General features: G+C 47.3%; 47 protein-coding genes and 1 tRNA gene (1 of these 48 running past the window's edge). 24 read left to right on the plus strand and 24 right to left on the minus strand.

What is annotated here, in order from left to right:
• From MJZ25_02770 to MJZ25_02785, 4 genes are all read left to right on the plus strand, one after another.
• Positions 1–552 (plus strand): succinylglutamate desuccinylase/aspartoacylase family protein (locus MJZ25_02770; GenBank protein MCQ2123085.1); only part of this gene is annotated, 552 nt, incomplete at its 5' end.
• Between the two features lie 83 nt (positions 553–635).
• Positions 636–1,277, plus strand: a complete 642-nt coding sequence (locus MJZ25_02775; protein MCQ2123086.1) for a hypothetical protein — start codon at positions 636–638, stop codon at positions 1,275–1,277.
• Between the two features lie 21 nt (positions 1,278–1,298).
• Entirely contained in the window at positions 1,299–2,564 is a 1,266-nt protein-coding gene (locus MJZ25_02780; GenBank protein MCQ2123087.1) for a hypothetical protein, read from the plus strand.
• A gap of 27 nt (positions 2,565–2,591) precedes the next feature.
• Positions 2,592–3,593 (plus strand): HAD family hydrolase, encoded by a 1,002-nt coding sequence (locus MJZ25_02785; GenBank protein ID MCQ2123088.1) that lies wholly within the window; start codon positions 2,592–2,594, stop codon positions 3,591–3,593.
• 62 nt (positions 3,594–3,655) lie between these two features.
• Here the strand turns inward: MJZ25_02785 and MJZ25_02790 are convergent, their stop codons facing one another.
• Together MJZ25_02790 and MJZ25_02795 are read right to left on the minus strand one after the other, a co-directional pair.
• Positions 3,656–6,241 carry a glycoside hydrolase family 9 protein gene (locus MJZ25_02790; protein MCQ2123089.1) on the minus strand — a complete coding sequence of 862 codons (2,586 nt, stop codon included), beginning with the start codon at positions 6,239–6,241 and terminating at the stop codon, positions 3,656–3,658.
• A gap of 166 nt (positions 6,242–6,407) precedes the next feature.
• Positions 6,408–6,480, minus strand: a tRNA-Gly gene (locus MJZ25_02795).
• Between the two features lie 81 nt (positions 6,481–6,561).
• On the opposite strand from MJZ25_02795, the gene MJZ25_02800 reads away from it, so the two are divergent.
• Positions 6,562–7,122, plus strand: coding sequence for a hypothetical protein (locus MJZ25_02800; GenBank protein MCQ2123090.1), 561 nt, complete (start codon positions 6,562–6,564; stop codon positions 7,120–7,122).
• A 3-nt stretch (positions 7,123–7,125) separates the two neighbouring features.
• Complete coding sequence (sfsA, locus tag MJZ25_02805) at positions 7,126–7,878, plus strand: DNA/RNA nuclease SfsA (GenBank protein MCQ2123091.1); 753 nt, start codon at positions 7,126–7,128, stop codon at positions 7,876–7,878.
• A 149-nt stretch (positions 7,879–8,027) separates the two neighbouring features.
• On the opposite strand, the gene nudC is transcribed toward sfsA, so the two are convergent.
• The 4 genes from nudC to MJZ25_02825 all read right to left on the minus strand — a co-directional run bounded on the left by nudC (position 8,028) and on the right by MJZ25_02825 (position 13,379).
• Positions 8,028–8,855 carry an NAD(+) diphosphatase gene (gene nudC, locus MJZ25_02810; protein MCQ2123092.1) on the minus strand — a complete coding sequence of 276 codons (828 nt, stop codon included), beginning with the start codon at positions 8,853–8,855 and terminating at the stop codon, positions 8,028–8,030.
• A gap of 23 nt (positions 8,856–8,878) precedes the next feature.
• Positions 8,879–9,964, minus strand: a complete 1,086-nt coding sequence (locus tag MJZ25_02815) for a GGDEF domain-containing protein (protein ID MCQ2123093.1) — start codon at positions 9,962–9,964, stop codon at positions 8,879–8,881.
• A 108-nt stretch (positions 9,965–10,072) separates the two neighbouring features.
• Positions 10,073–11,971: a biosynthetic arginine decarboxylase gene (gene speA, locus MJZ25_02820; protein ID MCQ2123094.1), complete on the minus strand. Its 1,899-nt coding sequence runs from the start codon at positions 11,969–11,971 to the stop codon at positions 10,073–10,075.
• Between the two features lie 133 nt (positions 11,972–12,104).
• Positions 12,105–13,379: a saccharopine dehydrogenase family protein gene (locus MJZ25_02825; protein ID MCQ2123095.1), complete on the minus strand. Its 1,275-nt coding sequence runs from the start codon at positions 13,377–13,379 to the stop codon at positions 12,105–12,107.
• Positions 13,380–13,651: 272 nt separating this feature from the next.
• Here MJZ25_02825 and MJZ25_02830 point away from each other — a divergent pair, with 272 nt between their 5' ends.
• Together MJZ25_02830 and MJZ25_02835 are read left to right on the plus strand one after the other, a co-directional pair.
• Positions 13,652–13,969, plus strand: coding sequence for a hypothetical protein (locus MJZ25_02830; protein MCQ2123096.1), 318 nt, complete (start codon positions 13,652–13,654; stop codon positions 13,967–13,969).
• Between the two features lie 194 nt (positions 13,970–14,163).
• Positions 14,164–14,751 (plus strand): hypothetical protein, encoded by a 588-nt coding sequence (locus MJZ25_02835; protein MCQ2123097.1) that lies wholly within the window; start codon positions 14,164–14,166, stop codon positions 14,749–14,751.
• A 208-nt stretch (positions 14,752–14,959) separates the two neighbouring features.
• Here the strand turns inward: MJZ25_02835 and MJZ25_02840 are convergent, their stop codons facing one another.
• The 6 genes from MJZ25_02840 to MJZ25_02865 all read right to left on the minus strand — a co-directional run bounded on the left by MJZ25_02840 (position 14,960) and on the right by MJZ25_02865 (position 21,443).
• A complete protein-coding gene (locus MJZ25_02840; GenBank protein MCQ2123098.1) occupies positions 14,960–17,641 on the minus strand; it encodes a DEAD/DEAH box helicase family protein in 2,682 nt (893 codons plus the stop codon).
• Positions 17,641–19,107, minus strand: a complete 1,467-nt coding sequence (locus MJZ25_02845) for a site-specific DNA-methyltransferase (GenBank protein ID MCQ2123099.1) — start codon at positions 19,105–19,107, stop codon at positions 17,641–17,643. The genes MJZ25_02840 and MJZ25_02845 overlap by 1 nt, the downstream gene beginning before the upstream one ends.
• Positions 19,108–19,667: 560 nt before the next feature.
• Positions 19,668–20,042, minus strand: coding sequence for a hypothetical protein (locus tag MJZ25_02850; protein ID MCQ2123100.1), 375 nt, complete (start codon positions 20,040–20,042; stop codon positions 19,668–19,670).
• A complete protein-coding gene (locus MJZ25_02855; protein ID MCQ2123101.1) occupies positions 20,039–20,386 on the minus strand; it encodes a hypothetical protein in 348 nt (115 codons plus the stop codon). The genes MJZ25_02850 and MJZ25_02855 overlap by 4 nt, the downstream gene beginning before the upstream one ends.
• Complete coding sequence (locus MJZ25_02860) at positions 20,386–20,757, minus strand: hypothetical protein (protein MCQ2123102.1); 372 nt, start codon at positions 20,755–20,757, stop codon at positions 20,386–20,388. The genes MJZ25_02855 and MJZ25_02860 overlap by 1 nt, the downstream gene beginning before the upstream one ends.
• Positions 20,757–21,443: a DUF4417 domain-containing protein gene (locus tag MJZ25_02865; protein ID MCQ2123103.1), complete on the minus strand. Its 687-nt coding sequence runs from the start codon at positions 21,441–21,443 to the stop codon at positions 20,757–20,759. The genes MJZ25_02860 and MJZ25_02865 overlap by 1 nt, the downstream gene beginning before the upstream one ends.
• A gap of 255 nt (positions 21,444–21,698) precedes the next feature.
• Here MJZ25_02865 and MJZ25_02870 point away from each other — a divergent pair, with 255 nt between their 5' ends.
• On the plus strand, positions 21,699–22,856 hold the full coding sequence (locus MJZ25_02870; GenBank protein MCQ2123104.1) for an XRE family transcriptional regulator: 1,158 nt from the start codon (positions 21,699–21,701) through the stop codon (positions 22,854–22,856).
• A gap of 432 nt (positions 22,857–23,288) precedes the next feature.
• Here the strand turns inward: MJZ25_02870 and MJZ25_02875 are convergent, their stop codons facing one another.
• Positions 23,289–24,722, minus strand: coding sequence for a glycogen/starch synthase (locus MJZ25_02875; protein MCQ2123105.1), 1,434 nt, complete (start codon positions 24,720–24,722; stop codon positions 23,289–23,291).
• Positions 24,723–24,888: 166 nt separating this feature from the next.
• On the opposite strand from MJZ25_02875, the gene MJZ25_02880 reads away from it, so the two are divergent.
• Positions 24,889–25,950: a hypothetical protein gene (locus tag MJZ25_02880; GenBank protein MCQ2123106.1), complete on the plus strand. Its 1,062-nt coding sequence runs from the start codon at positions 24,889–24,891 to the stop codon at positions 25,948–25,950.
• A gap of 234 nt (positions 25,951–26,184) precedes the next feature.
• Here the strand turns inward: MJZ25_02880 and MJZ25_02885 are convergent, their stop codons facing one another.
• The gene (locus MJZ25_02885; GenBank protein ID MCQ2123107.1) at positions 26,185–27,222 is read right to left on the minus strand and encodes an OpgC domain-containing protein; all 1,038 of its coding nucleotides are present in this window, start codon (positions 27,220–27,222) and stop codon (positions 26,185–26,187) included.
• Positions 27,223–27,282: 60 nt separating this feature from the next.
• Positions 27,283–28,422: a hypothetical protein gene (locus MJZ25_02890; protein MCQ2123108.1), complete on the minus strand. Its 1,140-nt coding sequence runs from the start codon at positions 28,420–28,422 to the stop codon at positions 27,283–27,285.
• A gap of 179 nt (positions 28,423–28,601) precedes the next feature.
• Here MJZ25_02890 and MJZ25_02895 point away from each other — a divergent pair, with 179 nt between their 5' ends.
• From MJZ25_02895 to recF, 4 genes are read left to right on the plus strand one after another with little or no spacing between them, the layout of a single operon-like run.
• Positions 28,602–29,195 carry an outer membrane lipoprotein carrier protein LolA gene (locus tag MJZ25_02895; protein ID MCQ2123109.1) on the plus strand — a complete coding sequence of 198 codons (594 nt, stop codon included), beginning with the start codon at positions 28,602–28,604 and terminating at the stop codon, positions 29,193–29,195.
• Entirely contained in the window at positions 29,176–30,819 is a 1,644-nt protein-coding gene (locus tag MJZ25_02900; protein ID MCQ2123110.1) for a hypothetical protein, read from the plus strand. The genes MJZ25_02895 and MJZ25_02900 overlap by 20 nt, the downstream gene beginning before the upstream one ends.
• Positions 30,820–30,821: 2 nt before the next feature.
• A complete protein-coding gene (locus MJZ25_02905; protein MCQ2123111.1) occupies positions 30,822–31,877 on the plus strand; it encodes a hypothetical protein in 1,056 nt (351 codons plus the stop codon).
• Complete coding sequence (recF, locus tag MJZ25_02910) at positions 31,874–33,115, plus strand: DNA replication and repair protein RecF (protein MCQ2123112.1); 1,242 nt, start codon at positions 31,874–31,876, stop codon at positions 33,113–33,115. The genes MJZ25_02905 and recF overlap by 4 nt, the downstream gene beginning before the upstream one ends.
• A 98-nt stretch (positions 33,116–33,213) precedes the next feature.
• Here the strand turns inward: recF and mscL are convergent, their stop codons facing one another.
• Positions 33,214–33,663, minus strand: a complete 450-nt coding sequence (gene mscL, locus MJZ25_02915; GenBank protein MCQ2123113.1) for a large conductance mechanosensitive channel protein MscL — start codon at positions 33,661–33,663, stop codon at positions 33,214–33,216.
• A gap of 82 nt (positions 33,664–33,745) precedes the next feature.
• Between mscL and MJZ25_02920 the strand changes: the two genes are divergently transcribed.
• Together MJZ25_02920 and coaE are read left to right on the plus strand one after the other, a co-directional pair.
• The gene (locus MJZ25_02920) at positions 33,746–34,618 is read left to right on the plus strand and encodes a DMT family transporter (protein ID MCQ2123114.1); all 873 of its coding nucleotides are present in this window, start codon (positions 33,746–33,748) and stop codon (positions 34,616–34,618) included.
• 26 nt (positions 34,619–34,644) lie between these two features.
• Positions 34,645–35,190 (plus strand): dephospho-CoA kinase, encoded by a 546-nt coding sequence (gene coaE, locus MJZ25_02925; protein ID MCQ2123115.1) that lies wholly within the window; start codon positions 34,645–34,647, stop codon positions 35,188–35,190.
• Positions 35,191–35,294: 104 nt separating this feature from the next.
• Here the strand turns inward: coaE and MJZ25_02930 are convergent, their stop codons facing one another.
• A complete protein-coding gene (locus tag MJZ25_02930) occupies positions 35,295–37,202 on the minus strand; it encodes a glycoside hydrolase family 9 protein (GenBank protein MCQ2123116.1) in 1,908 nt (635 codons plus the stop codon).
• A 165-nt stretch (positions 37,203–37,367) separates the two neighbouring features.
• On the opposite strand from MJZ25_02930, the gene MJZ25_02935 reads away from it, so the two are divergent.
• Positions 37,368–37,691 (plus strand): DUF3392 domain-containing protein, encoded by a 324-nt coding sequence (locus MJZ25_02935; GenBank protein ID MCQ2123117.1) that lies wholly within the window; start codon positions 37,368–37,370, stop codon positions 37,689–37,691.
• Positions 37,692–37,705: 14 nt separating this feature from the next.
• Positions 37,706–39,247: a Na+/H+ antiporter NhaC family protein gene (locus tag MJZ25_02940; GenBank protein MCQ2123118.1), complete on the plus strand. Its 1,542-nt coding sequence runs from the start codon at positions 37,706–37,708 to the stop codon at positions 39,245–39,247.
• Here MJZ25_02940 and MJZ25_02945 read toward each other — a convergent pair.
• Complete coding sequence (locus MJZ25_02945; protein MCQ2123119.1) at positions 39,222–40,142, minus strand: DMT family transporter; 921 nt, start codon at positions 40,140–40,142, stop codon at positions 39,222–39,224. The genes MJZ25_02940 and MJZ25_02945 overlap by 26 nt on opposite strands.
• 141 nt (positions 40,143–40,283) lie before the next feature.
• Here MJZ25_02945 and MJZ25_02950 point away from each other — a divergent pair, with 141 nt between their 5' ends.
• The gene (locus tag MJZ25_02950) at positions 40,284–45,206 is read left to right on the plus strand and encodes an InlB B-repeat-containing protein (GenBank protein MCQ2123120.1); all 4,923 of its coding nucleotides are present in this window, start codon (positions 40,284–40,286) and stop codon (positions 45,204–45,206) included.
• Between the two features lie 765 nt (positions 45,207–45,971).
• Here MJZ25_02950 and MJZ25_02955 read toward each other — a convergent pair.
• A complete protein-coding gene (locus MJZ25_02955) occupies positions 45,972–46,103 on the minus strand; it encodes a His/Gly/Thr/Pro-type tRNA ligase C-terminal domain-containing protein (protein MCQ2123121.1) in 132 nt (43 codons plus the stop codon).
• Between the two features lie 93 nt (positions 46,104–46,196).
• Positions 46,197–46,562, minus strand: a complete 366-nt coding sequence (locus MJZ25_02960) for a hypothetical protein (protein ID MCQ2123122.1) — start codon at positions 46,560–46,562, stop codon at positions 46,197–46,199.
• Between the two features lie 231 nt (positions 46,563–46,793).
• Between MJZ25_02960 and MJZ25_02965 the strand changes: the two genes are divergently transcribed.
• A complete protein-coding gene (locus MJZ25_02965; protein ID MCQ2123123.1) occupies positions 46,794–47,468 on the plus strand; it encodes a PorT family protein in 675 nt (224 codons plus the stop codon).
• A 230-nt stretch (positions 47,469–47,698) separates the two neighbouring features.
• Here MJZ25_02965 and MJZ25_02970 read toward each other — a convergent pair whose 3' ends face one another.
• The gene (locus MJZ25_02970; protein MCQ2123124.1) at positions 47,699–48,529 is read right to left on the minus strand and encodes a hypothetical protein; all 831 of its coding nucleotides are present in this window, start codon (positions 48,527–48,529) and stop codon (positions 47,699–47,701) included.
• A 198-nt stretch (positions 48,530–48,727) separates the two neighbouring features.
• Between MJZ25_02970 and MJZ25_02975 the strand changes: the two genes are divergently transcribed.
• From MJZ25_02975 to MJZ25_02985, 3 genes are read left to right on the plus strand one after another with little or no spacing between them, the layout of a single operon-like run.
• The gene (locus MJZ25_02975) at positions 48,728–49,570 is read left to right on the plus strand and encodes a TIGR02147 family protein (protein ID MCQ2123125.1); all 843 of its coding nucleotides are present in this window, start codon (positions 48,728–48,730) and stop codon (positions 49,568–49,570) included.
• A complete protein-coding gene (locus MJZ25_02980) occupies positions 49,567–50,691 on the plus strand; it encodes a hypothetical protein (protein MCQ2123126.1) in 1,125 nt (374 codons plus the stop codon). The genes MJZ25_02975 and MJZ25_02980 overlap by 4 nt, the downstream gene beginning before the upstream one ends.
• 42 nt (positions 50,692–50,733) lie before the next feature.
• The gene (locus MJZ25_02985; GenBank protein ID MCQ2123127.1) at positions 50,734–51,588 is read left to right on the plus strand and encodes a hypothetical protein; all 855 of its coding nucleotides are present in this window, start codon (positions 50,734–50,736) and stop codon (positions 51,586–51,588) included.
• A gap of 246 nt (positions 51,589–51,834) precedes the next feature.
• Here the strand turns inward: MJZ25_02985 and MJZ25_02990 are convergent, their stop codons facing one another.
• The 3 genes from MJZ25_02990 to thrS form a co-directional block, all read right to left on the minus strand.
• A complete protein-coding gene (locus MJZ25_02990; protein ID MCQ2123128.1) occupies positions 51,835–52,647 on the minus strand; it encodes a hypothetical protein in 813 nt (270 codons plus the stop codon).
• A gap of 237 nt (positions 52,648–52,884) precedes the next feature.
• A complete protein-coding gene (locus tag MJZ25_02995) occupies positions 52,885–53,229 on the minus strand; it encodes a type II toxin-antitoxin system VapB family antitoxin (GenBank protein ID MCQ2123129.1) in 345 nt (114 codons plus the stop codon).
• A gap of 29 nt (positions 53,230–53,258) precedes the next feature.
• Entirely contained in the window at positions 53,259–54,725 is a 1,467-nt protein-coding gene (gene thrS / locus MJZ25_03000; GenBank protein MCQ2123130.1) for a threonine--tRNA ligase, read from the minus strand.
• 187 nt (positions 54,726–54,912) lie between these two features.
• Here thrS and MJZ25_03005 point away from each other — a divergent pair, with 187 nt between their 5' ends.
• A protein-coding gene (locus tag MJZ25_03005; protein MCQ2123131.1) for a S8 family serine peptidase crosses the window boundary here: on the plus strand, positions 54,913–57,671 show its 5' portion. 514 nt of this gene lie beyond the right edge of the window; 2,759 of the gene's 3,273 nt are visible here — the first part of the coding sequence; the start codon lies at positions 54,913–54,915; the stop codon falls past the right edge of the window.

The following is a 57,671-nucleotide window of genomic DNA, read 5'->3' on the forward strand; positions in this document are numbered from 1 at the left end:
ATTCTTTCTGCCCGTGACCCGTTCTGCATGCGCGCTTCCGCTGTGCTGACACAAGAGTTCAAGAACGCCTGGATTTACTACCAGCCCGAGGAACGTTCCGCTTCTCCTTATTTTGGTACGGTGGCCAAGGCTGACATTTGCATTGAAATTGGTCCCCAGCATCACGGCACCATCAATCCGTTTATTTTTGAAGAATCCGAGCGCCTTGTAAAACGCTACCTGGAACTTGCGGAAGAATGGAATCGTGGCGAACTCCAAAAGCGCCCGCCCATTCCGGTAGAGGTGTATACCCAGCATCGCGACCTGGGTTATCCTAAACCTCAGGGCGGTGGCCCTATCCAAGCCATGATCCATCAAAATGTTTTTGGCCGAGACTATAGTGAACTGAAGGACGGAGACCCGATTTTCCGCACCTTTGACGGTAAGGACATCTTGTTCAAGCGTGAACCTGGTGACCCCGAAGTTGTTTATCCGATTTTTATTAACGAGCCCGCTTATTACGAAAAGGACATCGCAATGAGCTTGACCGTGAAGACTGTTGAGGAATGGTAGGTGTCATTGCGAGGACCGCTGGGACGAAGCAAACGAAGTGGTGTTAAATCGACGGATTGAAAAGAAGAATTTGAAGGATGAGTATGATGGATAATGAAGAATTGAAAGAAATTTCTGGCGAAGAACGTCTCTCCAACTTTTTGGAACTTGTCCAGAAGCAGAAGGGTGAACAGTGGGATTCCCGCTTGTTCGATATTCTTGATGCCTTTGAAGATTTCTTGACGGTCCGCCCGGAACCTCCCAAGGAATGGCTGGATACCTATGCCGAAAAGGGCAAGGAATTCGACTACTACCAGATTGTTCTGCCTCAGGACTTCCAGGACCCGTATGAAGACGACTTGGGCAACATCCGCCGCCTTCGCAATGAATTTGAACGCACTCCCAGCACCATGGCTTTGGAACATGAATTGGTGAGCCGTAACTACTTTGTTTTTGAAAACGGCCACGCCGATGCCATTCCCGCTCCTCGCCCCATGCTCATGCTTGAAAGCAAGGACCGTGATGACGATGAAGAGGAACAGGAAGGCGACATCACTTGGGATTGCTGCATTTCCATTTTCCCGGATGGCAGCTACATCGCCTACAACTTGAATCACGATGATGAAGAAGTTCTGGGCGAAGATTTTAAGGCTGAGTTCGACAAGCATATTGAAGTGCTTTCAAAACTGCAGTTGGTGATTCCTGTGGAAGGACGCGACTACGGGTTCTTGAATAGTAACGCTTAAAGAGCGCTGGGGAAGGTTAGGATGGTTAGAAAACTTTGGACATTGATTCTTGCAATGGGGCTGCTAGCCGGCAGTGCCTTTGCTGCATTTATTCAAAATCCGATTCCTCCCTCTACTCAAGGCAATTCCCTTTTGGATGAAGACGGTGATGGTCGCCTGGATAAGGTGTCCATTAAGTTCCTTGGCTCCATCAACCAGGATTATCTAGACCAATTTGTTGACTCGTTATCTTTTGATTGGATTGATTCCTATGGATTTTTAACTCATGTGGTGGCTCCGCATGAATTCTTTAAGCTGGATCCGAATTCTTCTCGCAGTTTGATTGTAGACCTTTCCAAACTGCAGCGTAGCTGGCTTCAGTTTACGGCTCTTTCTTCGGAATCCTATTCGAAGGAAAACCTTGGAAATTTCAAGCTTCATATGACGGACGGAACGGCCTATAATGTAGCTGTCCAGGACAAGATGCTTCCGGTTATCAAGGATGCCGTACTGCGTGGCTACCGAGGCATGCGTGCCGACACCCTGTCTTTGAGTTTCTCTGAAAAATCCTACGCAGCACCTAATTGCGAAACTTTCTTGGAGTACAAATCTGAGGATGATTTTGGCGGTCGCTTGTTGCCTTTGACTTACGCGTTGTGGTCTGACGATGGAAACAAGGTTCTTGTAATTTTTGATGAATTTGTGAATCAGGAAAAACGCCTTGGCCCTCGAGACTCCATTCGTCTGCTGAACAAATGCTTTGGTGACTACGCGAAGAATGTCGTGGACGAAGAATCAAAATATGTGGTTGTCGCGGGACATTATCCTCTGGAAGTCCAGACGTCGGCCATGGCTGTCGATAATCATAATTTTGATAAAAACACCCCCGTTTTCCAGTTGGCTTTTAGAAACAGAAATGCTAATGTCCCCTCTGAATCGGAATGGGGCTTTTCCATGGATGTGATGGACGAAGGCTTCTTGAGTGCTGTTAGAAGCGCTGCAGGTTTGTCTAGCAAGGCTGCGCTGGACTTGTCAAAAATTCAGATCCGCTATAGCCTTCGAATTTACGCAAAGACAGGAGAATTTGTTGCTGAAACTTCTGTTGACGTGAAGGGGGATGATCCCCGTTTTGACAGCAAGGGCAATAAACTGTTCTTGAAGTGGAATTTTATGGATGCTAACCATCGCCGAATTGGCACGGGTGTCTACATTTCTGATTTTGTAGTCCATGTAACTTATGGTGACATGCTTGTGTATCGCAATGACCGCGGTGAGACAACAAGTCTTTTTGGTGTAAAGCGTCGCTAGACTAACGGAATGCGACTCAAGTAAAAAATGGAATTATTTGAACGAGAAATATACAAGCGCTACATGACTCTGATCGAGGCTGCTGGTTGTGCGCAAGAACCGGGCTTCGCTAAGGTGCCGTGTTTCGCGAAGAGCCCGCGCTCTACGAAGGAACCGCGCGCAGTTCGCCTTGCGGAAATTATGGACGATTACGATGCGTTCTGCTTTGACGGCTATGGCACTTTGTATAACCGCGGGGCCTTTGTCTATCCAGGATCTCGCGAGATGTTCGATGCCCTCCGTAAGGCGGGCAAGCAGTTGCGCCTGGTGACCAACGCCGCTTCCGATGTTGTGGATGTGCTGGCAGCAGACGCTGCAAAACGGGGCTTCAATTTTTCCGCTTCTGAAACTATTTCCTCGGGAAGCCTGTTGGGCGACTTGGCGGCGAATCTGCGCGCGGGTATTTGTTTCGGTAATCCGTCTCAGAAAGTTGCTCCCCGCACTTTGAAAGAAGTTTTCTACATCGGTCGCGAAACGGGCCTGCACGTCTTGAATGCAAACGGAATCGATGCTGTGGAAAATCCGATGGAACCTATTGTGGCAATTTCTTCTGCAAAGGATACTCCGGAAACTTACGCCCATGCGGTTGAAATTCTGCGTCGCCCTGGAGCTGTTTTGCTGGTGCTGAATTCTGACGCCTGGGCTCCTAAAACGGATGGAACCCGCGAGCCTGTTTCTGGCGCGTTATGCGAACGCTTGCGTCGTGATTCTGTATGCGACGCCAACGATGGAATGGGCTGCGAAACTTATTACTTGGGAAAGCCTTTCCCAGAAATTTGGACTGCGGTCCGCAAGACATTGCCTGCTTCGCTTTTTGATGGCAAGGAACCCCGAGTGCTGATGATTGGAGACACCTTGGGCACCGATATCTACGGCGGTAAAATTGCTGGCTTTGACAGTGCGCTGTTGATTGGCCGAAATGAACCTGCAGCGGAATTGAAAGGCGACCAGGAATATTTGGGAATAGTTCCTGATTTCTACATCTTGTAAAAATGGTTTTGAAAAAATCCCGGCTCCAGCGAGTCGGGATTCTTTAATTCGTTTTGACTTTTTTATTTCGTCAGCTGGATCAGCTTGGTGGCGCTCAATGAGCCTGCCTTTGCCTTGACGATGTAGGCGCCTGCGGGAAGGCTGCTCAAGTCAAAGAGAGCGGTGTGGCTGCCTGCGCTCTGACGTTCGTTGAACTTGCGAACGGTCTTGCCTTGGACTGATACCAACTGGATTTCTGCAGTGGCGGCCTGAGACAAGCTGTAGTTCACTTCCAGTACAGAACCTTGTCTTACCACATTCAAGCTCTTGCTAAATGCGGGAGTTTGGGGGATTGCTTCTGTAGAATCTGTAATGGATGTGTCTTTTGCCGAGGTGTCAGCTGTTGCCGGAGAACGTTCCTTGGACAGAAGCATAAGAACTGCCTGGAGCTTGGCGTTGCCATGGAGGTCTACGTATGTTTTATATATGTCGGAGTATAGGGAGTCTATACTAGAAGTGAAGCCGCCCATAAGGTCTCCTACAAGGGGACGGTACTTGTAATCGGGATAGAATTCAACGGGAGGATCCATAAACTCGTATTTGTTGTAGCCTTCGGGATTTGAGGTTGGGTGTTTAACATGGGATTCGTTCTTGTCGCCAACGCCAACGACCATGGACATGTCCCAGCGATTCATTCCCAGCAGGTAGTTCATTCTGCTGATAACATTCTGCTTGGCTTCCTTGTAGTTCCAGGTTACATTGTAGTTATGGGGGAGAAGAATTTCGTTTTTGGTAAGATCCTTGGCAATATCTGCAAACATGAGTAGAGTTAATTGTGCGCCAATTTCATAATAATTGGCTACACCTTCAAAGTACTTGTCCCACAGACTAAAGGTAAGTCCGTTGGCGTTGATGGATTTTTCTACACCATTAATGGTTGCCAATGAGATTTTGTGTGTATCTGTGTTTTCGCCTAAGTTTTGAACATTGTCTTTCAGAAGAATGAATATGACTTTTTCAATGTAGTCCAAACGGGTGTATTTATCAATGCCGAAGGATTCGCTGGTCTTTTCGTCTGCGAGAATCAGCTTGTAGAATGCGTACAGCGAGAAAATATGGGTGTAAGCGTAATCGCTTACCCAGCCACCGGGCCCAAATCCAGAACTGTTTCCGAACCATCCTCCTTCGAAGTTGCTTTCGGGGTCGTATTCAGCGTACTTGGCATTGTTGTTTATCTTTGAATTGTGAACTAGATCGTCCAGGTAGTCGAAATCCTTGTCCTTTCCGTCTGTGGCGTACAGGAGGGCTACGGCGGCCATGGCTAACTTGTCGTCAACGTCTTTGCCCGACGGATAACCAAGTTCGTCTGCACTCCAGCCTCCGGCCATGGTGTTGTTAACGAAGGGCTTGCCTCCGTCGTAACTGTTTTCTTTGAGTCTTAAGGCTCGGGCGAAATCGTATAATTTTTTAGCGACCATCAAGCAGCTGTCTGCAAATGGCTTGTCGTATTTGGCGTAGTCCTTGCCAAGGAGGGCCAGGCCTGCAGCAATGTTGCTGGAAACATTGGATCCAAGATGGCCTAAATGGGCTTCGCGTTTTACTGTGCGGGTGTCCTCGCCGTCTGCTCGATTCCAGGAATTGTGATCTTCGGTGATGTTTCCCACGCTTACGGCCATGTCGTCAATAACGCCCTTGGCCTGTACGTAGGAGCGAAGGAAGAAATCTGCACCATGCTTTGCTTCGCGAAGTGCGTCGGGAATTTTATCCGTTGTTTCCGTTTCGTTATGGTTATAGGCGTAATGGTCATCGTCATGTTCGGGATTGGTGGCCGCCATGGTAGACAAGACCATAAAGGTGTAGGACATGGTAATGCCGTTTTTCACATGGTCGCCCGCATCGTACCAACCGCCCTGCAAGGCTCCATCTCCGTCATTCATGTGGCTGGGACCGTGAAACCAGGATTCGGAATCACCGCTGCGCTGGGCTCCAAAGAACTTTAGGCCTGCATCGCGGACCATAGAGTAAACTTCGTCGCTAATAATGAATGTGGAGGAGTATTCCTGGCCTACTTTAATGCGAAGCCTCTTGTTGGTGGGGAGCCCAGCCATGTCGGCAAGCTTACCAACGCAAACTGTTTTCTCTTCTCCGGAAACACTTGCGGTGTATCTGGTTTTCGAGGCTATTTCGTAGGCTTTAACGGTTCTTTTGAAACCAGCTTTATTTTCTGTTGCGGTAAAGGTTCCGCCTTCGGCAACTGTTTTTCCGTCGGTATCGACAACGGAATAGGTTTCGCTGCATTCGCCGGATTCAGACATATAATGGAACATCTGTTCCTGGTCGTCGGGCAGGTAGCCTGCCTGATTGACGTGGATGTTGCCGACGCTCAAGTTAAGCGCGTCAATGTAAGCCTGGTCGAGAGTATCGGAAATGATTCCGTTGGCCTCGAATTCCTTGGGAGAGGCGCCTACGGCAGGAAGGGGGTTCCTAATGGTTTCGTCAGTGCCTTTTTCGAACTTGCTAAAGCCTAAAACGGTGCCGCCTTCAATGGCGTCTGTGGTAGACCAGGTCATGGGGTACACGGGACGGATCAAGTCGTAGTGAGTCTGGTCTGCGGCAAGAGCGGAGGAGGCTGCTGTTGCCAAAAGGCTGGTCAGGAGAATTTTTTTCATAAAGAACCCGATTGTTTTATTGAGTGTAAAGATACTTATTTTTTGCTTACAATCAAAGGGGCGTTGTTTGTAATGAGGCCGTTGCAAACCCTCGACCAGGGTTCTCAACCCGTTCTTCAATCCATAAAGTAAAAAGACCAGGCTTAGCCTGGTCCTTTTACTTTAGAGCGGGAAAAGGGTTTCGAACCCTCGACATCGACCTTGGGAAGGTCGCGCTCTACCAACTGAGCTACTCCCGCAAGCGGTTGTTTTACCGTCTGAACGTAATTTAGAAAAAAAGCGGTCTTTGTAAAGGGAACGGCTTTTTCTATCATTGAATTATGCTTAAGATGAATCGTGTTTTGTTTGTCCTTACTGCAGTTCTCCTGCTTTCTGTTTCAGCACGCTCTGATGATCGCTCCTTTTGGCGAAAGTTCGTTGATTTCTTTAGCCCCGCTCCGGCAGTAACTTGTGAGGGCTCTGTGTGCGATGAACTTCGCAACCTAGATTCCAAAATAGGCAAGGTGGAAGGCCGTTATTCTAGGGAACGTCGCCCTGTTCACAAGGAACGCTTGAAAAAGGAATTGGATAGCTTGCAGGTTGTTCGCGATTCCTTGTGGACGATTGTCGAGGCAAAACAAGGTACCGCCAATACGACAGTTCCGGTCGATACTGCAAAAACTGGGGACAAGGCTAGTTCAAAATCCGCTGAAATTGCTTCAGTAGAAACTGCTCCTGTAAAATCTGAAGTTTGCGCACACGACACAGTCTTTGTACACGACACTGTTGTGGTTCATGATACCCTTTATGTGATGCTTGCAAATAAGCCGGAGCCTGTTGCTCCCGTAGCTCCTGAATCCTCAGCCGCGTTTTCAGCAGAGTCCGCAGCTTCTGCCAAATAGATTATGCAGTACGCAAACGTTGTTCCTGGCAAATTCATCGGCCGCCCCAACCGCTTTATCGCCCATGTGGAAATCGATGGAGTGGATACTGTTGTTCATGTGAAAAATACGGGGCGCTGCAAGGAACTGTTGGTGCCTGGTTGCAAAGTTTATTTGGAAAAGTCTTCCAATGAAGCTCGCAAGACTCCTTACGACTTAATCGCCGTGGAGAAAGTTGTGCTGGCGCAGACCATACTCATCAATATGGATAGCCAGGCTCCCAACAAGGTGGCCGGTGAATGGATCCGCGCCCACCAGGAACGCTTTCCTGAAATCACTTTTCTAAAACCTGAATATACCTTTGGAAATTCCCGCTTTGATTTCTACGTGGAGTACAAGGGCACGGGGCGTACCAAGGCGGAAAAGGCTAAACTTCACAAGATGTTCATTGAGGTGAAGGGCTGCACGCTGGAATTCGATGGCCACGCGAAGTTTCCGGATGCGCCTACGGAACGAGGCGTTAAGCATTTGACGGAACTTGCAGAAATCTTGCGGGAAGGCGTTGCTGCAGAAGATGGCACGCCCTACGAATGTGGCATCCTGTTCTTGATTCAGATGAAAGGCTGCCACAAGTTCTCTCCTAACGTGGCGACTCATCCGGAGTTCGGCGCAGCTCTCCGCACGGCCCAGGAAGCAGGCGTTGAAATCTTCGTTTACGACTGCAATGTAACTCCCGATACCCTCACCGCCGACGCTCCTGTTGCCTTAGAATTATAAAACCAGAGGAATCGAGCGATATTTCCTTATGCAGAATTCTTGCATTAGAGTCTAGGGGGATAAGTAAGGGGATGCCTCCCCTTACGACAGGATATTTGTGAAACAAATTCCTGTAGGGGAGCTCGAGGGGGACTTGGTCCTCCCTCGAATTATTTATTTCGGAAATTCTCGATTAGGCAGCAACTGATACTTACGTCAGTCTCATAAGGCGGAATATCTTTGCGTTCCACCCACAGCGCCTCGGAAAGTTCTTCTTCCTGCATGTGGATTGTATCGTCGCCGTCTAGTTCAGCGGTAAAGCCTGCGATAAGAGAATCGCTAAAGGGCCAAGGCTGGCTTCCGAAATATTTCACGTTCTTGATCTTTACGCCGGCTTCTTCGAGAACTTCGCGATGTGCAGCCTGCTCCAGAGATTCACCGATTTCCACAAAGCCGGAAATCAAAAAGCGGCGAGGATTCGGATTGTCCTTGTTGTGGGCCATCAAAAGCTTGTCGCCATTGCGTACAGCAACAATGACCACGGGAGAAATTCTCGGATACATCACGTTGTTGCACTTGGGACAAATGATGCTGCGTTCTTTATCGCCGCGAATGGTTACGTTTCCGCATCGGCCGCAGAACTTGTGCAGAGATTCCCAATGTGCCAGGTGTGCCGCTGTTGCGCCGCCCAAACGTTGGGTAATGTCTTCCATGTTGCGGAAAGTTCTGTTGCCCATGTATTCAAAGCCGGCCGCATTTCCTATGTGTTCGTCAATGCTATCGTCCAGGAAATATGCTGTGCCGTCGATATTGAAAAGATAATGGCCTTCGAATTCAGTCAGACTTTTCTTGCCGTTTTCTCCGCTGTCAGTGAAAAAATCCCGGACTCTTGGAACTTCGTAGTTGTCGCCGTTTTTTTTCAGCAGAGTCTTGCTGCCGTTATAGCGGATAAAAAAATCACCCAGCTTGGGATCTTGAATACCAAACTGGTTGTTCATTTGATGGGGTTTAATTTCGTGAATCATTCGATGCCGCTTACGATTTGGTTTTTGCCTCGGGCCTTGGCCAAATATAGTAATACGTCTACACGTTCAAGCATTTTACCGTGAGTGTCAAAGTTGGGGTCGGCGCAGTCTACAAGGCCCCCGCTAATGGTGACTCTCAAATCGGGATGCTCATCGAAAACGATTTCGGAAATGGAAGTCCTAATATAGTTAGCCATGGCGATTGCAGATTCCATGCTTTCAGCCTTGATCACCTGAATGAACTCTTCGCCACCATATCTGACGGTAAGTTCGTTGCGGTCGTGCCTGCGTAATCCTTTTGCTGTTTCAGCGACGTTCTTTAGAACGGTGTCGCCAAAGACGTGGCTCAAGTTGTCGTTGATTTTCTTGAAGTTGTCGATGTCGAACATGAGCAGATAATAACCCTTTCGGGCAGGCCAAATATCGTTGTTCAGGAAGTCGATGAAACGCCTACGATTTACCAATTTGGTCAGTGGATCGTGGCTGGACATATAGTTGAGTTCCTGGATGAGCTTGTCCTTTGCCTTATGCTCGCGGTTGTAGGCGAAAAGCAAATAGGAGATGATGGTCATGATGGTAAAGCTCATGAACAAGTAAGAAACAAGCCTGTCGTAAAAAGATGAAGTGGCTGTCATGGATGCCACAAGTTCCGGGTGGCTGTTGGCGTAGCTGAAGCAAACCGCGTACGTGACAATTCCATGGAAAAACAGGATGGCCCTAAGCTTAAATCGTTTTGTAAGAGAGACCACGAGCATGGCGGTTAGGCAGTAGAAGGGCATGCCGCTTTCAAATCCACCGCAGAGAAAGAACATGGGTGGAACCAATATGGTGTTGACGCTGATGACCATGGCGAAGTAGCATGCTTCCAGCTTGCCGGTCTTTTTTGCGATTATGCCAAGAGCTACTAAAAAGAATGTGATAAAGATGCTGGCAATCTCAACAACATTGCCAAGGTTTTCAAAAACAGTGAATATCGCCGATGCGATGGCTGCGAGAATGGTGAAGTAAAGAACTCCCCAAAAAAGTGCTGCATCGAACGTCGGTCCGTGATCCGCAATTTTTTTTAGTTTCTGAGCAATCATCGAAAAAAAGATACATCTAGTTTGACGATTATGGGGAAAAACGAGAAATAAAAAAAGAGACGCGGCCAATTGTGTTAGCCGCGTCACGTTTTGATTATCCAGAAAGGACTATTCCAGGTAAGTGTAGCCGTACAAGCCGGAACGATAGATGTTCAGGAATTCCTTGCCTTCCTTCACTGTAATCTTTCCGTCCTTCACGGAGCGGGTCACCCAGTTTTCCATGTTGCGGACAAGAGCCTTGTCGCTGAAGTTCACGTAGTCGAGAACGTCTTCCACGGATTCGCCGTCAATCACCTTGTCGATTTCGTAGCCGCCCTTGTCGTTGCAAACCACATGGACTGCGTTGGTGTCGCCGAAGAGGTTGTGAAGGTCGCCGAGGATTTCCTGGTAGGCTCCTACGAGGTAGACGGCGATGTAGTACGGTTCATCCTTCTTCAACTTATGAAGCGGAAGGGTGTGGCTTACGTCGCCACCGCGGATGAACAATGCAATCTTACCGTCGGAGTCGCAAGTGACGTCCTGGATGGTGGTTTCTACAGTGGGTTCTTCGTCCAAGCGCTGGATGGGCATCACCGGGAAAATCTGGTCGATAGCCCAGCTATCCGGCAGACTCTGGAACAAACTGAAGTTGCCGAAGTACTTCTGTGCAAGAAGACGGGGCAGTTCTTCCAGTTCATAAGGCGGATGGCGCAGCGTGCTTGCAATCTGGTTCACTTCGCGGGCGATGCTCCAGAACAGGCGTTCGCTCATAGCGCGGGTGGGCAGGTCATAGTCGCCCACCTTGAAACCGCTGAGAACGTCGTCGTTCAGCTGCATGGCGTCGTGCCAGCTTTCCAGCAAGTTTTTCGGGGAAAGTCCCTTGTAGATGCTGTAGAGATCCTTCAGTGCTGCAGGAGCGTCGTCGCCGATTTCGTGTTCTTCTTCATCGAAGAATGCCTGGCCTGCAGTTTCAAGAATGTTGAACACCAGGACGGAGTGGTGTGCAGAAAGGGCGCGGCCGGATTCTGCGATGATGTTCGGGTGCGGAACCTTGGCTTCTTCGCAAGCTTCGTAGATGCCGTATACCACGTCGTTTGCGTATTCCTGGATGGAGTAGTTCACGGAACTTGCGTTGGTGCTGCGAGTGCCGTCGTAGTCCACTCCGAGACCGCCGCCTACGTCCACGAATTCCAGGGCCATGCCCATCTTACGAATCTGGATGTAGAACTGGGAAATTTCGCGAAGGCCGTTCTTGATATTACGAATGTGGGTGATCTGGCTGCCCAGATGGAAGTGGATCAGCTTGAGGCAGTCTTCCATCTTTTCTTCCTTGATGTAGTCAAGGGCTTCCAGAAGTTCGGAGCTGTTGAGACCGAACTTGCTGTGGTAACCACCGGATTCTTCCCACTTGCCGCTACCGGAGCTTGCAAGCTTAATGCGGATACCGATGTTGGGGCGAACGCCAATGCGGTTAGCAAGTTCCACGACCAAGTGGAGCTCGTTCATCTTTTCCACGACCACGAAAATCTTCTTGCCCATCTTCTGGGAGAGAAGTGCGAGTTCGATAAAGTCTTCGTCCTTATAGCCGTTACAGATAATCAGTGCGTCCGGATTATCCATGTTGGCAAGCACTGCATGAAGTTCCGGCTTGGAACCTGCTTCCAGACCGATGTTGAATTTCTTACCGTGACCCACCACTTCTTCGAGGACGGCGCGCTGCTGGTTCACCTTGATGGGGAAGATGCTGTAGTAGCTTCCCTTGAAACCATATTCTTCGCGAGCCTTGTTGAAGCATTCGTTAATCTTTTCGATGCGGCTGTCCAGAATATCCGGAAAACGCAACAGCATCGGGGTGGAAACGTCGCGGAGGGACATTTCCTGCACCAATTCGTAAAGGTCGATTTCGCAACCGCCATCCTTCAGCGGGGAAACGGTGGCGTGGCCTTTTTCGTTGATGTCAAAATAGTTGACGCCCCAACCCTTAACGTTGTAAAGGTCGCGGGAGTCGTCGATACGCCATTTCTTCATGATCAAAATCCTTTGGATTTTGAGGCTCGAGGATCCAGGCTCCAGGTTCGAGTATATAGTTAGGCGGCGAAGCCGCGATTATCTACCTCAAAGGTCGCTTAGGCGACCGGGCCTCGTACCTCGTACCTCGTACCTAATCAACGAGAACCGGGTTGAAGTCTTCCTGCCAGGGCAGGCCGTACTTGTTCAATGCGTCCATGTACGGATCCGGATCAAATTCTTCAACGGTATGGACACCCGGGGTGGTCCACTTGCCGGTGAGCATCATCAGAGCGCCGCACATAGCGGGAACGCCGGTGGTGTAGGCGATAGCCTGGCTACCCAATTCCTTGTAGCATTCCTGGTGGTCGCAAACGTTGAACAGGTAGTAAGTCTTGGGCTTGCCGTCCTTGGTCCCCTTGAAGATACAGCCGATGTTGGTCTTGCCCACAGTGCGGGGACCGAGGCTTGCCGGATCCGGCAACAGAGCCTTCAGGAACTGGATAGGAACGATTTCCTGACCGTTGAACATGATGGGATCGGTGCGGAGCATGCCCACGTCTTCCAGGCAGCGCATGTGGTCCAGGTAGCTCTGGCCGAAGGTCATGAAGAAGCGGATGCGCTTCACGCCCGGAATGTTCTTGGCGAGGGATTCAATTTCTTCGTGGTGCAGGAGGTACATGTCCTTCTGGCCCACTTCCTTAAAGTTGTATTCGCGCTTGATGCTCATGGCCGGGATTTCTACCCAGTGGCCCTTGCCGTTAGCGTCGGTATCCCAGTAGCTGCCCGGTGCGGAAACTTCGCGGAGGTTGATTTCCGGGTTGAAGTTGGTGGCGAACTTGTAGCCATGATCGCCACCGTTGCAGTCCAGGATGTCAATTTCTTCGATGGTGTCGAACTGGTGCTTGAGAGCGTAGGCGCAGTATGCCTGGGTAACACCCGGGTCGAAGCCGGAACCCAAGAGAGCGGTGAGGCCCTTTTCTTCAAACTTCTTGGCGTATGCCCACTGCCAGCTGTAATCGAAGTATGCGCTAAAGCCTGCTTCCTTGCAACGCTTGTCGTAAACCTTGCGCCATTCCGGATCGTCGATGTTTTCCGGTTCGTAGTTGGCGGTATCCATGTAGTTCACGCCGCATTCAAGGCATGCGTCCATGATGGCAAGATCCTGGTAGGGAAGTGCGATGTTCATCACCAGATCAGGCTTGTATTCCTTGATCAGTTTCACCACGTTCTCAGCCTTGTCGGCGTCGACAGCTGCGGTGGTGATCACCGTCTTGGAGTTCGGACGAATCTGTTCGGCCAGCTTTTCGCAGTTTTCGCGATGGCGGCTTGCAATGCAGATTTCAGAGAAAACTTCGCTGACGGTGCAGCACTTCTTGATAGCGACGGTGGCAACGGCGCCACAACCGATAATCAGAGCTCTTGCCATTTTTTTGTCTTTCCTTTTTGAAAAAATGAACGTGCAGGGGCGGCGACCCCTGAAGAAAAAGTAAGTGGGGTAAAATATAGAAAGCGGGGGAGGAGTCTTTAGAAATGAGAGTAAAGATGAGGCAAAAAATGGGGTGTTTTGCAAGGTGAAAACAAATTATGTATATTTTGGATACCGCTCACCCTTGAGTGAAGTGCGTTGCCGGGTAACAGTCTGTTTAATTGTAACCCCACAGTTTATTATATGAACATCCTGAAATAAGGAAATAAACTATGGCGAATGCATTTTCCAGAGAGAATAGTGTGAGTTGTAGTAAGATGATGTACCCTTTCTTGACACTAGACGATGACTCTGAAATCGTCCATTCCGAAATGCTAAAGGATGGTCGCGTCAAAGTGTACATTGAAAAGCCTGATGAGAAGGATTGCTTCCATCATGCAACTTGTTACCTGCCCCAATACACATGGGAAGATATATCCGGTTTTTCAGATAGCGAAATAGATCGATACAAAAAAGTCATCGAATCTACAGCTCATCTGATAATGGAATTTTCTCAAAAGGGCGGGTTTGACAATGCCAAAAATATTTAGAATCGGCTCGTATTGGGTTTACTTTTGGTCTAACGAAAACTTGCCACTTGAACCAATACATGTCCATGTATCGGAAGGTGTTCCCGCTCCAAATGCGACTAAGGTTTGGATTAATATTTGAACGAAATACGGAAAGTTTGAGAATTTTCCGTATTTTGTTGAAATCGTGAACTGAAAGAAGTTATATTTAAGGCATGCCTAACAAGATGAATATATCCGATTTACAGCTAGTCTATTCAAGTGGTGAACTCCAAAAGCAAGGCCATTCATATTATCAGATAGTGAAAATGGTGGAGTGTGGGGCGCTCATGCGCCTCAGTAAATCGTATTACGAAAACGCAAACTTTTCTGGTGACATGAATGACTTTTACTATGTCCGAGCCTATGCGACTCAGGGCGTGGTTTGCCTTATGAGTGCAGCCGTTTATTACAATTTAACAACCTTCCGCCCCGATGCCATCGATGTTGCTATTCCGCCCAAGGCAAAACTTTCTACACAACCCGAAAACTTAAAGATCAACCTTCGTTACTTTTCTGGCGAACGTCATTCTCTTGGTGTCAAAACAATCCGCCAAAATAAAAACACCTTCAAAATTTACGATATCGAAAAAACTGTCGTTGACATTGTCTCGAACCGAAACAAAGTCGGAATCGAAGAAACCAAGGAAATCCTGGTCAATTACCTCGCAAGGCAAGAAAAAAATCTTAACAATCTCTATCGCTATGCCGAAAAACTTTCATGCCTGAAAATTCTGAAAACATATCTAGAGGTACTAGTGTGAATGTACAGACTCGTTTGCAACAGATGCGGAACGCGTAAAAAGATGGAATGCGTTTGTGAAAAAGAAAAACGCTTTGATGCAGGTGACTTTTGACAAGGTTGTTGCGCAAATTAAGGAGAATTTCAAACCTATTGTAGAAAGATTACGGTAATTAGAATAAAATCGCTGAAACATCCCGAAGGTTCTGCGCGAATCTTCGGGGATTTTTTTACCATTCTTTTATCGTATCCAAGAATTCATCCTTAGTGTAGGCATGTTCTACACGGCGGTCCTTATACACGAGGCAGTAGCGGAAGTTGTTACCAGCTTTGCTTGCCCACAAGTTCCCGAGTTTGATTTTCTTTTCGGCATCAAGATGGTCGCCCTTGGTTTCTAGCAAAATGACTTTGCCATTTTTTGTTTTGATGATGAAGTCTGGATAATGGTTGATGAAACCGTTGATGCAGAAATCCTTCTTTTCGCGATTGCGAGTCCAGAATTCCACGTTTTCCATATTGGCGACGGCGTTAATAACCCCTTCTTCAAAGATGTTGACTTTTTCTTCTGCTTCGTGAAGTGTTTTTGGAAGTGACTTGCCAGCAGAAGAAAGTATCAACTTTTCTGAAATTTCGTAAGTTGGCTTCAATTCGATTTTGTCTTGATCTAAAGCTTTTTCAAATTCTCGTTCTATATACTTAGCTGAAAGTTCACTAATCTTTGATTTGATTTTTTCAGCATACAAAGCTTGAGAATTCAACATGTTGTTTAAATCGGCTTCGGATAAATTTTGCAACACGCGATTGATGTATTCTATGATATCAGGGTCGGGAATGGGGTACATGTTTCCGATCCAACCGCGGAGACTTTGTGCACAAAGTTCTCGTTTCTTATCCAGATTCTTGACATTGGTTAACCACTGGATAATCTCGTTTTGTCGCTGCTTATCCACATTAAAAATGGTTGGCGTAAAATCTTTCTGGGTTTCATCCAAGTCAACGCGGCGGATATCCGATTCTACGCTTTGAAAATCTATGTTGGTGTCCTCATTTTTAAGAGGAAACTTTTTCAGAAGCATGTCTTTTTCGAAAGGCTCTGAGTTCAGATTGAACAAGTCGTTTTGCAGGGCGTGCTTGTAATAGAACTGCGGCAGTTTTAGCGAGGCCACTGTTTCCTTAAAGATTTCCTTGACATCGTATGTTTTCACTTGCTTACTGACCTCACTAGGTGCGAGTGGCGATTTGGCATTTGCCTCAACCTGTTTTTCCAATTTCTGATTTTCGGCGATAGCTTGCTTTGCAATTTCTGCGATTACAGAGTTTTCTTCTGCGGATGCTGTTGGATTTGTTGAATCGACCTTAGAAACATCTACTTCTGTAGAACCTGGATTGTATATCGCTTTCGCGGAGTCTGACAAATGATCGGGAACTGGCTTCCAGAAAATTTTTGAAACATCAAAATCGTCAGGCTTATTAACGTCGGCAAACAGCGGCGGTTCAGTCGCTCCAGTATTTTCCGCAGTAGCCTCACCTGCATTTCCAGAATTTTCCGGTTCCTCAATTTCAACTTGGCGATAATCCTTGCTGCTAAATCCTGCACGGTTCAAGCCCTTCACGATGCTATCCAGAGTTTCGCTGAATTTTGCAGAGGCGGTAAACACATAGCTCATGTTAAGCATTGCATTTTCATTTTTGCAAACATTGGGCAGTCGCAAAACCCTGCCCAAAATCTGTTCCACGTCCACGCTGGAACTGCGATCCGCAAGACTTGCAAGAATATAAGCGAATGGACAGTCCCAGCCTTCTTTCAACGCATTTACCGTAATGATATAGCGTACAGGACAATCGGCGGACATCAGGTCCACATTCAGCAATTCATTCTTGTCGGCAGTCTTTATCTTGATCTGTTCTTCTGGAATTTTCAATTCCAAAAGCATGGACTTTACTTTTTCAAAAGTGGCGTTGTCATTTTTCGTTTTAGGTTCCGCCTGAAAAAGTACGATGGGGCGGATGTAGGGCGCTCCATTTTTTCGAGCGGCTTCCGCAGACATTTCCAAGCGATAACGGAGTTCTAAAGCGGAACTTACCACATCCTCTTTTTTGCGATGATTGTAGACAATCACCGGCAACTTTACCATGTTCTCTTTCTTGAGTTCCAAAGCAGAAGTAAAACTGATGATGTTGCTGTTCTTGCGAGGTGTTGCAGTCAAATCCAGAATAAAACTGGGATTCAAATTTTTCAGCATTTCCACACTGAGTTCGCTTTCTGCATTGTGGCTTTCGTCAACAATTACAACAGGATTTAGCGAACGCAGAACGGACATTACCGAGATTTCTTCTTCATCTACGCGGTTGGCAAATGACTGTAGATTGCCATTTTCTTCGTTGACTTTTCGATCTTCTGCTTTTCTTGCGCGGAGACTATCGAAACTTAGAATGCAAAGCGAAAGATTTTCATGAACGGAGGTGCAGTTGAATCCCGCGCCCTGCAATAACATTTTCTTGTCGAAGACTTCAACCCTATTCGCAAAATCTGTGTTCAGCTGTTCTCGGTATGAGTGCTTTGGATTGCCGAAATTGCGAAGGGTTTGTTCCAGAATCGAATTGGACGGTACAAGCCATACTACTATTTTGGGACGAGTGCTGTCGAAAGCCTTGAAAATAGTGTTTAGGGCATTGGCTGCGATAAAAGTTTTTCCTCCAGCGGTAGGAACCTTTATGCAGACATGAGGTACGCCAGGAACATTGTTCTTGTATGGTTCTACAGCTTCGCCAAGCATTGGCGTAATTGCTGTGCGAGGATGCGTCTGCCAAAATTCGTTGAACGCAACAGCCGTATTCCCTTTTTCTTTTAAAATTTCGAGATAGAATGCAAGGTCATCTATGATCTGTTTTTGATAGGGCTTTAAAAGCATTAGAATCTCCTTACATCACGGGGAATCTTTTTAAATACAATGTTGTTCTTGAAAAGAAAATCTTTGGGCAATACGCAGTTGTCTGCGTAAATGACATAGCGTTCTGCCTTTTGGCTGATGGTTCCAAGGAATTCGAAATCAAGAGTTGTAATTTCTGACTTTTTGTAGAAAAGGTAGTAGGCGGCGTTGTCGTGATTGCCCAAGAAGAATTCGTTTCTGTTCTTTGAAACTTCAGAGGAATCGATGACGGAATTGGTTTCTGTATAGTAGATGTAATTGCGAATGTTTTCTAAAGGCTGTTCTTCGTTTAGTGAACCGTCCAGCAACATTTCGGGACCGAGCTCGTAATAGTTGAAATCACCTCCGGTTCCCTCCACAGCGTTCTTGCCTTCACCATAACCGTTGATGACGCGACGGACTCTTTCTGCAGTGATGTTGTTCGCATAGTCTTCCATTTCTACAAGGATGAACTTGCGGTTTCCGCCATCCTGCTTGTTGAGGTTGAGGACTGCGTGGGCAGTGGTGCCGGAACCTGCGAAAGAGTCAAGGATGATGGAGTTGGGGCCGGAAATTATTTTCAATAAATATTCAATTAAATTCAATGGTTTTGGATAATCAAATTTTTTTGCAGAAAAAACACTCATTAAATCCGCTGTTCCTCTCGCAGAACTAGCTCCGTCAATATCTAGAAGTAAATTTTGATATGGTAGTGTTCTCTGGATTGGACTATCGTTATTATCTACGCTTTGATATTGCTTGAAATAAACAGACCATTGCGAACCATTTTGCTTAAATACGATAAAATCGTTTTTTACGCCCCACTCGAATTTTGCTTTTGACCATCTCCAATTCCAATGTTCTTGTTTTTCACTTGAGTTTCCTGGATATAACGAATTTCCATCTGGAGTTCCTATAGAATAGTTTAGAGCATCAGAATAATGAGACCCCGTCATTCTTCTGTCAAGTTTATTTAATGTATAACGGCCTCGCCTTTCTACATAATTGTCTTCCAAATTGTATTTAGTGTCGTCGCATGTGTTTCTTGTGTTAGCAACAAAAAATCTACGGTCTTTGGAGTATAGAAGAATGTATTCAGAAACTGTTTTTATATCTTTTCCTGTGTTTGAACCAGGCGTAGATTGCCAAATAAAATTTGCAACAAAATTCCCTGCCCCGAAAATTTCATCGCATATTAGTTTCAAGTTCGCCTGTTCGTTATCGTCGATACTGATAAAAATTGCGCCATCTTCCCGAAGTAGTTTATGCAACAACTTTAAACGCGGGTACATCATGCAGAGCCACTTGTCGTGTCGGGTTAAATCCTCGGCCTCTTTCCCTACAACCTGACCCAGCCACTTGCGAATTTTGGGACTGTTTACATTGTCGTTATATACCCAGTTCTCGTTGCCCGTGTTGTAGGGCGGATCGATATAGATGCATTTCACCTTGCCTTCGTATTCCGGCATCAAGGCTTTGAGGGCCTCAAGGTTGTCGCCATGAATGATCTTGTTTTCAGAAGCGCCTTTTTCGCAGTTGAAGGAATCCTTCAGTTCCAGGGTCTTGTATGGAACATCCAGGTGATGATTCAGAACAGCATCTTTTCCGAGCCAGTGTAAAGAGGGCAAGGGAACCTCGGGGCAAAAGTTAAACCTGGGCTTTGCTCCGAAACCGAAAGACTTTGAAACCGTTTTTCTGTTGATACAAAAAAGGTGTGGAATCGCAAGTCTTCCGTAATCAAGGTTCTGGTAAACCCGTGCGCGAAAAGACAAAACGACCCACACCCGATTGGGTGTGAGCGTCCGTCCATAATTCCCGCGCAATAAAAATTTACCAGATTTTGATTACGAGATTAAGGACAAATACCCTAAAATCAAACGCCCGGCATTTCTGCCAAGCTATGTCAAGGAGAATATAAATAAAAACAAGAATACGCCCCAACCTTGCCGGTGGGATTGAACAGTATAATCGGGGGAATATTTCGTATTATGCCGGCAACAATTCGGTAAAAAGCGAAAGTTTCTTCGATCTAATTGGAATTAATGCAAAAAATCTCAGGTTTCTTATCCGGAAGACGGTCTTGCACAAGTTTCAAACACTGAGAAACTCTTTTGGATAAAAAACGTCTTATTACGGGATTTTCACTTTTTAAATTGCAATCCAAAATAATTACAACCTTAGAACAAAAGCGAAGTCTTTCCAAGGTTGCAAAAACTTTGTTTCCATCATCTAATCGCAATAATTCAGAAATGCTTATAGAACGAACGTATTCCTTGGTATCAAACAAGTCGTATCCTTTTTTATAATCACGAATTTGTTTTTCTCCAGAATACTCGGCAAGAGGCACTTCTAAATTTTCGCGACCGTCCCAAAATGAGCCAAGAAGTTTATAGGTTGATTTCACAGTTCGACTACAACTCCTGTGTTTAGCTCAATCGCTCTCGCTGCAAATTCCAAGAGTTTCCTGTACAAATTCACCAAGATGTCGCTTGAAATGTTCGGTAGTCGTTCTTCGAGCCAGGACTTTAATATAGTGCATTTAGCTTGATCAAAATAATCTAAATCACCATCATCGAGTAGTGTTCCGCACGCTTGGTTGATGGGGGGAACAAAGTCCTCCAGAAGAAGATCGTTTTCTTCATCTTCAAAATAGAATACTTCTACTCGAGAATCCGGTGGATAGGGAACTACAGGAATATGACCGTAGTACTCCAATCCCGCATAATCAAGAATCAAGGCAAATTTCATTACATTTCCTCCTTTCTTAAAATTTTCATGTGAGAATCAGGTCCATCCGGCACGAGATCCCCGTATTTATCCAAGAAGGTTTTGAGATTACGGTCATATACCTTCAAATACCCAGAAGCCATATCCGCTTTTATAATATAATCTTTGTTTTTCCAGACGGATTTGACTCCATGAACCTTTGGCGTGACATCAGGAGTATACTTGTCAATAATCTCATTGATGTTGACTTTGTTCTTTTTCCAGTTCTCGTTAAACAAAGCCTCTCTCTTTTTACTCGCTATGTAGCCGCTTTGCAAATCAGGAGTCGAAGGAACTGCGTACTCGACATAATACTGAGACAGTTTTGAATACACTTCTTTCGCGTTAGACATTATGCCACCTCCTTACGAGCCTTGTGGTAATCGGGGTACACAAGGTACTTGACGCCCATTGTGGAGAGTTTCTCCATTGCATTCGAATCCTCCTTGCCATAAATAAGCAATGTGGACGGCCTACCTAGCATCACAGTCGAAATAAAGCGCATGTCATATAGTTCATCTTTAGGACAACCCAGAAATCCTGCGGCCCACAAAACGTTCTTTGGTACTCCGCTGATATTTTTATGAGTCAACCAGTTCCCCGTCCGGAGGTTCGCAACAATCTTTATTCCATTCACGGCGAGTACTGCCATAAACAGCTGATTCAGTAGCATTATGAAATCTTGCCACTCCTGATCCATATCACTTGTAACCGTAACGTCTGTCGCCGCAGCGCCCGTATACTTGCGATACTCTGAAATTTCATCCAGAACATTTTCAAGCCTTGGATAAATCCTTGCGTCTGGGCAATAAAAGACTAACAGCGTCTTTTTCGGATTCCTTACGATTCTGTTTTTTCTGAAATCATAGGGAACCATCTGTTCCGGAATTTCTTCAAGAAACATTTCCCTTTCGAAGATGGGGAAGCCCATTTCATCGAATTTTATACCTTTACCTTGCAAATATTGCACAAAATCGTCTGCAATACGGCAAAGGTCCATCATGTTTTTTACCATGATTGCCTCTATGGCGTAAGCCATTTGTTACGAATCCAAATTTTATTTTGGACTCAGGTTTGACGAATGCTCACGGATTTTGCTACTTTAGAGGTTCCTACGCCTTACTAAGTAGCGATACCTGGTGAGCATTGTGCCGGAAGGCTGCATATGCGGTTTTCCGGCATTTTCTTTAATATAATCAAAATTATTTGATTTGTCAAATTAAATTAAATCAAATAATTTAGTCTTTGAATGTAATTTTTATTGAAAATCAACAAAAAACATAGTATATTTGGCATGGATAATCATCTTTCGTCAAAAGGAGTCGCTATGTCTTTGGAAAATTTAAGTGCCAATCTTCGACGTTTGATGAAAAAGAACGGGTTTTCCATCCCTAAATTGGGAGAAGTCTCTGGGGTTAGCGTAGCGACCATCTCAAACATCCTTAATGAAAAAGGCGATCCGTCCCATTCAATCGTTGACAAGCTTTCGCGTGCTCTTGATGTTACTATTGGTGATCTGTACGCTCAGAAGCCCGTCTTAAAATCACTGCGATATAGGACAAATAAAGATCAGACTGCTAGAGAGAAGTCAGCAAAAGAAACTTTGCCTTATACCATTTATGAAAAACTGAAGACCTATAAGGAAGTTGAAAAGTACTTACCTAAACGCACGCCAATAGACTTTTCAAAGTTTCCGAAAGATCCTGTGGAGGCTGCCCGTAAACTGAGGATGGTTCTTTCTCTACGTTCTGACGCCCCTGTAACGAATTTTTTCGGAAATTTATCAGAACTTGGAGTAAAACAATTTTATTTCAACTTTGGATTGAGCAAAACATTTGGTGTTTCTGTTAATAAGGATGATGGAGGCCCTGCTATTTTTGTGAACATTGGAACAGCCAATGTAGAACGTTGGGTGTTCACCATTTTCCACGAACTCGGACACATCATTCTTCATCCGGAGTCCTATGACGGAGAAGTAAAAGCCGAAGAATCCGATTCGAAAGAAGAACGGGATGCAGATTGCTTTGCCGCAGAATTTTTATTTCCTGTAGATGTGGTTCGAGAACGCGTCAAAGGAACTAAGAATTATTCTTTTATTGATAAGATTCTTGAATTGAAACAGGAGTTTTCTGTTAGTTATTGGGTTGCGCTAAGCCAGTACTGCATTGCATATTCAAGAGATCGAAGCGAAGTTATAAAGAAATTTCAAAGAATGTACAAGAACCGCACCAACCATGATTTCAAGGACCATTATGAGCCAAATTCTTTACCCAAGGAACGGTTCATTTTTGAAGATCCGGATTTCAGAACCTGCATTTTTGAAGCGTTGAAAAACGACGATATGGAAGTTGAGCTTGCTGCGGAATTGTTGGGAACGGATGTCGATTTGATAAAGGAAGAATTGAAATGCGTGATTGAGGATGGGACTCTGGTCGAATCACGTCCATTTTGATGTAGACAATTGTTTGACAACTCCAATTTTTTACTATATTACCTTCCACGTTGAAAAACGTGTCGGGGCTTTAGCTCAATCGGTTAGAGCGTCGGACTCATAATGATTGTGACTCCGTTCCGAAAGGTTCGGATGAAAACGGGAAGAATTCGGTGAAACCTAAAGGGCCCTGGCCCAAAGGCAACGCCGAGCCGAGCCGGAGGTACACTTCCGGAAGGTGTAGAGACTAGCGGAGCAGTTTAGTCTGCTTAATGACCGCACAAGTATCCCGCGCCTAAACCTGCAAAGGCATGGCGAAGACATAGTCCACGGAGGCGTGAAAACGTCACAAACGTAAACCCGTTGGTTCCGGGTTCAAGTCCCGGAGGCCCCACTGAAAAATCCCGTGTTCTTTTTGAACGCGGGATTTTTTGCTTTAATTTCTGTGGGATTCTACAGTCCCAGTTCGCCGAAGAGCAACAAGTACTTGGAAATGGTGCGGCACCATTCGTAATGGAATCCGCTGTAGGCGTTGACCACGCACTTGTCCCAGTCGGCCTGTTCGGTCTGGAAAACGTTCACTGCATCGCGGACGCAGTTGAGCATGAGGTGGGGTGCGTTGGCGTCTTCTACCAGGAAGGCGTTTGCTTCGCCTGCAGTTTCGAAACTGTAGCTCACCAGCATTGCGGCAACACCAACAGAACGTCCGGTCAGCGGGAGGGTGCCTGCTGCCATGGCCTTGAGGATAATGGAAGAGGACGGTTCGCGGAGACTTGCTGCAAAGAGGACGTCGGCGCCGGCGAGAGTTTCGCGGAGCTGTTCCGGACCCTTCTTTTCGCCTTCTTCGAGATCCTGCAAGCACATGACGTCGGGATACTGCTGAGAGAAGTCGCGGTAGTAGCCCCATTCGTTGTTCTTGGAGGAGACGCCGACGATGATGTAGACGTCCAGGTGGGCAACGTCGGAAAGGACCGTGGCCAAGGTTTCGGAAGTGTTTCCGGATTCGGAATCCAGGTGAACGTAGAGGATCATCTTATCCTTGAAGTCCACGCCCAGCTTTTCCTGGAGGGCCTGACGGGCACGGCGCTTTGCTTCCTTGATGGGGAGCATGTCGTTTCCGTTGAAATCCCAGAACTGGTAGCTGACGCCGAACTGGATGCCGATTAATTTGTCTGCATTACGATTCAGGAAGCCGCTAAGACCACCGGGGAGGTTTGTGTTCAACATGGCGTCGCGGTAGCCCGGAGACGGGAACAGAACCTTGGTGGCGTAGAGGATGCCTGCCTTGAGAAGGCTGACCTTGCCCCAGAACTCGTAGCCGTCCATATTGTAGTTTTCACGGGGAAGACCGATCTTTTCGATTTCGCTGCTTGCAACATGGAAATCGTAAGTGATGTTATGGACGTTAAAGAAGAAGGGAATGTCCTTGGCGTAGTCGGCATAGACTGTCTTGGAAAGAGCGCCTACGAGAGCGCCGCCCCATTCGTGGCCCAGGATGGCCTGACAGGAATAGCCGGTCGCCTCGGCGTAGGCCAAGGCTGCGGAGGACAAAAATGCGAAGCGGAGGTGGTTGTCGGTGTAGGGGACTTCGTCAGGAGGTCCGTACACTTCGGGTCGACCAAAATATTCTTCGTTGTAGATGTAGGTATGGAGGGGATCCTTGTCCGAAACCATGATTTCGAAGGTCTTGCCCTGGAGCTTTTCGGTTCCCTGGAACACAGAGCGGTAGTCGTCTGCGTTGACCATTTTTTCCTTGATGAAGGGGGAGCAAGTCAATACCTTGGCGCCAGCGCATGCAAATGCGTCGGTCATACGGTTCACCGCTGTGGCTAGTGGGCTGGTATGAGACCAATTTCCCGCTTCAGGGCTCACGACAAGGATATTCATGACTAAAAAACGTCTCCAAATAAAAATTTACCTATCCCCAACAGGATAGTCCAAATTTATTTATTTATCTTTTATTTGAAAAGGCGAAGAGGTCTTTTTTACGATAAAATGGGCCTTTTTACTGACGAACCGCCTAAAGGTATTTTTTTACTGAAGGAATAACACAATGAAGAAAATCTTTCTTGCAACCCTGGCTGCTGCTGTAGCATTCTCTATGGTCGGCTGCAAGGGTACCAACGAAAAGCGTGGTGACGAACATCTTAAGGATGGCCGTTATCGCAATGCCATCAACTCTTACCTCGAAGCAAAGAAGAAGGGTAACGTTTCTGATGAATTCTACGATAACTTCACCCTCGCTCTCGTTCGTGCAGCTGAAATCGAAGCTAAGAAGGACCTTAGCAGCGATTTGATCAATGGCTACTTTGACAAGGCTGGCGTTAACATGCCGGAAGTCAAGAGCAACGAAGTCATTGAAGAAACTGTTACCAAGATGGCTACCGTCGGTAAGCAGCAGGCTACCCAGGAAGGTGTGGACTTCAATACTGTTATCAATGCTTTCGCCCGTATCGATACCGCTTTGGTCTATGCTAAGGCCAAGGGTGTTGGTGAAGGTGCTGTAAAGACCCTCCGTCTCGAAGCTGAAAACGCTGTGGTCGCAAAGACCCTCCCGGAAATCAAGGATGAATCTGATCCGGTGGTTGCTGAATTCGGTTTGCTCCGTCTCGAATACGTTGCTCCGGAAAATGCAGAAGTCAAGGCTGCTCTTAACAAGAACCGCAAGACCACTCGTGGCTACTTCCTGATCTTCGGCGAAAACATCGCCGACGCTGCAGGTAAGCGCTTCGTTGACAAGTGGGGCTACGTCATGGCTCTCCCGACCGTCAAGATGTCTGCAACTTCTCTCTCCGGCGAACTCCAGTTCTGGGCTTCCACCGGTAACAACACCGAACTTGACCCGTCTAAGATCAAGCTCGTTTCCACCGACGGCAAGGAAGTTGTCGCCAAGGCTGGCAGCGGCTGGTGCGAAGCTGAAGTCCTGGTCGGCAAGAAGGGCGACGAAAAGATTGAAAAGAAGAAGCAGAACATCAAGGCTGGCACCAAGGGTAAGTTGATGAACGAATTCCAGTGCTCCTTGAACGTGTCCTTCTCCTTTGCTAAGGGCTTCGTTCCTGACTACATCGAATACAAGGACGAATACGGTATCGGCCGTAAGTACCTCGGTCAGTAATGATGACCGCTCGGATCGTTCGTTGGGCTAAGACCCTCCGGTCATCCGAGCTGTTGTTCAAGAACACAGTGTGTACTTGATGGAAAAATCAGGAACCATGTGTTGCTTGGAACTAAATGCATTTGAAAAGCCTCGGTGAAAACCGGGGCTTTTTTTATTTACGGGGTTCCTTGTCATTGCGAGCCCGTAGGGCGTGGCAATCGAAGCTGTCTTTGGCTGATGTTCCGGAGCTGTCTATTTACGAGGTTCTCTGATTCTTGACAAAGTCCACAGGAATACGCAGGCTGCGATAGGAACAAGAACGTTCCAGGGGGCGTGGTAACGGATGCTGCCCGGTGTTGCAAACCAGAAGTAGATGAGCACAATGTGGGCGGTGTAGACGTCCAGGCTGTGGCGTCCGATGAGGTTTGTGACCCTGAAGTCCAGGGCTGCAGGCCAGGTACGGATGATCCAGCCGATGGCCATGACGAAGCAGAAGAAGTTGGCGAAACGGAGAGGGCCTACGTGAACCTTGTTGGTCCAGAAGTCTGTAGGAAGCTGCAGTGGAATGAACTGATGGGACCACAGGAAACAAAAGGCAAGGAGCACGAGAACCGCGGGGGTCAGTTTCTGTATGACGCGTACTGTGTTGCTGGATTTGACTGCGGGCTCCGTTGCGGAACTTGAGTGCGCGTTCTCCTCGGACTTTGCACGTTTCCACCAGGCGGCGACTGCTGCCCCGGTAAAGTAGATGAACTGCCATGCGAAGGGGTCGAAGTCCCCGTGATGAATCCAGCTGGGGAATAGACTGTTAACGGCGTCGCGCAGGCCGAGGAGTGCACCGATCCATACCACAAGGGACGGCAACCACAGGAGGAAAACCTGGGTCTTGCACCTTGCCTTGACGAATAGCGGGAACAGTACGGAACCGAGGATGAGGAATACCACGTAGAGCGGCAAAACATCTAGCCATTCCGGCGTGTTGATCAGAAGTGCCGACCAGAAGAGGCTTTCCAGCGGGTGCTGGAAAATGCACTTGAAATTGGCTGCTAGGCTAGGCAGGAACCAAGCTGCGATAATGCAGAGGCTGATGAGAGTTGCACAGTGGTATTTCCAGATTCGTGCCGCACGACTTCGCATCCAGGATTGACTAGGGTCCTTGGCTTGCTTGCTTGTGGCAGCGAGCATTCCCACAAATCCGGACAAGAAAAAAAAGCCTTCGGCTGCACTGAAGTAGCCGAAGCACTGATATAAATAGTAAGAGATAGGCTTCCCGAAATGATCCAAGGTCATTTGCAGCAGCAAAAGGCCCCGGATAGAATCTAAAGCACGGATTCTCACGTCGGTAGGCGGTTAGAAGCTAGCCTTGGCGCTCATGCCGAGGGCGAGATGCTTGTCGGTGAAGGGGCCCTTGTCGCTGTCGCCGTTGAAGTTGTAGCCTGTCCAGAATACGACTTCGGTCTTGAGAGTGGGGTACAGGTAGAAGTTTGCACCGAGGAAGTGGAAGCTGTCGTCCTTGACATCAACATCGTGGTTGTGGTATTCGTAGGAGACGCCCATGGTGAACTTCTTGTGAAGGTTGAAGCTGGGTTCGATGGCGACCATCAACTGGTCGTCGGTGAACAGCTGTTCGTCTACGGCGTAGTTGCTGTTGGTGACGCAGTAGAAGAATGTTCCGCTCAAGTTGAAGAAGTCGTAGTTGAAGCTAGGTTCGACCAAGAAGGAATGTGTACCCTTCTCCTTGTACGGATGGGTGCCGAAGACGGCGTAGATACCCCAGTTCAGAAGATCGTAGCTCTTGGAGTAGTCTACTTCTGCACCAAAAACGTAAGCGTTGCGGCGGCCAATATCCTGACCGAACACCCAGTCAACGTCGACGGTTGCGATCAAGTGTTCGTCGGGACGGTTGATGACGGGGTAGGAGTAGGTTGCAAAGGCTGCGACGGTGTGGTCGTTGTTTTCGGATGCACCGAGGTATGCGCTACCGTGGCCCCACTTGTCGTTACCGAATTCTGCACCGATACCGCGGACACTCTGTTCACGGACGACGACTGCGTACTTGGCCGGGTCGCGCCAGAAATAGTGGTTGAATGCGCCTGCACTGTAGGTCATGTCGCCGAAGATCAAGCTGACTTCGTGGCTAACGTCCCAGCGGAGCTGAACGCCGTCGAAATCAAAACCGGTAAAGCGTTGTTCACCGTCACCCATTGCTGCGGAGTGGGCGAAACCGTGACGGACTTCGGAATCTTCAAGCTTGCCGTCGCCAGTGCGGTAGTTGCTATGGCTGTTGGCGCTGACCACGACGGAAACGTTTTCGTCGAGGTTTGCCTTTACGGAAAGGTCGATGTCCTGGTTTGCTGCGTTCTTGGGATCAAAGTCGTCGTCAAAGTAGCTTGCGTAGTCGAAGTTTACTTCACCATTGATTTCGATATCTGCGGCGGAGGCGAGGCCTGCTGCACCCAGGATTGCCAGAGGCAAAATCATTTTGCGCATACAATTCTTCCAATTGATTAAAATTTTCGTGAAAAAGATAGAAATATCGCAACTGAAAACCCAATGAATGTGGGTGTTTGAGGTAAAAATAAACCCTAGACTCTTTAGTTTTGTAAATTTGCCATATAATTATAAGGTGGATTATGCGCTTTTTTAAGATTCTTTGTTTTTCCCTTGCAATGGGAGTATCCTTGTCTTTTGCCATGACGGCAAATGAGGCTATGGAAAAGTCCAAGGCCTGGTTTAAGTCCAGCAAGGCCTGGAGTTTGAATTTCAAGGTTCAGGTTTTTTATGCCGACTCCCCGGATATCGCTTCTCAGCAGGGAAGCCTCACCGTGGCCGAGGGCGACAAGTTTACCTTGGACCTTGCAGGGATTCAGTTCTACAGTGATGGCGAAAGTTTGTGGCAGTATAATGTAGAACAGAAGCAGGTCCTGATCAAGGCGGTGGAGGATCTGTCCAGTTCTCTCCATCCTTCGGAACTTTTGTTCAAGTATTTGAATTGCAAGGCCCTCCAGATTACCGATGGCGTTTTCAATGGCCAGAAACTGTGGGTGCTGAAACTTGACCCTTCCAAGTATGCGGGCCAGTTTGACCAGATGGACGTGTGGCTCAGCAAGAAGGATTTTTCCCCGGTGCGCCTTTATACGGTTGATCCTGCAGGTAACAGTTCCTGGTACAACATTATCGACCTGAAGGTTGTGAAGAAGATTTCTGATAATGACTTTAAGTTCAAGAGTATTGAGGGCGTCGATGAAATTGACATGCGATAGCTTTTGCTCAAAAATCCTGATGGGTGCGGCGGTGCTGTCGGCAACGTCCATGGCTGCGGAAACCCTGTTCAGCAACGACGTGTTCAATGTGAACGAAACGGGCTCTGTGGGATCCCTTTGGGCGTTTTCACGTGGCCAGGTTTATAGCGGTGTGACTCGCTTGAACTTGGACGTGGGTAGCTCTGGCAATGTCCTTGTCACTGAAACAAGCAACGGTCCTGTGGAAGACACGGTGTCCGCAGTTCAGGAAGGCGTTTTTAGCGACGTTCTTGCTGAACATAGAAGAACTCCTGCAATCTATGCCGGAAGCAAGGGCTATGTGTTGCCGATGCTGGAGATGAATGATGACGGGGCATATCTGATTCCCAGCGGTTTCTTCTCTATTTCCGACGTGGACGATCCTGTCGGTATGGAGCTGAAGGTGCCTGATGCGTATAGCGACCTTGATTCCATAAAAGTTGATGGCGTCCGTGGCCAGATGGCCTATGCGGTCAGCGCTTTTGCTTTTGATTCCTCGTCTAAGAATTTGTGGATTGCCCGCGGTGCTGCTGGCTTGGGCTTGTACAGTTTTTCCGGCAGTTCCTCTACAACAAGAAACTTTGCCTTGAATTCATCTACCGCAACTTTGGATACGGCCAAGTCCAGCTACAAGTGGGACGAAAAGAAGAATCCGTCCATCTACGGATTGGCCTTGCATCCTGAAACCGGAGACCTTTGGATGGCAACTTCCAAGGGTATGTGGATCAGGACAAAGTCTGGTGACGTGAAAAAGGCTTCCTCTGTTTTGAATACAGACTCTCGCGTTACCGGCGTATGGATTGGCGGCGATCCCTTGCAGATTATTGCGGAAACATCTTCCATGGAAGAAAACTTGCCCAAGGGTTCCTTGTGGCGCCTTGCCAAGGGTTCTGCTGATTTCGCCAAGGTGGATTTCCTGGATACGGCTGGAAAGAAACAGAAGAGAGATATTTATGATGATGGTGACTATACGGTAAGTAGTGTTACGTTCCTTGGTGAAAATGCCTTTGTTGGTGTAGTTGCCGTGGGCGGTACCGTCAGTGGTTATTTCAAGCTTGATTCCAAGGGTGCTCGCGCCTGGGAAATGGATGACGACGGAAAGAGCAGCTGGCTTTACGGTTACGAAACTGGCGCAACGGATCGAGATGTCGTTATCACGTCGATTTGTTCTTTCCCGCTGACCAAGAATATACGTGGCTTGGCCTTGTCTACCTACGGGAATGGTATCTCTGTTTCCGCCGACTCGGGAAAAACCTGGACTCCGATTCTGAACCGCGCAAAACTGGGTAATGACTTGGGCTCCGTTCGCATGGTGCCTTCTGTGATTACCGCGGGTGACCAGGCTCTTGTTTCCTACAAGGTGAGCAAGAATTCCAAGATCACCATTGACGTGTTCAGCTACGACATGAAGAAAGTCAAGACCATTGTGAAGGACGCTCCCCGCGAAGCTGATGCTTCCCGCAGTACAAATCCGAGAGTTGATTTCTGGGATGGTTTTGATAAGCATGGCCGCGCCTGCTCTATGGGCGTTTACTACGTTCGCGTGAAGGACAACCACGGCCACATTGGTTGGGGCAAGGTCATGACATTGGGAGGGCATAAGTAATTATGAATTTCGAATTACGAATGACGAAAGCCCTCGGAATCTTGGCGCTTGCTTTGTGTAGTGCAGTGCCTGCCTTTGCATGGGACCAGAAGAAGGCAACCCTTGGTAGCTTTGACGGTTTTGTGGAACGTATGGGTGCTGGTGCCCGCGAACTTGGCCGCGGCAACACTGGTACGGCGGATACGGCTACCATGCCTGCTGCTTACTGGAACCCTGCTATTCTTGGTTTCCGTGAAAACGTAAATCTTTCCATTGGTGGTGAACGTCGCGAATTGGATCGTGCCGGTGGTTCGCTTGGTATTGAAACCAAGGTGGGTAAGCGAATGGGCGTTGGCTTTGCCATGCTTTATCGTGGCGACTTGGCCTTTGACGTAATCGACGATGACGACCAGACCTTGGGAACGGCCACTCCGTATTTTACCATGATGTACTTGGGCTTTGCCTATCGTGCTACACGTCGTGATGCAATTGGTATGTCCCTTTCCATGAGCTACGATAACTTGGATGTGTCCGAGTATTTTGAAGGCGTGGAATTGGTGGATGATTACCGTAGCCCCATGACTATCAACTTGAGCTGGCTCCGTCAATGGAACGACAAGTGGTCCACTTCTGTGGTAATCCGCAACTTGAGTTTCAGCAAGAACCTTTCTGCCCGATGGACCAAGAACACCAGCACGGACAACTCCGTTGCAAGTACGGAAGGTGTTCGCCCCAAGATTCTGCAGATTGGTTTGGGATACCGTTCCAAGATTATGGACAAGCCTGTTTTCGCCTGGATGGAAGCTATCGACTACCAGGTGGCAGATACTTTGTTGGCCTTTGACCCTGATAGACATCTTTGGACGGGCCGTGTTGGCTTTGAATGCGAAATTATTCCTAACGGTACTGTTCGCGTGGGTATGGACGACTTGGACTTTACCCTTGGCGCCGGCTACAAGTTTGATATTCGCATCGGCAAGAAGAAGTATCCGCTGGATGTGAACTACGCTCTGGTTTATGAAAGTGGCGCCGGCCTCTGGGGCCCTGTCAGCATTGGCGTTCGTGGAAGTCTTCCTTGATTCGTGATATATTCATAAGTGGCGTTCGCAGTTTGAACGGGTTCGAGCAGACGTTCGGGCCCGGCATTACTGTGGTGTACGGTCCTAATGGCTGTGGCAAGACGACGCTGCTTGAATGTATCCACTTGCTGGGGCAGGGATTTTCCTTTAGGACGAAGGACCAGAAGGAATTGATTTCTTGGAAGGCGGATGAGTTTATTGTCCGCGGGAACTTTGAAGATGTGGCTGCGGATTCCGATCTTGCAAGTTCTGTACCGGGCCGGGCCCGAAAGCGTGCCATACGCGTCCATCGTCGCGGAAGCGAGGTGAAGGAAAACGGCGAAAGCCTGAAGTCGGCTGCGGGTCTGTTCGGCGGTTGCCCTGCGGTAATCATGCAGCCTTCGGATATTGAACTTTTGCGTGGCGCTCCCGAGGTTCGTAGGCATTGGCTTGATGAAATCCTGTGCTATCGATCTGCGGCGAACACGACGGTCCTGCGTCGCTATAAGCGTGTTCTGCAGCAGCGTAACCAGTGGCTGAAGCAGTACAAGAAGGGTGGTGCCGATGCCGCTGTGGGCGGCGAGGCTCTCTTTAGGGTGCTTACAGAACAGCTTATTGATTTGGGCGCCAAACTTTGGGCGGCAAGACTTGCCTTGGCTGCGGAAGTGTCCCCGATTATAACCAGCTACTACCGTAAACTTTCCGGCGGTGTGGACGAAATTACCTGCGCCTACAAGAGTTCTATCCTGAAGGAGTTGGACGCGTTGGACGGTGCCGACTTTTTGGGGAATGACGAACTTGACGAGATGGGCGCTGGGATGCCTGCGGGAACGGAAGACAGTTCTGTTCCGCAGTCTGCGGCGGATGCTGAAGTGGTTGACGAGGCGGTGCTTCGTGATGCGTTTGCCCGTAAGCTTGCTGGCCTGGAATTTGTGGAGCGCTTGCAGGGACAGACCATGGCCGGACCCCATCGAGATGACCTTGGTGTGTGTATCGGAGGTTACGAGATGCGCTCTGTGGGTTCCCAGGGGCAGTGCCGTTCTGCGGCGGTTGCAATGCGCTTTGCGGCGGTGGATGTGGCGTCACGCTACTTGAGCAAGCCGATCCTGCTGCTGGACGATATCTTTGCTGAACTTGACGTTCACAGGCGTGACGCCGTGGCGTCGCTCATTCGTGAAAAACAATGCCAGGTGGTGATCGCGACGCCGCAAATCGAGGATTTGCCATTCACCGCCGACGCGGAAATTCAATTGCATTAAAAAGGTTCCTTCGCCAGGGAACGCCCAAAAAGAAAAGCCCGCGGCACTTGCCACGGACTTTTTCTAAAGCTTTTGCTCGGTATTAACCGACTGCTACCTTACTTTTTAAGAAGGTCGCGGATTTCGGTGAGGAGCTTTTCTTCTGCGGACGGTTCAGGAGGAGCCGGCGGTGCAGGAGGTTCAGCAGGAGCTTCTTCAGCCTTGCGCATGTTCTGCATAAAGCCAAGGAACTTCTTCATGACGAGGAAGACGACGATTGCAACGATGAGGAAGTCAACGATGCCGCCGATGAAGTTGCCGTAAGGAATAGCAACGCCAGCATCGGTGGTGTAAACCAGTTCCTTGAGGCCGGCACCTGCGTCCTTGCCACCGCCCATAGCGATGATGGCGGTAACGCCCGGCATCACGATGTCGTTAACGAAGGAGGTTACGATTTTACCGAATGCACCACCGATGATAACACCGATAGCCATGTCGACGATATTGCCCTTGAATGCGAATGCCTTGAATTCTTCAAGAAGGCCTGTTGCTTTACCTTTGATACCCATGTTGGGCTCCTTTTGTTGAGTTTGGCTAAAAAATACATTAAACCTTGGGCTTTGCAAGTGGTATTTCTAAATTGTGTGCGCTATGTCATGGTTGATTCTTGCTCTTGCCTCTGCCTTTTTTCTGGGCTGCTACGATCTGGCGAAAAAGAAGTCCGTTCAGGACAACGCTGTACGCCCGGTTTTGTTCCTTTGCAGCGCATTTTACGCACTTTTGATGTCCCCGATTCTGTTGTCGGGACATTGTGAAAATTTACCTTTACAAAGCCACTTGCTTCTGGCGGGCAAGGCTGTCATCGTTGGCGGAAGCTGGATTCTTACATACAACGCATTGGCCCATTTGCCCTTGTCCATTGCAACTACAATTCGTGCGCTGGCGCCTGTGTTCACCATTTTCATCGCGGTGACTTTCATGGGGGAACGTCCCTTTGCCATGCAGTGGGCTGGCGTTGCCATTTGCGTTTGCTCCTATGTGGCGCTTTCCATGGCGGGCCGAAAGGAGATGGGACATTTCTTCAGTAACGGCTGGGTGATTTCCATGTTGCTAGGAACGGTGCTGGCGGCTTGCAGCGGCGTTTATGACAAATTCATTTTGCAGCGCATGGATTTTGAACCGTTGACGGTTCAGGTGTGGTTCAGCATCTACATGGCCCTTCTGCAGTTCGTTATTGCGGCGGTCACGTGGTTCCCGACTCGCACCAAGACCACTCCATTCCAGTTCCGCTGGACTTTCTTGCTGGTAGCGGTGCTGCTTATTGTGGCCGATCGCTGCTACTTCCTCGCGGTAAGCGATCCGGATGCCTTGATTTCCTTGATTACGGTGTTCCGCCGTTCCAGTGTGCTTATCGGCTTTGTGGCGGGTCTCCTGATCTTTAAGGAAAAGAAGAGTGCTCTCAAGTGGGTTGCCTTGTTTGGAATTATCACAGGTCTTTGCCTGATCGCTTTGGGCAAGGGCTAATGGTGGCTGACTTTTAGGTGACGCAAATGATTGGTATTACAGGTCAAATCGGTGCTGGAAAGTCCTTCGTGGGACAGATGCTGCGTGAGCGCGGTTTCAGTGTCCTTGACGCGGACTTGGCGGTTCATGAACTGTACCGTGACAACGCTGATTTGCGTTCCGCCATCGCAAAGGAATTCGGTGCTGAGACGCTGACCGCCGATGGGGTGAACCGCAAGTTTATTGCTGACTTGATTTTCAAGGATGGTGGGGCTCGTGTGCGCCTGGAAGCCCTTGTTTATCCGACGCTGACCGAGTATGTGATGCAACAGAATCCGGATTTCGTGGAAGCCGCCCTCTTTGAAAATGTCCCCGAATTGGTAAAAACCTTGGACGGAATTTGGGTGGTTGTGGCTTCTGAAGAAACCCGCTTCAATCGTCTTGTAAACCAGCGTGGCCTTTCTGCAGAAGATGCCCGCCGCCGCATGGATTTGCAAAGTGCAAAGAATGATGTCGAAACCTGGAAAAAGCTTTTCCCGGGTAAGGAAATTCGATTCATTGAAAATAACGACGGATCCGTTCCGAAAATTTGAATAAACGGAACTGGCCATCGAACGCCGTGACGTTTGAATAATGAAAAATGCAGTACTGTGGGAGTACTGCATTTTGTGTTTTATGGGGGATTGGAAGTAATCTCTTATCGGACCTGCTTGCCTCGCAAGTTGAAGTACTTCTTGACGCCGTTTGCGCCTGTGTATTCAACCTGGACCTTGTGGTCACGCATGATCAGATGCTTGCTTTCGCTCTGGATGTTATGCTTTCTGATGTTGTCCTTTGCGAAGGGAATACCCTGAAGGATGTCCACAGCGTAGTTGACGTTCGGCTTGGTGGTTACATCGTAGGGCTTGCCGGTCTTTGCGATTGCCTGAATGCTGCCGACCACGTATGCGAAAGGTGCGTTCCAGTTGATTGCCACTTCGTTGGTTGCGTAGCTGCAGGTGTTGTCGTAGTAGGACTTTGCTGCTGCACCCGGAACAATGAACTTCTTTGCACAGTCAGTTGCACCAGTGTTTGGACCGCCGGCCAACATACCGGGAACCGGAGCGTCGATGCCGTCAGCCTGGCTGGGGCGATGATGGGGGTTCATGATGGGATTTACACCGAAGCCGGTGAGGTAGGAAAGGTTCAGCGGGTTACGGCCGAGAACGTAGTCTACGATGCCTTGGGCTGCATTGAGGTACTTTTCTTCCTTGGTCAAGATGTAGGCGTGAATGAGGACCATGCCCTTGTTTGCTGCAGTACCGTTGGAACCCCAGTTGAAATCCTTGTTGACGAGAGCTACGCCGTAGCCGTTGTTGTCAAGGCTCTTCATGTATTCGTCGGCGGTGTTCACGATGATGGCGGTTGCGGTATCAACCATGGCCTTGTCGAAGATATCCGGGTTGGTGGCCAAGGAGAACATGCCCAGCATGTAGTTGTTCTGCCAGCTTTGAAGGCTTGCCTTCTTCTTGGAAATCGGCCATTTCTTGATTTCTTCGAGGACGTTTTCCTGCTTGTTAAGGCGGTACATTTCGATGAGGGTCCACAACTGAGTTGCCCATTCTACTGCGCCGGTGTAGGAACCGGTGGAAACACCTGCAGGCTGGACGTAGGCTTCATACTTGTTGAGCATGGCCCAGTGCTGAGCCTTTTCTGCAGCAGCAATACAGGTCTTGGAGAATTCTTCGTCGAAAGGCTTGTAGATTTCGGAAGCGAGGGTCATGACTGCGGCGAAGTTCCAGGTTGCTTCTACAGCCTTGCCGATGACGTAGCGCTGAGCGGTAGCCTTTTCCGGCATGATGGTGCCTGCGAATGCCTTGGTGGTCAGTTTGTGGAATACGCCACCGTCAGTATCCTGCATGGTGAGCATCCAGTCAAGGTTCCACTTGATTTCATCAAGAATATCGGGAATGTCGTTCTTACTTTCCGGAATATTCAGGTTCAAGGTCTTGAAGTATTCCTTGTTGTGCTGGTAAAGCTGCAAGAGGGTGTAGGTGGAAATGCCGGAGTTGACAATGTACTTGCCGTAGTCACCAGCGTCGTACCAACCCTTGGGGCTGCTGATGGTTGCGTCAAGATCGGTATGGCCGGTAGATTCGTGGTATTTTACAGCGGTATCAGGATGACCTGCTGCGCGAGCGTAGATGCCGGCATATTCTTCTTCGAGAGCGGTAGATGCGCGCTGGAAGTAGAAGAACTTGAGGGCACCCTTGGTTACGCCTTCAAGAGCGTCGTCTGCGATAACGATGGGATGGCCTATCTTTTCATCGCCAACGTAAGCCTGGTAGGTACCGGCGGTCTTCAGTTCGGAGAAATCGATGAGAGATGCAGCAGTGTCGCCTGCCGGTTCCCAAGTCTGGGCTTCGGGTGCGGTAACGGTCAAGACAGCCTTGCCGTCCTTATCTTTGAAAACCACATTTTTACCGGCAGCGTCAATGACGGCCATTTGCTTTTGACCGTTGGTCAAGAAACCAACCTGGTTCTGGAATGCGGTTGCAGCAAACAAGGAACTTGTTGCGATGGCGGAGGTTGCCAGAGCGGTTACGAATGTTTTAGAAAATTTCATTATATCACCCTTTTTTTGATTGTTCTAAATCTAGACCAAAAGAATGATTCACGGTATGGTGGCGGAAATAGAAAGTGTTTTCACTTGAAAACAGAACCCCGATTTGTTTACAAGTGTGTCCTTTATTTTGTGTAGTCTCGAATACTTGTTTTTATATTTCTTGCTATGGAACAACTCATCCATGAATTTGCCCAATTTTTACGACATCACTTGACCTCCATTTCTGTGGGGATTGTTGCCACGGTCTTGATGATCTACGGGTCGTATATCAATGGATTTTTCAAGAAAATTACGCGAAAAATGCCTTTTGTGGCCCGCTTTGCTCTTTTTATTGTGCTATGCTCGGCGGGATATGCGTTTATAAGTGCTATGTTAGTTCGTTTGTTTAAAATGTTCTTGCTGACCCAGGCGGATTTGCCCTTGATCGGAATTTTGTTCGGCACATTTATTTTGCTCGCAATTCTGGCTTACCGCGGAAAAGAAGTTTAGATAAGGAGATTCCTATGGAACAAACTGTCGTTGATTCATGGATCTTTGCCCAGGGCACCTTCTGGGCTCTAGTTCCTCCCATTGTCGCTATTGTCCTTGCCTTGATTACCAAGGAAGTTTATTCTTCCTTGTTCCTTGGCGTGGTCATGGGCGGCTTGTTCATTAGCCAGGGAAGTTTCCCTGCGTTCCTGGATGCTGTTTTCAAGGATGGCATGATCAAGCAGGTTACCGATGCGGGTAACGTTGGTATTTTATTCTTCCTGGTGATTCTCGGAACTATGGTTGCCTTGATGAACAAGGCGGGCGGTTCTGCCGCGTTTGGTAACTGGGCCAAGAAACATATCAAGACAAAGGTGGGGGCGCAGATTGCTACCGTTTGCCTGGGTATCTTGATTTTTGTGGATGACTATTTCAACTGCCTTACCGTGGGTAGCGTGATGCGTCCGGTAACAGACAAGTTCAAGGTGAGTCACGAAAAGTTGGCTTACCTGATTGACTCTACTGCTGCTCCCATTTGCATTATTGCGCCGATCAGTTCCTGGGCTGCTGCGGTGACGGGCTTTGTGGATGGTGAAGATGGTCTCGGACTTTTCGTGAAGGCTATTCCCTTCAACTTCTATGCCCTCTTTACTTTGGTGGCCATGTTCGCGTTGATTTTGCTGAATGTGGAATTTGGCCCTATGCGCCGTTATGAAGATGCGGAAAAGGTTTTGGATGCCCAGATGAAGGAAGTCCGCAAGCCCGAAGGAAAGGGCGGCGTTATTGATCTTGTTTTCCCCATTGTGTGCCTGATTGTTTTCTGCGTTATTGGAATGATTTACACCGGCGGATTCTTCTCCAGCGGTGATGCCCACAAGGGCTTTATTCAGGCTTTCGCCGACTGCAATGCCTCTGTTGGCTTAGTGCTGGGTAGCTTTGCCGCCTTCCTGCTGACTGTCCTTTGGTACTTGTGCCGCAAGGTTCTTAGCTTTAACAAGTGCCTGGAATGCTTGCCCGATGGTTTCAAGGCCATGGTGCCCGCTATCTTGATCTTGACTCTGGCATGGAGCTTGAAGGGTACTACCGATGCTCTGGGCGCCAAGGAATTTGTAGCTGGCATTGTTTCCAGCAGCGCTACAGGATTTATGAATTTCATGCCGGCACTGATTTTCTTGATTGCCATTTTCCTGGCTTTTGCAACAGGAACTTCCTGGGGCACTTTCGGAATCTTGATTCCTATTGTGGTAGCAGCCTTTAGTGGCGTAGATTACCAGTTGATGGTGATTTCCATTTCTGCTTGCATGGCTGGCGCTGTTTGCGGCGACCATATTTCACCCATTTCCGATACCACCATTATGGCTAGCGCTGGAGCCCAATGTAATCACGTGAACCATGTGAACACCCAGCTGCCCTATGCGCTGAGCGTGGCAGGGATCAGCTTTATTTCCTTTATTGTGGCTGGTGTTACCCGTAGCGCAGTACTTTCCCTTGCCTTGGGTGTGGTGCTGATTGTGGGTGGCCTCTTCATTATGAAGAAGAAAAAGGTGTACTTTAATCCTTTGAAGAAGAAGGATTGATTTGGGCCAGTACAATGGCCACGGCCATGATAATGCAGCCTAAGGCTTCTTGAGTGTTGAGGCGTTCCCCAAGAACGACCCAGCCGGCAAGAACAGCGAATACAGATTCCAAGCTCATCAGTAGCGATGCTACGGTGGGCTTTATTTTATTCTGGGCTACAATTTGCAGGGTGAATGCGACGCCACTTGAAAGAACTGCGGCGTACAGCAGCGGAATCCATGCGTTAACATGGGTGTATATTTCTACGGCGCTGGCTAGGCCCGCAGCGGAACATTTCATGTCTACAAAGAACATGGGGAAGGCGCTCAAAACGCAGGCCACCAAACATTGAATTGCAGAAAGTCGAACGTTGTCTACCTCGGTTCCGTACTTGTCCACAATGAGAATCTGGGTGGCGAAGGACAACGCACAAAGAAGCAGTACGCCGTCAGAAAGCTGAATGGAAAATCCTTCCTTGATGCAAAGAAGATAAAGGCCGACTACGGTCAATCCGACGCAAATCCAATTCTTTGCAGAAATCTTTTTCCCGATCAATACGCTTAGAACAGGAACCAGTACGATGTAGCAGGTGGTCAAGAATCCGGACTTGCCGGCGGATGTCCCCAGGTACAGTCCCAACTGCTGAAAGTTTGTTCCGAAGGCCAGGGCGATGCCGCAAAGAATGCCTGCCTTCCAAAGCTTCTTTGTGTCTGCAGAATTCTTGGGCTTGCGCGGGCTCTTGCCTGCAAAATCCAGAATTCGGGCCAGGCCAAACAGCAAGAATGTGGCGATGAAGTTGCGGACACAGGTGAAAACAAAAGGACCTGCACTGTTGCCTTCTGCTTGGGCAACAAAGGTGGTGCCCCAGATAAAAGCTGCAAGAACCAATAAGAAACTGTAACCTAAATTCGCCATGGCCCATATATAGCAAATACCTTGTTTGTAAACATTTTTTATTTGTAAATAAAGGTGGGGTTATGTAAAAAGAAAGTGGAAACCCTTTGCTTGAAAAGCGGGGTTTTATACTTTTGTTTTCGGTGTGTGGAGGAGGATAGTATGCCCGGTAAATCGGCACTGTTTTTTTCCCTTTGCGCAGGCTTGGCTCTGAGTGTTTCAGCTACCGCTGCGTCAGTTACTCCCGCAACTCCAGTCTTGGACGAGGCGGACAATTGCTACCAAATTTCCAACGCAGCTGAATTGTACGGCTTTGCTGCCATTGTTAACGGCACTAATGGCAATACCAAGAATATGGCTGCCTGCGGTAAGCTTACCCAGGATGTTGTTATAAACGAGAACGTTCTTGATGCTGACGGCTCTGTGAACGCAACGGATTCTGCAAGCTTCGCAAAATGGACTCCCATTGATACTTTGTCTGGCGTGTTCGATGGTCAGGGCCATAAGATTTCGGGCCTTTATTATTATAAATCTAATGCGAACTCCGTCGGCTTTATTAATGTATTGACTGGCGGCACGGAAGAGTCTCCTGTCGTAGTGAAAAACCTTGAAATTGCGGGTTCATATTTCGGTGCTAGAGACCAGATAGGTGGCTTTGCCCATTCCGCCCAATATGGCGTTATCCAGATTTACAACTGCGTATTCTCTAGTACAATCGAAGGAAGGTATGTGCATGGAGGCATTGTGGCTCGTGCAAATACAAATTCCAAGCTTTATGTAGACAATTGCCTGTTTAACGGAAAAATTTCTGGCGAGACCAATACAGGGGGCCTTGTCGGACAAACTTTGGGTGGCTCCCTTTTCCTGAACAATAGTGTGGCCGTGGGTACTGTGATTTACACAGGAACTGGCTCTGCACTGACCAGGGGCGTGAATGTTCTTTTTGGAGACAAGTACAGCGGCTCTGCGGTCATCGAAAACTGCTTCTATCTGGAATCCGCGGCTATCAATGAAATTGGCGGTACAGCAGTAACGGCAGCCCAGCTGGCCGATGGCTCTGTCACCAAGGCATTACGAATTTACCAGGATCTCAATCGCGGTGTAGATGGTTCCGTTTGGGGTCAGAAAGTGGGCACGGATGCATATCCCATACTGAGTGGAAAATTGGAAGGTTACACTGGAACTACCGCAAGCATTGTTTTCCATACTTACTCCGGTGACGAAACCGTTTACGCTTCCGAGTATGTTCCTGGTTACAAGGTTGTTCTTCCTAAGGCTTATCGCGAGGGCTACCAGTTTATGGGCTGGTTCGCCAACAGTAGTTTTGGCGGGTCCGTAATGACCGAAATTCCTCCCAATGCTTCGGGCAAGCAGGAATTTTGGGCAAAGTTTGCCAAAATCTACAAGGTGACTTTGAATGTAGAAGACGGAACAATTGATTCTGCCAATGTTTCCGCATACACCGAAGGCATTGGTGCAGCCCTTCCTAAGAAGGTCCGCCGTTCTGGCTACATGTTCAGGGGCTGGATTCTTGATGGTGATGCCAGCGAAACCTTTGTGGATTCCATTACGACAAAGATGTCCGGTGACTTGAAGTTCAACGCTTCTTGGTTTGAGGTGAAGGCTCCTTCCAAGAATTCTGATGGTTGCTACGAGATTTCCTCCTCCGCAGAACTTTATGGCTTTGCAGGTCTTATTAATGGCATTTATGGCATGACCAAGTCTACCGTAAATTGCGCTAAGCTTACTGCAGATATCGAAGTGAACAAGAATGTCCTTAAGGCTGATGGAACCCTGGATTCATCAAAGATTGCATCCTTTGTTTCTTGGAATCCTATTGATGGCTTCTCTGGCAAGTTCGATGGTCAGGGTCATAAGATTTCTGGCCTTTATAGCGTGAGTAACGGAGCTAATGGAGGCTTGTTCGGATTAGTCAAGGGTGGCATTACCGTAAATCCAGTGATCGTTAAAAACGTGGGCCTGGTGGATTCCTATATCTATGGATCCTATTACACTGGTGGCTTGATTGGTGCAACGGATCAGAGTACCGTACTCCTCGTTGAAAACTGTTATAACGAGGCAAATGTTGTTGCTAACGGTACTGCTGCAGGAATTATTGGTTTCGTTCACTACTTGAGTGATGCGACCATTGTAAACTGCTATAACCTTGGAGCAATTCATAGTGCCGCCAGTTACAGCGCGGGTATCAACGCTCATCAGGGTAGTACTGTTACCCTGAAAATGGCGAACTGCTATAACCTGGGAACTATTACTTCTGGTTATTCTAGCTACCGTAGGATGCTGATTTATTCAAAACCCACCTACCTTACCATGGAAAACTGCTTCTATGACAAGGCTAAGGGCAATAAGGAAAATGGGGGCTTTGGCGCTACTCCGGAACAGTTTGAAAATGGTACTGTGGCAACAATGCTTCGTGAAGGAACTTTCGGAATCCATGATGGCTCAATCTGGGGTCAGGATGTAGGTTCCGATTCCTATCCCTTGTTCCGTAGTGCAATTTCTAATTCCAAGGCGGTGAAGCATGCGGTTACATTCCACACCTACGAAGGCGACAAGGTTTCGTATTTCGATACCTACGTTGAGGGCTTTTCCAAGGCTCTTCCGGTTACGAATCGTGAGGCATACTCTTTCAGAGGCTGGTTTGATAACGCTGAATTTACCGGCGTCAAGGTGGATTCCATTTTGGCTTCTGCCACCACAGATCAGGAATTTTGGGCAAAGTACGAAAGACTGTTTACTGTAACCTTGAATACAAACGGCGGTACCATTGTTTCTGACAACGTGACCGAATATGTAGAAGGGATTGGAGCAAAGCTTCCTAAGAACGTGACCCAGAATAACAAGGTGTTCATGGGCTGGTATACCGACGAAGAATTTTCTGGATCTCCTGTATCCAACATTTCTACGACAGACGAGGGTAACAAGACTTTCTATGCAAAGTGGATGACATTGAAGGTCCCTCAGCTGGAAGATGGCTGCTATGTCATTTCCGATGTGACGGAACTTTACGCCTACGCCGCCATGATTAACGGTACTAGTGGCTACAGCAAGACCCCGAACATTTGCGGTGCCTTGAGTAGGGATATTGTGGTGAACGAAAATGTGTTGAAGGAAGATGGATCCCTTGATTCTGCCCGTGCTGACCAGCATGTTCCTTGGAATCCCTTGGATAACATCACCAATTCCTTTGATGGCCGTGGCCATACTATTTCTGGCTTGTATATCAATGATCGTTCAAGGAACTATCTGGGTTTCATTGGCCGCATAAATGGTGGTACAACCCTGAATCCTCTGGTTATCAAGAACTTGAATATCAAGGATTCCTATGTTGATGGCACAAACTATATAGGCGGTGTTGCTGCTTTGGTGCTTACTTCGAAAGTTGTAAAAATGGATAGTGTGAGCTTTGACGGTGTTATTGAAAATAGATACATTGCGGGTGGCTTGGTAGCTCAGAATAGTGGTACACTGGAAATCCGCAATAGCCAAACCTCTGGTTACTACGCCTATAACGATCCTACCGCTTACATCACGGACATTGGTGGCCTTGTTGGAACGAATAATTCAACCTTGTCTGTTGAAAATTGCAAGAACTTCGCAACTGTTGTAGGTAAAATCTATAATGGCGGCTTGGTTGGTGAAACGGGCACGTCCTTGACTATATCGGAAAGTTTCAACGAAGGTTCTGTTTTGGGCAACGGCTACAACGGTGGCCTTGTTGGTTACGTTTCTGGAGCTGTCAACATCATCAACTCCTACAATGCGGGAAAGATTGAATCTATTGATAATTATAACGGTGGAATTGTGGCTTACAATTCTGGTACACTCAACCTGATGCAGAGCTACAATGTTGCTCCGGTTTCCGGAAAGAGCTATATCGGTGGCTTGGTCGGTTATAACAATGTGACAATCAATGTAGCCAACAGCTATAATCTGGGCGCCGTTTCTGCAACTAACAGCTATGCTGCAGGCTTGTTGGGCTACGCCAATCAGGCTTCGGGCTATTTTGCCAGTTCTTATGTATTGAACAGTTATAGCATGGGTGAGGTCTCTGCAAAGAGCTATATGGATCCTGTCGCCAATGTGGCATTGAAAACGGGTGTAGATTTCCCGAAGAACTTTGTCAATAATTTCTACTTGGAAGTAGAAGGTGGCAAGGAAAGTTCTTTTGGTACAGCCAAGGAAAGGGTTGCCTTTACGGATACTTCCTTGACCAAGGAATTGCACGCCTATGTTCAAAAGGATGCCGATGGCGTTGCTGTAGAAGGCGGTGTCAATGGTCTTGTATGGGGGCAGGATTCCATTCCGATGCTTAATACCAAGGAATATTATGCTGTAGGCTTCGTGCTGAACGGCGGAACCTTGGAAGACGCTCCTAGGACTTACAAGACTGGTGATGAATTGTTGTTGCCCAATCCCACTCGCGAAGGTTACGAGTTTATGGGCTGGTTCAAGAATCCTGAATTCGGTAGCTCTGCCCAGGCTGTGACTAAGATTTATGAAACTGACTTTGGCAACAAGATGTTCTACGCCATGTGGAAAGTTCTTGAATATACCGTATTGGTTTCCGTTAATAACGAAAACGCAGGTTATGTCACTGGTTTGAAGAATGACGGCAAGTATAACTACGGTGAAATGGTGACGCTGAACGCCGTTGCCGCCAATGGCTACTACTTTACCGATTGGACGTCGGATGCGGAATCTTTCAAGTCCGAACAGATTACTTTCCACGTGAAGGGTAACGTGACCTTGGTTGCGAACTTCGAAAAAATTCCGGAGAGCTCTTCTAGTAGTTCCAGTGAAACGCCTGCTTCCAGCAGCAGTGAAAAGAAGGAGTCTATCGAAGTCGCTGGCACGGTGCCGCAGTTCGCCTTATCTGCAGTGGGCCTCGATATTCAGGTGGCTGGTGCTAGCGTTGGCAGTGCCTACGCAGTTCTCGATATGCAAGGTCGTATAATCGCATCTGGCCGAGTTTCCGCCTCCAACTTTAACATTGCCTTGGGACGCGTCGGGGCTTACCTTGTGCGCATAGGACCCCAGGTGAAAATGGTAAAGTTGAAGTAGTTTCCATCGCAAAAAAATCATCGAAAAAGGCCGTTTTTTGAATAAAACGGCCTTTTTCTGTTGAGAAAACCCGAAAAATTACAACGCGAAAATTGACAAAACTCACATTCTGAAGGCACTTTACTTTTATCTTCTTACAAAACGAACTTTTTTTGACCCTAGTTTGTATTTTCAGTTGCAGAAAAAAAAGACAACAGGAAGGTCTATATGAAATCACATGATGGATATATCTTGAAACAGACTCTTGTCTTCATGGCCATTGCAATTGCCCTTGGTCTTATCTACGGTTAGTTTGTTAAACAACTGAGAGAGAAAAAAGTCGGCGCTGTCATTTTGACGGCGTCGATTTTTTTTGATGGGGAACCGAGCAGGGGCTTCGTTGGGACTGCGCGGACTTTGCTGCAGAATTATGTTGTACGCAAAAAGGCAGGCTCTTTCGAGTCTGCCTTTTAAGCTGTCATGTCTAAGAAGGCCTGAACAGTCATGCTGCCCTTGGGCACACCTTCGGTGTGCTTCCCGCGACGGCTCGGTTATGGACAAATAAATTTGTCCGCAACACTCGCCTTAGGCGGTAATCGCCCTCCTTTCTCTTATTGACGGAGACGACGCCTTCGTTCATTTCCTTTTGGAGTGCTACGCACTCCCAACCGTGGCGGCTCGGCAATGCCCACGCAAGCGTGGTCGCTGCTCTCGCCTTGGACGGTTGTCACCAACGAAAAACGCAGGCTTTTCCAGCCTGCGTTTTGTAATTGGGTCACGTCATGATTAACGAACGACTTGTCTGTCTGCTTCTGTCATCTTGAGGAAGTCGGCGACAGACATTTGTCCCTTGTCACCTTCTTTTCTCTTGTTCACAGAGACAAGTCCTTCGTTCATTTCCTTTTCACCTACAATAATCTTATAGGGGATTTTCTGGAGTTCGCACTGACGGAACTTGTAGCCAAGCTTTTGACGCCTTCGGCGTCCGCGGCTGCGCCTCGGTCATCCCCGTCAAGCGAGGACAGGTGCCGAAAAGCAAGCTTTTCGTCGCGACACTCGGCTTGCACGCTTTTCCTTACCGATGCGGCGGTGGTCGCGCTTTTCGGCTTCTTCAAGGAACTTCAAATAGGTTTCCAGGCCTTCCTTGTCGGCAAAGCAGGTGCCGTACACGCGGGTCAGCTGGTCGCTGTTCTGGTCGCCGTGCCAGTATGCACCTGCGAGGGAGAGCAGCTTGAAGGACTTCAGCTTGCCAGTGCTGGGAACGTGGGGGCCTGCACAGAGGTCTTCCCAGTTCTTGCCCGGTTCGCCGTTTGCATAGAAACTCAGGGTGCCGTCGGCGCCTTCGCGAGCCAGAGCGCGCTGGGCGTTCCCGCACATATATGTGCGGTCGGGCTATATTGCAAGGCCACCCGTGCGCACCTGCGGCACGCCCGCGCGGCTCTTGCAACCAAGCCTCGCTCCGCGAGTCTTGTCCCCAAGGGGTCACTATCTCCCCTAAAGGGGGACCATGGCCCACTAAGCACTAAAGTGCTAAGTGGTTGCAGGCCTAACGCAAAACATCTTCATGCTTAAATTGATTCTTTTGAAAAAATTATATTTTCAGCGGAAATGAAAAGTTGTATATCGATAAAATTAGCGTTGATCATAACAGTCTTGGCCGCTTTTTGTCATGCCAGCGACGTATCTAATCGTTTTTTCAGGCTCGGTACTAGCATTGGCCTTTCCTACGATTTTTTGATCGGTAAAGAGGGAAATCTGATGGATTCCAAGGATTTCAATGGACCAGGTTTTCTGCTCGCAGTCAACACCATCTTTAATTTTCAGGATTTGCCGGCACTTCGCACAGGGCTAACATACAATGTTCGCTTACTCAAGAACGATGTTGGGTTCACAGACGAACTCCTTGACCGCGATACCTATGTAAAATACGAAACGGTCAGTTTAGGAATCCCCGTTCTTGCTCATTTCCAAACTCAAAGTCCATTTTACTTTGATGCAGGATTAACCTTCGCGTTCATCATAGACGCAAAGGAGGCTCATTATTGGACCAAAGGCAGCGCCTATGGCTTCGGAACAAAGTGGGATGGCGCGGGTCTTTCCTTTTGCGACATACAACTCACTGCAGGAACAGGAATCATACTCGGCAACCGCTTCGAATTGGGTTTGCAAACGTTATTCGGTTTAACAACTGTCTTGGATGCAAGCGAAATAAACGAGCGATATGATGACATCAGCGTGCATCTATTGTCATTTAGCGTAGCACTCGGCTACTATTTCATCTAGCGAAACCAGGAAAAAATTGTTTTGGCTTGACAAAACTGTCTTCTCGCTTTTGGGATTGAGCCATCTTTTTCTGAGCTTCTTCATCGGTGTCATAGGACCAGACTGAAGACAATCCGCAAATACTGCGGTTGCCCCGGTGGTTGCTTTCATGGGCAAAAGCTAGACCTGCAAGCAAAAGGATTACGGAAACAGGAAGCGACAGACATTTCATAAACGACTTTTTTATCAAATCATTTAAATTTCGTTGTCATGTCAAGTGTGTCGCCACGGCCATATTCATCGCGATACACCAACTTCCAAGAAATAGTCGTATCGCGAAAAGACTTTGACGTATTGTTGTATAGAACATATTGTATTTGTTTGGGTTCATTAGGCAAACTATAATAGAAGCAGGCTCCCCGATCATAAGCAATACGCGTTTCAGCTTTTGAAATCCCGCATTTCTCGGTTCCCGTGGAGTCCCGGTGTGCAAGCAAGCCAATAATTTGGCTGTAATCCGAGCGGTATGTTCCAAGCCTGTACTCATCTGTTTTCAACAAGGTTAAACTGTCGGGAAGCCCTACCGCTTCAAGAAAATAATTCGACGAATAATTAACCAGCAACTTGCAAGTTTCCCCTGACAATTCCGAGAAAAGACTCTTTACGGAATCGCGATTGAATTCTGAAATTTTGGCATAGGGTATGTAGTCCATTCGCGCATTCGGCCCAAAATTCAAATCCGCAACAGTCGTATCATATAAAGTATCTTTTTGCAAACAAGGAATTTCAACTTTATTAGAATCATAACAAATCTCTATATAGGACGTATGAAAAATGTTGCAATCCACATTTGTCACTTGGGTACACGAGAAAGTCGAATCACCGACATGGCAATTAGACGCGTTCCACACAGAAGTATCCCCCTGTGGCCCAAGGATGCGATACATTTGAACATGCTTTAACACATAATCGTCACCTTCTTCGACACTCGTTGCATCTGCATTACTAGATCCTGCCGAACATGCCGCCAGAACAGCAACCATACATAGCAGAAATAGGGTTTTATCAAAAGGACTTTTCATCAAAATAGCCTCCGAAGATCCACTCTCAGAAATATACCTAATTTGGCGGCGGCATGACGGAACCTCACAAAATCACGTTTATTGCTGTCGGACTTTTTATGAAACACATTTGTATCATATTTTAAATTCAGACGAAAAATTTGTAAAAAAACGCCGTTTTTATTACGTATTCGATATTTTTGTTTTATTTTTAAGAATATGAGGCCTATTACCGAATATCAGGATTACCGTGAGTATATGCGAGATTTCTATGCCGAGCGCAAGAGAAGTTCGTATTTCACTTGGCGAAAATTTGCAAGTCTCGCCGGATTCGCGTCGCCCGCATACTTGAAACTGGTAAGCGACGGGAAGACAACGCTCAGCAAACCGGGAATCGCAAAGGCCGCACGAGCCATGGGGCTTGAAGGATTTGACTACACCTATTTCGCTTTGCTTGTCAAATTCGGGAATGCAAAAAACGAGAGCGAGAAAGAAGCCGCACTCCAGGAAATTGAGCACGAAGCGCACATGAACAAGATTCGCGTCATCGACGCGGACGCATACCGCTATTACGAAAATCCTGCCTACCCGATTATTCGTGAACTCGCCCCCCTTATGCCAAACGCTTCGTTTGGAGAAATTGCGTCTAAAGTAAAACATGAAATTACGGTTGCACAAGTCCGCGACATACTCCAGTTTCTTGTCAAGGCAGATTTGCTCAAAAAGAATGACGACGGAACTTACGAGCAAACACAAAAAGCCGTCAAGGGTTCCAAGGAAACGATTCCCCTAGTCATCCGCACGATGAACCGAAAAATGTCCGAATTGGCGGTTCAGTCCATTGCCAAGGATTCCGTGGAAGAGCGCAATTTTTCAGGAATCACCATGGGGATAAACAAATCTGTTTATGACCGCATTACCAAGGAGATAGACATCTTCCGTAAAAAGATTATTGACATCGCAAACGAATGCCGAGATATTGATCAGGTCTATCAAATGAATTTGCAGGTGTTCCCCCTTACAGACAAGGCGACCACCTCGGATAAAAGGAGACGCAAATGAACACGACAAAACTCCTAATCGCATTATTGACAACTTTGTTCTGGGCGTGCTCCGAGACGCCGAACGAAGCGGGAACCACTGAAATCGAAAACACGATGGCGGGAAACCCCGGCGAGATTTCGGCACCGGATGACGGCGGCCTGGCATCAGAATCGTTCGCCTCGGATACGAAAAATGGACTGAAGTTAGGTTCATGCCTCGCTGGCTTGGGAGATTCACCCGTTTTGGCAAAGCGAGCCGCCAAAGCAGCAACCTTCGCAGAAGACTCTTCCAATGTTTTTCCCATGGTGTATATCCTTAATGATTTGCCCAAAGCGTATATCCTTAACGACGGCAACGGAAATTACCAGGTATTCGTCTTGAAAGTGATGGACCTCTGCTATGTCGAGGCGGATCTCCTGACAAAACGTTCAGGCGACACCTTGGAAATCGAATATGGCCCCGACCGTGTGGAATCGACATGCATGTGCTATAGCGACCACTGGTTCGATATTGCCCCCGAAAACAAGGACATCAGGTATTTCAAGTTCAGCGGAAAAATCTACGAAATTGACCCCGGCCCCGCTCCAGGACCTTCGAAAAAAGTAAAAAAAGCAGACGAAGGCCCTGAACTGACAGATGCCCGAGACGGACAAGTTTACAAGACGATTCAACTCGGCGAACAGACCTGGATGGCCGAAAATCTCAACTTTGAAATTGAAGATGGTGTCCAAAGTTGGTGCAACGGAAACAAAGGCGAAAACTGCGATAAGTACGGTCGTCTATACACACTCGCCGCCGCAAAGACAGCCTGCCCACCCGATTGGCACTTGCCTTCAGTTGATGAGTGGCCCACAAAGGGGAATGGTGGCTACTCGGCGTTTTACGCTTATGGCGTTGAGGGTTGGGGAAATGCAAAAGACGAATACGGGTTCGCAATTTTGCCCGCAGGGAACTATCAAGCAGAATTCCAAAATTATCTTGAGCCGGGCCTTTTAGCATTCTTTTGGACATCCACAATAGACAAACTCAATCATAATTGTCCTAAAATGATTCATGTTGGCGACGGTTCCGAAGGAATGGTAAGCGTCTGTAGCGACAACGAAAACGACGGATTATCAGTCCGCTGCGTAAAGGACTAGATTTACAATATTATATTACAACCTTGAAGAGGATGACGTTTTATGAAAAAGAGCCTAATTTACCTGATAGCCGTTTCTCTGTGGCTTCTGGCCTGTAGCGATTCGTCGTCGGAACCGCAAAAAGAAGAATACGATATAAGCGGATGCTGCTCCGGGGAATTGACTATCGAAAGAATCATTTCGATCAATAGTCTTGGAGATACCATAAACATACGAAATGGAGATTCCACATATACAAATAAGGGCGTGTGCAATCCACCGCCTCCGAGTGTAATGACTTTCATGTGTGCGGAAACTCCGTTTAGATTTGTTGATTCTGTCGTTATAGATTCAAGCATTTCATCTTCTAGCGAACCACTTTCTTCATCTTCGCTTCATAATTCCGATTCTATCCAAACACTGGAAGCATTTCTCGAAAAATACGACATAACAGACTATTCCTTTGATAAAAATGTTCTCGCTTACAACGAGACTTCCGGCTACTGCGATGCGTTGCAGAACACCTGCTTCGAAGCACCGGGCATAAGCGAGTTCAGAACATTAGGGCTGCACAGGTTCGAGGCAAACGACATCACTGCATTGACGACAATTTTTCCGCACGCTGCGGCAGCGATGAACAATAAAATCGAGGGGTGTCCGCTTTATGTGCTGAACATCAGCGACACTTCGCCCGCAATCCACATTCTCACCAACATCACGAAAGACACCATCACCATCGTAAATATCAGCGACGAGTGCGCCTATGAGCCGAGACCCTTCGACATGAATGTCGGATTCTTGTTCACCTATTGCGACGAACTTTCCGAAAATCCCGAAGTCGTCACCACACAAGTGTTTGACGACAAAATGGAATGCGGAACAATTGAATACGCGGAATGCATAAGCGAAAGACTCTAAAAATCAACCTAATCTATGGCGGGGGGCAAAATATAAACGGATGCACAGCCCTCATGATAATAAGCCAAAAGATTTTTTGCTGCGAAACAGAGCCAACTAACTTTAGTCCTTCAGACACCGAACAGACCTGGCTGAGTCCAGAACCAAACCTCGTTTAGCGAGTCTTGTCCCCAAGGGGTCACTATCCCTAACGCAAAAAGGCGAAACCCGACTTGGATTTCGCCTGCTAAAAAGAGAATTCGATTCCTATTCCGAATAAGTCCACTTAACAAGAGTCGTGTCCGCACCGGCCTTGATAAGAATGTCAGTGAACTTCTTTTGAAGATCCGTTTGATTCCAATGACCAAAATTACAATAGTCCAATTCTACCATATCGCTTGATTTTTGATTTACGGAATAACCACGATCAATTAAATCTTGGAAATAAAACAATTGATCTTCTTCCGACAAAAATGTAAGAGCATTACTCATCTGGCTGCATAATTCGTGTAAAATGGAATAATCCCCGTTCACGTTATACCGAACACTATCTATATCGGAAATTAAAGGGAGTAGTTCGTAATACCATTTTCTTGCGACTTGGCTACCAAATTTTCCATCCATTCCATTTGCAATGGTGCGATAAACCGTTTCTCCACTAATTGGATAACCATTGTTCATTGCGTATCGGACAAGGTTTGTATCACCAGCCCACATAGCTTCTGTCGTAAATCCATTGCCAAGATTCCTGGCCACAGAATCCATACCATTATCTATTAGATAATAGATAATGGAATCCGCGTCAGTTGTCCAAATCAAATCTAAAATGACAATTTGGTCTGCATGGGCGTTTGTGTCATATAGGCTCATATCTAATGAAGCACAATTCTCTATACTTTTTTTTAATTCAGTTAAATTAGAATCTTGAATAGCCCTCCACAAGGAGGAATCTTTGACAAATTCATCACAATTCTCATTCAATTGCAATGGATACTGCTTTTCGTTGTTTGCACTTGAGGAATCATCGGAACATGCGGTAAATAAGGCTATCAAACCAAATAAAAGAATGAACTTTTTCATTTGCAACTTCCAATTTTCGTGAATTGATCGTAATCAATTTTTTTGAGTTTGCCTATCCTTCAAATAATTTTAGGGACAAGAATTCTTTCTCTTTTCTATGACGAATGGATGGGACTAGTTCCGTGAGAATCAAATCATTTACACAGACTTTTCCTGAATCAATTAGTGAGTCTAAATGCGTGGAATTGATTCCGTTGTGAAAATAATCTATCCATACAGAAGTATCGACAAGAACCATTAAATTCGTCCTCGCATAGAATCCATATCAATGTCGAGGTCGACTTTCCCTTTAAACTTTTTTAATCCTGCGATGGATTTTGTTTTCAGCAGATTTTCCAAAGCGAAAACAACCACATCATCTTTTGATGTGATTTTGGTAACGACCATAGCTTCTTCAAGAAGTCTCTCGGGAATTTCTAGAGTGGCAACCATAAGTACCTCGCTTTCTTTCGCTTTAATATACATATATAGGACACAAAAGTCAAATGACGAAGGTTTGGCTTTCACGGACAAATCAAAAAAGGCAGGCTCTTTCGAGTCTGCCTTTTTAATGCTAGATCCTTCGACTTCGTGCTTACGCACTTCGCTCAGGATGACACCTTCGGGGTCAATTAGCGAACAACCTTGCGGTCGTCTTCGGTCATTTCCAGGAACTGAGCGACGGTCATCTGACCCTTGTCACCTTCCTTACGCTTGTTGACGGAAACCTTGCCTTCGGCCATTTCCTTCTCGCCAACGATGATCTTGTACGGAACCTTCTGGAGTTCGCACTGACGGAACTTGTAGCCAAGCTTTTCGTTGGATTCGTCGATGTCGCAGCGGACGCCGGCGTTCACCAGTTCGCGTTCCACCTTGTGGGCGTATTCAGCGAACTTTTCGGAGATGGGGAGGACGCGTGCCTGGACCGGAGCCAACCACAGCGGGAAATCGCCCATGAATTCTTCAATAAGAATACCGAGGAAGCGTTCGATGGAACCCACGGCTGCGCGGTGCAGCATAACGGGGATGTGCTTCTGGTTGTCCTTACCCACATATTCAGCACCAAGGCGCTGGGGCAGGTTGAAGTCCACCTGGATGGTACCGCACTGCCAATCACGGCCGAGGGAATCCTTCAGGGTGAATTCAAGCTTCGGGCCGTAGAAGGCGCCTTCGCCCGGGTTCAAGATGTAGTCGAGGCCAGCAAGCTTTGTGGCTTCTTCGAGAGCGGCTTCAGCCTTGTCCCAAAGTTCGTCGGAACCCACGCGGCGTTCCGGACGGGTGGAGAACTTCACCACGATGGAATCGAAACCGAAGTCGTGGTAGATTTCCTTGACGAGAGCGCAGAAGTCAGCCACTTCGGAAGCGATCTGTTCTTCGGTACAGAAGATATGAGCGTCATCCTGCACGAAGCCGCGGACACGCATCAAACCGTGCATGGTACCGGCAGGTTCGTAACGGTGGCACTTACCGAATTCAGCAAGACGCATCGGAAGATCACGCCAGCTACGGAGGCCGGTGTTGAAGATCTGAATGTGGCAGGGGCAGTTCATGGGCTTCACAGCCATTTCAACGTCGCCAGCCATGGTCTTGAACATGTTTTCGTTGTACTTGTCGGCGTGACCGGACTTGATCCACAAAGTCTTGTTCACGATTTCCGGAGTAATCACTTCCAGGTAGCCACGACGGTCGATCTTACCACGGATGTAGTCCTTGAGGGCGTTCACCATCTTGGTGCCGTTGGGGTGCCAGAACACCATGCCAGGAGAATGGTCTTCGATGTGGTACAGATCCATTTCCTTACCGATGCGGCGGTGGTCGCGCTTTTCAGCTTCTTCAAGGAACTTCAAATAGGTTTCCAGGCCTTCCTTGTCGGCAAAGCAGGTGCCGTACACGCGGGTCAGCTGGTCGCTGTTCTGGTCGCCGTGCCAGTATGCACCTGCGAGGGAGAGCAGCTTGAAGGACTTCAGCTTGCCAGTGCTGGGAACGTGGGGGCCTGCACAGAGGTCTTCCCAGTTCTTGCCCGGTTCGCCGTTTGCATAGAAACTCAGGGTGCCGTCGGCGCCTTCGCGAGCCAGAGCGCGCTGGGCGTTCCCGCACATATATGTGCGGTCGGGCTATATTGCAAGGCCACCCGTGCGCACCTGCGGCACGCCCGCGCGGCTCTTGCAACCAAGCCTCGCTCCGCGAGTCTTGTCCCCAAGGGGTCACTATCCCTAACGCAAATACTAAAAATTTACATTTATCTTACAATTTTTATGTATATTTCAAATAAAACTGGATAATATTATGAAATTTTATAAATTACGCAGTTTCATTCTCTGCCTTCTTTTGGTAAATCTTGCTTTTGCAACCTCGCCGTCAGTCAAGTTATTGAGTGAACGGCATCGCACCGAATGGAACTGGGTTGAATATCGACTAGCTCTAACGAATCTTTCTAATTCAACCCTAGCAAATCCAACAATTCGCTATTTTGCAGAAAATCCAAAAATTCAATACTGCAAAGCACATCCAAACGATGTTAGTTGTGCAGGAATGCAATTCAACAGTTTTGAAGTTGATTCCACACTTAGAACAGTCGTAGACGATTTCACTATAGTTGATTCCGTCAAACCCCAGTTTTATTACAACTCCAAATACACTGTTATTTCACTTAAATTCTTTGGCAACATCCCATCGCAGGCAACTTCTACAATAAACTTCAGAATCATGAGGGACCAATATCCAGCATGGGATTGCTCGCATGATTATTCATTCCAACAAAACGCAAATGTTCAAGAAGAACATTACAAGATGGCAGTCTATGATTCTGATGGAAAAATTTTATGGGGAAGCGATCCATTTGCTTTACAACATGATACAACCAATATATATTGGCAAGATCGCTCTGGAACAAAAGTCATTTCTCAATATGATGGACTTGATTCAGCACGAACTATAGAAGGGCGTTTTTGGTTACTTAAAGGGGCTCCTTTAAGTTTTGACGAAAGGCTTTCCTTAGACAGTTTAGGAGTAAAACTTCTCGAGACAGCTCGTTACCAAAATAAGGGCCTTCACTTGTTAAAAGCCAAAATCCCTATAAAAAAGAAAACGCTAAATGCACTTCTCTCTAATTTCTTTAATGCGTTTGTTGTGGATGATACCACACAAATTTCGTTAATCAAGACTCCTACAGATTTATATCAGGAAACATATATATGTGATGAAAGTGATTCTTGCTCAACGACTATAAGTGAACGAGCTGCATTTAATATGTCTATTGAATGTTGGCCTGATTTGCATATTGTTGACTGTAAAAACATCGCTTTACAATGTGGCGGAGACAGCATCTATATTGATCGTGATATTATTTTGGCGAAAATTCAAAGGACATCAATTCAGTGTTTAGCAAACCATAATGATGTGAGATTCATGCATTTACGCAGAACAGAGCCTCTCGACACCTATAATGGGCGTACAAATATTAATATTGAAACCCTACAATTTTCTGAGCCTAAATGGCAACAGGCTTTATTGATGCCTGAAATGACAGCAGATTGGTTACTAGGTGCTAAATATACAGGAGAAGGAATTGTTGTTGACGTTCACGACGATCCTATAGACTTCGCACACCCAGGATTCAAGGAAATCAATTCTTATGGAGCTGATATTCCTAGACAAGCTATTGGATTTGATGATGCTAGGTCCGTAATTGACGAAAAAGGCGTTATTCATGGGCATGGAACTCATGTAGCAGGAATTATTGGAGGGAACGGAAGACTATCAGAAACATTTAAATCGGCAAGCCTTTATCAATATAGAGGTGTTGCCCCAAAGGTAAAATTTCATGCCCAGCTCAATAGTTTTGAAAATGAACGGGGAAACGTCGCCAATCACTCCCATGCTCTGCTAGAAGAAATTCTCCCAGCAGAAGAAAGAGATAGTGAAGGCGAGATATTAAAACTATACCAATACTATTATGGCACAAAATCAGCCTCACTTGATAGAAATATCTTCTACAATTTCACAAAAATTACCGATAGAGGCGACAATCTAATCAAAACTATAGTTGCAACAGTTGGGAATGCCGCTTATTACTTATTAGAATCAGGCGGCGTAAGGTCATATTCGGAATATACTTATGGATGGCAATGGGGGTATCATTCTGTCACCGACAATGCAAAAAATCAAATTTTAGTAGGTTCTTACAATAAACCTGATTTAAAATTGTCTCATTTTTCCAGTTTAGGACCAACTTGGGACGGACGAATAAAACCTGATATAATGGCCCCCGGAGATGGAAATAATGCGATTTTGGGGGTTGAAAGAAGTGGAATCATTTCTACAATTCCATTAGAAGGTGGGAACTGGTATGGTGCCAAGGCGGGAACATCTCAGGCGGCACCGTTTGTGACGGGCGTAGTAGCATTAATGTACCAAAAGTTCCAGCAAAAAACAGGAATCTCCCTAAACGAATATTCCATGCGCAACTCGACAACAAAGGCGTTGCTCATCCATTCTGCAATTGATATGAAAGGATCAGGAAGTGACTCGTACAAAAACAAAGACATTAATGCCCCAACGACTTATGGCGTTGGACCTGATTTTGCCACTGGCTGGGGGAGAATAGATGCAGAAGCAGCACTAAACCTAATTGAAGATTACGACATAAATTCTAAATCGTTTGCTAAATTTCGAGAATTTTCTATGTATAATGGAGTTCAAAAGCGCTGGAATATAAATGTTCCAAATGGGAAACCTTCGCTACGAACAACCATTGTATGGGATGATGCGCCCGGCAATCCAAATAAAGATAATTACACAGACCCTAAACTTGTGAATGATTTAGATTTATATCTTATATCGCCATCTGGCACCATTTATTACCCTTGGACTCTCAAGCCCTTGTCGACTACATACATAGATAACGATGGACGTGAATTTCCAAATAGGGAAATACAAGACCGAGTATCAGGATTAGAAAAAATTACTCTAGAAGAAGCAAGCACTTTGGCGAAGAATAGTTGCACTCCTTTCGATCCTAAAAAGATTTCAGAAAGTTGTTTTGA

Origin of the sequence: Fibrobacter sp. (assembly GCA_024399065.1) — a bacterium.
Classification (GTDB): domain Bacteria; phylum Fibrobacterota; class Fibrobacteria; order Fibrobacterales; family Fibrobacteraceae; genus Fibrobacter.

Coding starts and splice junctions, on each gene's coding strand:
- MJZ25_02775 (MCQ2123086.1), top strand. CDS start 636: ATGATGGATAATGAAGAATTGAAAGAAATTTCTGGCGAAGAACGTCTC.
- MJZ25_02780 (MCQ2123087.1), top strand. CDS start 1,299: ATGGTTAGAAAACTTTGGACATTGATTCTTGCAATGGGGCTGCTAGCC.
- MJZ25_02785 (MCQ2123088.1), top strand. CDS start 2,592: ATGGAATTATTTGAACGAGAAATATACAAGCGCTACATGACTCTGATC.
- MJZ25_02790 (MCQ2123089.1), bottom strand. CDS start 6,241: ATGAAAAAAATTCTCCTGACCAGCCTTTTGGCAACAGCAGCCTCCTCC.
- MJZ25_02800 (MCQ2123090.1), top strand. CDS start 6,562: ATGCTTAAGATGAATCGTGTTTTGTTTGTCCTTACTGCAGTTCTCCTG.
- sfsA (MCQ2123091.1), top strand. CDS start 7,126: ATGCAGTACGCAAACGTTGTTCCTGGCAAATTCATCGGCCGCCCCAAC.
- nudC (MCQ2123092.1), bottom strand. CDS start 8,855: ATGAACAACCAGTTTGGTATTCAAGATCCCAAGCTGGGTGATTTTTTT.
- MJZ25_02815 (MCQ2123093.1), bottom strand. CDS start 9,964: ATGATTGCTCAGAAACTAAAAAAAATTGCGGATCACGGACCGACGTTC.
- speA (MCQ2123094.1), bottom strand. CDS start 11,971: ATGAAGAAATGGCGTATCGACGACTCCCGCGACCTTTACAACGTTAAG.
- MJZ25_02825 (MCQ2123095.1), bottom strand. CDS start 13,379: ATGGCAAGAGCTCTGATTATCGGTTGTGGCGCCGTTGCCACCGTCGCT.
- MJZ25_02830 (MCQ2123096.1), top strand. CDS start 13,652: ATGGCGAATGCATTTTCCAGAGAGAATAGTGTGAGTTGTAGTAAGATG.
- MJZ25_02835 (MCQ2123097.1), top strand. CDS start 14,164: ATGCCTAACAAGATGAATATATCCGATTTACAGCTAGTCTATTCAAGT.
- MJZ25_02840 (MCQ2123098.1), bottom strand. CDS start 17,641: ATGCTTTTAAAGCCCTATCAAAAACAGATCATAGATGACCTTGCATTC.
- MJZ25_02845 (MCQ2123099.1), bottom strand. CDS start 19,107: ATGCCGGAATACGAAGGCAAGGTGAAATGCATCTATATCGATCCGCCC.
- MJZ25_02855 (MCQ2123101.1), bottom strand. CDS start 20,386: ATGAAATTTGCCTTGATTCTTGATTATGCGGGATTGGAGTACTACGGT.
- MJZ25_02860 (MCQ2123102.1), bottom strand. CDS start 20,757: ATGTCTAACGCGAAAGAAGTGTATTCAAAACTGTCTCAGTATTATGTC.
- MJZ25_02865 (MCQ2123103.1), bottom strand. CDS start 21,443: ATGGCTTACGCCATAGAGGCAATCATGGTAAAAAACATGATGGACCTT.
- MJZ25_02870 (MCQ2123104.1), top strand. CDS start 21,699: ATGGATAATCATCTTTCGTCAAAAGGAGTCGCTATGTCTTTGGAAAAT.
- MJZ25_02875 (MCQ2123105.1), bottom strand. CDS start 24,722: ATGAATATCCTTGTCGTGAGCCCTGAAGCGGGAAATTGGTCTCATACC.
- MJZ25_02880 (MCQ2123106.1), top strand. CDS start 24,889: ATGAAGAAAATCTTTCTTGCAACCCTGGCTGCTGCTGTAGCATTCTCT.
- MJZ25_02885 (MCQ2123107.1), bottom strand. CDS start 27,222: ATGACCTTGGATCATTTCGGGAAGCCTATCTCTTACTATTTATATCAG.
- MJZ25_02890 (MCQ2123108.1), bottom strand. CDS start 28,422: ATGCGCAAAATGATTTTGCCTCTGGCAATCCTGGGTGCAGCAGGCCTC.
- MJZ25_02895 (MCQ2123109.1), top strand. CDS start 28,602: ATGGGAGTATCCTTGTCTTTTGCCATGACGGCAAATGAGGCTATGGAA.
- MJZ25_02900 (MCQ2123110.1), top strand. CDS start 29,176: ATGAAATTGACATGCGATAGCTTTTGCTCAAAAATCCTGATGGGTGCG.
- MJZ25_02905 (MCQ2123111.1), top strand. CDS start 30,822: ATGAATTTCGAATTACGAATGACGAAAGCCCTCGGAATCTTGGCGCTT.
- mscL (MCQ2123113.1), bottom strand. CDS start 33,663: ATGGGTATCAAAGGTAAAGCAACAGGCCTTCTTGAAGAATTCAAGGCA.
- MJZ25_02920 (MCQ2123114.1), top strand. CDS start 33,746: ATGTCATGGTTGATTCTTGCTCTTGCCTCTGCCTTTTTTCTGGGCTGC.
- coaE (MCQ2123115.1), top strand. CDS start 34,645: ATGATTGGTATTACAGGTCAAATCGGTGCTGGAAAGTCCTTCGTGGGA.
- MJZ25_02930 (MCQ2123116.1), bottom strand. CDS start 37,202: ATGAAATTTTCTAAAACATTCGTAACCGCTCTGGCAACCTCCGCCATC.
- MJZ25_02935 (MCQ2123117.1), top strand. CDS start 37,368: ATGGAACAACTCATCCATGAATTTGCCCAATTTTTACGACATCACTTG.
- MJZ25_02940 (MCQ2123118.1), top strand. CDS start 37,706: ATGGAACAAACTGTCGTTGATTCATGGATCTTTGCCCAGGGCACCTTC.
- MJZ25_02945 (MCQ2123119.1), bottom strand. CDS start 40,142: ATGGCGAATTTAGGTTACAGTTTCTTATTGGTTCTTGCAGCTTTTATC.
- MJZ25_02950 (MCQ2123120.1), top strand. CDS start 40,284: ATGCCCGGTAAATCGGCACTGTTTTTTTCCCTTTGCGCAGGCTTGGCT.
- MJZ25_02960 (MCQ2123122.1), bottom strand. CDS start 46,562: ATGTGCGGGAACGCCCAGCGCGCTCTGGCTCGCGAAGGCGCCGACGGC.
- MJZ25_02965 (MCQ2123123.1), top strand. CDS start 46,794: ATGAAAAGTTGTATATCGATAAAATTAGCGTTGATCATAACAGTCTTG.
- MJZ25_02970 (MCQ2123124.1), bottom strand. CDS start 48,529: ATGAAAAGTCCTTTTGATAAAACCCTATTTCTGCTATGTATGGTTGCT.
- MJZ25_02975 (MCQ2123125.1), top strand. CDS start 48,728: ATGAGGCCTATTACCGAATATCAGGATTACCGTGAGTATATGCGAGAT.
- MJZ25_02980 (MCQ2123126.1), top strand. CDS start 49,567: ATGAACACGACAAAACTCCTAATCGCATTATTGACAACTTTGTTCTGG.
- MJZ25_02985 (MCQ2123127.1), top strand. CDS start 50,734: ATGAAAAAGAGCCTAATTTACCTGATAGCCGTTTCTCTGTGGCTTCTG.
- MJZ25_02990 (MCQ2123128.1), bottom strand. CDS start 52,647: ATGAAAAAGTTCATTCTTTTATTTGGTTTGATAGCCTTATTTACCGCA.
- thrS (MCQ2123130.1), bottom strand. CDS start 54,725: ATGTGCGGGAACGCCCAGCGCGCTCTGGCTCGCGAAGGCGCCGACGGC.